Below are 57,671 nucleotides of genomic sequence, written 5' to 3' on the forward strand. Positions count from 1 at the left end.
ACCCTCCTTTCGTTTGCTCACCGCCCGGGACCGGATCGGTGTAGTGTTGTCTACCCAACCCGGGCCCCTGGAGCGCCCCCACCGTGTTGGTCTCGACACGCTCGCTGGCGCTCACGGCTCGACCAGCGGATCCCTTGAGCCACGCCTTGAGCTCGGCGAGCTTCTCGACGCTCAGCACGATCTCGACGAGCGGAGTGATCCGGAAGCGGTCCTCGGACTCCTCCTCGATCAGCCCCTCCCGGGCGAGCCGTTCGACCGCCCGGCGGATCTCGCGGCGGGCGGCGGCGTCGCCGCTGGCGACGTCGAAGTAGGTGAGCACGGTCTGCTCCAGCTCGTCGGCATCCACCCGCGCGGAGCTCTCGCCCGCGCCGCGCTCGCGCTGGAAGACGGTGCGGAGATGGACCAGCACGAGGGTCTCGGCCCGTGAGTAGGCGTCGTCCTTGAGGAGCACCGGCACGTCCAGCTCCTCCGAGCGCACCTGCCGCTTGTAGGCGATGCCGCGGTCGTGGTCGACGACGAGCCGCACGAACAGGTCGTGGAGCCGCGACTCGATCACCGCCTGGTGGTCGAGCAACGTACGCCACTGCCGCGGGCTCCGCTCGGCCGTGATGAACCGGCGGCGCAGCAGCTGGACCAGCACCCGGCGTACGTCGGCGTCCAGGACGCCGCGATCGCCGACGAAGAGCTCGGTCGGGTCGTCCTCCATCGAGACGGGCTCGATGAAGCCCTCCGGCTCACTCCCGTAGGCGACCGCCTCGGTCTCGGTCTCACTCAACGTCGGCCCCTTCGCCAGCTCGATCGCCATCAGTCATCCTCACCCCGCCGAACGCGAACCTGCGACGCACCCCGTCGGCCCGAACCGCCTCGATGGTGGCGATCTCCCCCGTCTCGGTCATCCCGCGCCGGTGGGCGATCTCCAGCAGCCCCAGCAGATCGACCGGGCGCCGGATCTCCGCCGGCGCGGCCGCGAAGACCTCGGCCAGGTCGACCGGTCCCTCGGCGGCTGCGACGTAGGCGTCCAGGTGGGCCTCGATCGCCCGGTAGCCCGGGCCGCCCCAGGCCTTGGTGTCCTCGACCGCGCTCTCCACGTCGCCCCAGTCGGCCAGCGGCGCGGGTGGCTCGGGCGGCCGCAGCTCGCTGACCGACTGGCGCAGGTGACCGAGGTCGGCGACGGGCAGCCGGCGCAGCGGCTCGACGGACTCGGCCGGCCGCGAGGACGGCATCCAGGCCTGGAAGCCGACCATCACATCGCGCAGCAGGTCGTCGACCTGCCGATCGCGGGCCGGGTCGTGCGTACGCACCTGGGTGGTGATCACGTGCGAGGCGGTCTGCTGGGCGGCCAGCACCTCGGCGACGCCGGTCTCGATCCGGCGTCCGACGGCGGCCAGCTCGGCCCGCTCGGCCGGCACCATCGCCTTCGTGAACCGGTGTCGCAGCACCGTACGCAGGTGGGTGGCCAGGTCGTCGAGGCGGCGCGGGTCGCCGATCATCCGCAGCGCACCGGCGAACGCCTTGCCCTCCGGGGTCGAGGCCATCACGTCCTTGCCGCGCTGCAGGTACTCGCGCAGCACCTCACCGGCCGGGCGTACGTCCTGGCGCAGGTCGGTCACCACGTCGCGCTGCATCGCCCGGATCGACTCGACCACGCGCGCGAAGTCGGCCGGGAGCTCACGGGTCAGGTGGAGGATGTTCTCGGCCTGCTCCAGCAGGGTGTCGTCATCGACGGTGTCGACGACGCCGGTGCGGTCCAGGCGGGCGATCTCGGCACGCCGCTCGGCGATCTCCTCGGTCAGCCGCGCGACCCGGGTCAGCACGTCCGGATCGGCGTCCAGGGCGAGCCGCTCGACCGCCTCCAGCAGCGTCCTGACCCGCGACTCGGAGACCCGCGCCCGCGACCCGCTCGCCCGGCCGGCGATCTCCAGGGCGCCCACCGCGTGCGCGGAGAGCCGGTAGACCTCGTCCTCGCCCTCGATCTGGCGCAGCAGCCACCCGGCGCGCACCCACTGACGGCACAGCTCGCGCGCCGTGCCGACCGGGAGCATCGCCTCGCCGCCCTCGCCCTCGGCGTGGCCGGTGGCCCGGAGCCGGTCCAGCATGTCGCCGATCTCGGCGTGCGCATCGGTCACCGGCACGGAGGAACGCTCGGAGGTGAAGGTCACCGAGAGCACCGCCACCACGAACGGCGCGAACCGGCCGTGCAGGAGGTCGAGCATCGGGTTCTTGAAGGCGGCCAGAGCCCCGGCGTACGCCGCCTCGACGCGAGTGTCACTCATCGGCAGACACCGTACGTGGCACCACCGACAACACCACAACCTTCAGTACACGCGCGAACACGCCGATAATTCGGTTGTCGCTTACCGCATAGTTATCCCATGCGGGTTCGTCCTCTTACTCTCGTGGTGGCCTCGGTGGCCCTGATCGTGCTCTCCGGCTGCGCCGAGGGCCCCGAGTCCCCGGACTCGGCCGCCAAGGGCGAGCCGACCGCCTCGCCGTCGGCCAAGCCGCTCACCGCCACGATCTCCCCCGCCGACGGGGCCAAGGACGTCGCCGTCGACAGCACCGTCACGGTCACCGCGACCTCGGGCGAGTTCGCGAGCGTGAAGGTCGCCAAGCCCGACGGACGCACGGTCCCCGGGTCGCTGTCGGCGGACAAGAAGACCTGGACCGCCAACGACCTCCTCGACCCGGCGCTGCGCTACACGGTCACCGCCACCGGTGAGACCGGCACGGTCACCAGCAGCTTCACCACCCGCTCGCTCTCGCTGGCACAGCAGACCTTCGCCACCATCGTCCCCGTCGACAAGTCCGAGGTCGGCGTCGGGATGCCGGTCGCGGTCTACTTCGACGTCCCGGTCAAGGACCACGCCTCCTTCGAGAAGCGCATGCACGTCACCTCCACCCCGGCCCAGACCGGCTCCTGGTACTGGGTCTCCGACACCGAGGCCCGCTACCGCCCGCAGCACTACTGGAAGCCCGGCACCACCATCAAGGTCGACCTCGACATCAACGGCGCCTCCGCCGGCGGGGACGTCTACGGCCAGCACAGCCGCGCCGCCACCTACAAGGTGGGCGACGCGCACGTCTTCAGGGTCAACGCCCGCACCCACCGGATGAAGGTCTTCAGCAACGGCAAGCTGCTGCGTACGATCCCGGCGACCACCGGCAAGCCCGGCTTCACCACCCGCTCGGGGATCAAGGTCATCTCCGAGAAGCACCGGGTCAAGGAGATGCGCTCGGAGACGATCGGCATCTCCGACCAAGGCTCGAGCGACTACTACTCCCTCGACGACGTCGAGTACGCCATGCGCCTGACCAACTCCGGCGAGTTCATCCACGCGGCGCCGTGGTCGACCGGCTCCCAGGGCTATGCCAACGTCTCCCACGGCTGCACCGGCATCTCCACCGACAACGCCGCCTGGCTCTACGGCCTGGCCCGCATCGGCGACATCGTCGAGACCACCGGCACCGACCGGAAGATGGAGTGGGACAACGGCTTCGGCGACTGGAACCTCTCCTGGGCCGACTACCAGAAGGGCTCCGCGCTCTAGGCCGAGCCGACCGTGGTGACCAGCCCCTGACGGCAGCCGAGCATCATCTGCCGGTGGTTCCAGGTCAGCACCGGCCGCAGCGGGAGCGACGCGAGGCCGAGCAGGCCACGTACGACGACCTCCTGCTCGAACACCATCCGGCTCCCGCTCGGGGTGGGCGTCAGGGTCCACCGGGCGAACCCGTCCAGATCACCGCCGAGGCCGACCTCCAGCGTCGGCAGGTCCCGGTTGACCGCGTGCAGCACGATCTCCAGGTCGTAGGGCAGCGCCGAGCGGCACACCAGCAGCGCGTCGTCCTCGCCTAGCTTCGCCACCGCCCGCACCTGCGGCCACCACTGCGGGTAATACTCGACATCGACCAGCACCTCGTGCACCGCCGCGGGCGAGGATGGCAGCTCCCAGGTCTCGGAGAACGCGTAGTGCGCGGGCATGGGCCCAGTGTGCACCGTCGCCGATCAGCCCAGCAGCGTCGCGACCGCCTCGCGGCCCTGTGCGGGTGAGAGCGCGCCGAGCGCGGCCTCGGCGGCCTCGTCGCACTGCCCGGAGGTCACCGACCCGATCCGGGCACCGACGGCGGGGACCGCGGCGGGGGCCATCGACAGCGACGTGATGCCCAGTCCGACGAGAACGGGCGCGAGCAGCGGGTCAGCGGCGGCCTCGCCGCAGATCCCGACGGGCTTGCCGGCCGTACGTCCCGCCTCGGCGGTGATCGCGATGAGCTGCAGCACCGCGGACTGCCAGGGATCGGTGAGGTGGGCGAGGTCGGTGGCGAGCCGGTCGGCGGCCATGGCGTACTGGGTCAGGTCGTTGGTGCCGATGGAGAGGAAGTCGACGACCTCCAGCATTCGGTGGGCCATCAGTGCTGCCGCCGGGACCTCGACCATGACGCCAGGCTTCAGGCCGCGGGCGCGGACGAGCGCGGCGAAGTCGGCGGCCTCCTGGACGGTGGCGACCATCGGCGCCATCACCCAGGTGTCGGCGCCGGTGCGCTCGGCGGCGATCGCGATGGCGTCGAGCTGGCGTTCCAGCAGGCCGGGGTTGTCCGCGGCGAGCCGCAAGCCGCGTACGCCCAGGGCCGGGTTCTCCTCGCCCTCATGGGTCGCGAAGGCGATCGGCTTGTCGGAACCCGCGTCCAGGGTGCGTACCACGACGTGGCCGCGGCCGGCGAAAGGTGCGAGCACCTCGGCGTAGACGTCGGCCTGCTCGGCGACGGTGGGCTCCTCGCGCCGGTCGAGGAAGCAGAGCTCGGTGCGGAAGAGTCCGACACCCTCGACCTGGCCGGCCGCCGCGTCGCGTGCCGAGGAGCCATCGGCGACGTTGGCGAGGAGCGCCACGGGATGGCCGTCGGCAGTGCGCCCTGGCCCGGTCCAGGAGGCGACCGCCTGGCGCCTGGCGAGGTCGGCCTCGGCGCGGGCTGCGGCGTCCGGGCCCGGCTCCAGGTCGACGGTGCCGGCCTGGCCGTCGACGAGCACCGAGGTCCCCGGCGTGATGCCGGTCGCGCCGGCCACGCCGACCAGGCACGGGATGCCGAGCTGGCGGGCGATGATCGCGGTGTGGCTGGTCGGGCCGCCTCGCTCGGTGACCAGCGCGACCACCCGGGCCGGGTCGAGGGCGGCGGTGTCGGAGGGCGCCAGGTCGGCGGCGACCAGCACGCTGGTCCCTTCGGGCACGTCCACACCGGGTTCGGGCTCACCTGCGAGGTGGGCCAGGACGCGGCGCTCGATGTCGTGGAGGTCCGTGACCCGCTCGGCCATCAGCCCGCCCATCCCGCTGAACAGCGTCGCGAACTGCTCCACCGCCGCACCGACGGAGGCGACCAGACCCTCTCCGGAACGCAGGTGCTTCTCCACCGCGACCCGCAGTCCCTTGTCACGCGCGAGGCCGGCGCTCGCGCTCAGCACGGAGGCGGCCGCTCCCGACGCGGTATCGGCACGGCGCGCGTAGCCGTCGGCGACGGCGGTGGCGGCTGCCTCGTAGGCCGCGAGGGCGTCCTCGGGCTGGTCGAAGCCGCGCCGTGCCAAGGCTTCGAGGGCGAGCGGGTCGACCTCGGTCCGCACCACGTGGACGGGCGCCAGCACGATCCCCGGGACCACCGGGGTGCCGGAGAGAACAGATGAGTGAGACGTGACCATGGCCACAAATATCTGCCCTAACCCCTTGACGAGTCAACACATTCGGGCATAAAACAACATATGTGGGCATTCACAAGTCCGAAACCCACTCGAAACCACACCGATCTTCGAAGGAGGCCCGGATGTACGCCGAGGAGCGACAGATCGCGACGGCCCGTCTCGTCGCCGAGCGCAGGCGGATATCCGTGGCCGACATCGCCGAGCGGTTCGAGGTCACCACCGAGACCGTGCGCCGAGACCTCTCCACCCTGGAGCGACGCGGCCTGGTCCGCCGGGTCCACGGCGGGGCCGTGCCGGTGGAGACCATGGCGGTGCTCGAGTCCGCGCTCGGCGAGCGGGAGCAGACCTTCACCGCACAGAAGGACCGCATCGCCCAGGCGGCCCTCGATCTCCTGCCCACCGCCGGCGGCACCATCGCGATCGACGCCGGCACGACGACCAGCAGGTTCGCCCACGCTCTGCCGCGCGATCACCAGCTCACGGTGGTCACCCATGCCGTCCCGGTCGCCGCGATGCTGGCCGGCAGCGCCCAGATCGAGCTCCACCTGCTGCCCGGTCGGGTCCGCCCGGCCACCCAAGCCGCGGTCGGCGCCGAGACCGTCGACGCGCTGAGCCGGCTGCGGGTCGACGTCACCTTCGTGGCCACCAACGGGCTGACCCTGGCCCACGGCCTCTCCACCCCCGACCACGAGGAGGCCGCGACCAAGCGGGCGCTGGTCAACGCCGCCCGCCGGGTCGTGTGCCTGACGGACTCCAGCAAGATCGGCGTCGAGACCACGCTCCGCTTCGCTTCCCTGGGCAACATCGACGTGCTCGTCACCGACAGCGACATCGACGACGACGTCGCCGACGAGCTCCGCGAGAGCGGCCTGGAAGTCGTGATCGCATGATCGTCACCCTGACCGCCAACCCGAGCATCGACCACACCGTGATGCTCACCAGCCCGCTGCGCCGTGGTGAGGTGCTGCGTGCCGAAGGCACGAGCTCGCAACCCGGCGGCAAGGGCGTGAACATCTCCGGAGCCGCGTACGCCGCGGGGGTGCCGACCCGAGCGGTTCTCCCCTGCCCCGACCTCGACCCGCTGGTGACCGAGCTGCGGGCCTCGGGGCTCGACGTGGTCACCGTCGGCCCGGCGGGCCGGCCGCGGATCAACACCACCGTGACCGAGCCCGACGGCACCACCACCAAGCTCAACGGGCCTGGCGCCACCGCCACCCCCGCGCTGCTGGACGCCCTCGCGACCCGGCTGGTCCAGGAGGCCGAGCTGGCCACCTGGGTCGTCCTCGCCGGATCCCTGCCGCCCGGCGCCCCGGCCGGGTGGTACGCCGAGGTGGTGGGCGCGCTTCGCACCACCGGCGCCCGCATCGCCGTCGACACCAGCGAGGCGCCCCTGGAGGCGCTCGCCGCCGGACTCCCGGCCGGCGCACCCGACCTGCTCAAGCCCAACGCCGAGGAGCTGGCCTCCATCACCGGCTCCGACCGGCTCGACGACCCGGCTGCCGCCGCGGCGGCGGCCCGGACCCTGGTCGAGCGCGGGGTCTCCGCCGTGCTCGCGACCCTCGGCGGCGACGGCGCCGTCCTGGTGACCGCGGAAGGTACGTGGCACGCCAGCCCTCCGCCCACCGATGTCGTGAGCACGGTCGGCGCCGGGGACAGCTCCCTGTTCGGCTATCTCCTCGCCGACCTGCGCGGACTCTCCGCCCCTGAACGTCTCGGGCTCGCCGTCGCGTACGGCAGTGCAGCCGCCGGGCTCCCCGGCACCACCCTCCCCACCCCACCCCAGGTCCGCGCCGACCTCGTCCCGGTTCGCGGCCTCGACCCCATCACCGGAGGACTCTGATGTCCGCACTCATCGCCCCCGAGCTCGTCGCTCTCGACGCCGACCTCGGCACCGACAAGCACGACGTCATCCGTGCCCTGGCCCAGCGCGTGGCCGACTCCGGCCGCGCCACCGACCTGGACGCGCTCGTCGCCGACGCGCTCGCCCGCGAGGAGGTCTCCGCCACCGGGCTCCCGGGCGGCCTGGCGATCCCCCACTGCCGTACGTCCGGGGTCGATGAGCCCGTGGTGGCCTTCGCCCGGCTCTCACCACCGGTCGACTTCGGTGGCAAGGACGGCCCGGCCGACCTCGCCTTCCTGATCGGGGCACCCGCGGGCGGCGACGCCACCCATCTGACCATCCTGACCAAGCTGGCCCGTGCTCTGGCCCGTCCCGAGTTCGGCCAGACCCTGCGGGAGACCGACTCGGCCGAGGAGGCCGCCCGGACCATCCTCGACGCGGTCGGTGAGGCGCCCGCCCAGAGCCAGGCCCCGGCAACGGCTCCGGAGGCGACGCCGGCGCAGAAGCGCTCGCTCGTCGCGGTGACCGCCTGCCCGACCGGCATCGCGCACACCTACATGGCGGCCGAGGCGCTCCAAGCCGCGGCCGCTCGGGCAGGCGTGGAGATCGCGGTCGAGACCCAGGGCTCGGCCGGTGCGACACCGTTGCCCGCCGAGACGATCGCGAAGGCCGATGCGGCCATCTTCGCCGTCGACGTCGGCGTCCGTGACCGGGCCCGGTTCGCCGGCAAGCCGCTGGTCTCCTCCGGGGTCAAGCGCCCGATCGACGACGCCGACGCGATGATCGCCGAGGCGCTCGCCGCGGCCGCGGACCCGAACGCAGCCAGGGTCGAGTCCGGCGGGAGCGACTCGACCGAGTCCACCTCGACCGCTTCGGAGAGCTGGGGCGCACGTACCCGCCGGGTCCTGATGACCGGCGTCTCCTACATGATCCCGTTCGTCGCCGCCGGCGGCCTGCTGATCGCGCTGAGCTTCCTGCTCGGCGGCTACGACATCACCGACGTCTACGGCGCGGTCATGGTCGACAACACGCTCACGAACCTCCCCGACGCCCAGGCCCTCGGCCTCGAGCACGCCCTCTTCGACAGCGGCCTCGCCGTCTATCTGGGCGCACTGTTCTTCGTGATCGGCAAGACCGCGTTCATGCTGTTCATCCCGGCGCTGGCGGGCTACATCGCGTACGCCATCGCCGACCGCCCCGGCATCGCGCCCGGATTCATCATGGGTGCGCTGGCCGCCAACCTGTTCGGCGTGGTCAACGCCGACGGCGTCGCGGCGCCTGCGACCGGGTTCCTCGGCGCGATCGCGGGCGGTGTGCTCGCCGGCGTGATCGCCCACTGGGTCAGCCGGTGGCGCGTTCCGAGCTGGGCGCGCGGCCTGATGCCCGTGCTGGTGATCCCGCTGGTGACCTCGATCCTGGCCGGGCTGGTCATGATCATCGTGCTCGGCAAGCCGATCAACTGGCTGATGGAGCGGCTCACCGACGGCCTCGCCGCCTTGGACGGCACCAGCGCCGTCGCCCTCGGCGCGGTGCTCGGCCTGATGATGGCCTTCGACATGGGCGGCCCGCTCAACAAGGTCGCCTACAGCTTCGCCGCCACCGGTGTCGGTGCCGCCTCGCTCGCCACCGACTCCCCCGAGCTGCGGATCATGGCCGCCGTCATGCTCGCCGGCATGGTCCCGCCGATCGCGCTGGCGCTGGCCACCGTCGTACGCCCCCAGCTCTTCACCCCCGCGGAGCACGAGAACGGCAAGGCGGGCTGGCTGCTCGGCGCCTCGTTCATCACCGAGGGAGCCATCCCCTTCGCCGCGGGCGACCCGATGCGCGTGATCCCCGCGATCATGGTCGGCAGCGCGGTGACCGGCGGTCTCTCCCAGCTCTTCGAGGTCGGCGTCCGCGCACCGCACGGCGGCATCTTCGTCCTCTTCGCGGTCACCAACGTGCTCGGCTACCTGATCGCGCTCGCCGCCGGCGTGATCGTCGGCGCCGGCATGGTGATCGCGCTCAAGTCCATCGGCCGCGCTCCGGTGCCGGCCCCCGCCGCCAGCTGATCAGTCCGTACGTCCCACCTCATCACCCGAAGGAGCATCATGCCCATCCAGACCGTCACCGTCGGCTCCGCCGTCGGCCTCCACGCCCGCCCCGCCGCGATCATCTCCGAGAAGGTCGACGAGCTTGGTGCCGAGATCACCCTCGCCGTTCCCGGCGGCGAGCCGGTCGACGCGGCCTCGTCGCTGCTGATCATGACGCTCGGCGCCGCCAACGGCGACAAGGTCGAGGTCACCGGCCCCGACCAGGCCGCCGTCGACACCATCGCCGCGCTCGTCGCGCAGGATCTCGACGCCTGAGCGAGGCGTCACCCACGTCGGCAGGTTTTCCGACCTGCGGCACCGATGACGACAACCGGCCTCATCCGGCGAGCTCCGGCGGTACCTTGGTCGGGTGGTAGATCCGCCCTGGGACCTTCTGCTCACCGTAGCCTTCGTGCTCACTGGCACCGCGGGGATCTGGATCCTCGTGGTCTGCCCACCGTCGGGCACCCAGACCGTTCTCCATCTCAATCACGCCGTGATGAGCGGCGCGATGATCCTGATGATCTGGGTCATCGTCTCCGCCGTCGCGGTCTGGGCCCAGGTCGCACTCTTCGCGGCCCTGTCCCTGGCGCTGCTGCCCGGGCTGAGACGCGCGGGCGGCAGGGCCCACCGCGCCGACCTGGCCGGACATCTCGCCCTCAACGCAGCGATGATCTGGATGCTCGCCGCGATGCCGTTGCTCATGACCGGCATGACCACACCGAGCGGCCATGGCCACGCCGGCCATGGTCACGCCGGTCATGGCGGCGCGGCAGCGGTCGCGGGGCACACTCCGGGCTGGGCGATCGCGGTCAACTCGCTGTTCGTCGTGGTCTGCGTGGCCGGGGTGCTCTGGTGGCTCCTGCGGGCGACCGCGGTGCGCGAGCACCGTCTGCCCGCCCTCGGCCACGGGCTGATGGCCGCGGGGATGGGCACGATGCTCGCCCTCCTTCCCACGTGAGGGCCCGGCGGCGTACCCAGGGGTCAGACACCCGCGAGCGGCCTGCCGCTGTCGCGCCAGCCGAGGACACCGCCGTCGAGGTTGTAGGCCCGACGACCGGTCGCGGCGGCCCGAGCGGCGAATCGCGCCGAGCGGTCCCCCGTCGGGCAGACGAACACGACCCGAGACGCCTCCGAGAACGGCATCCCCGCCTCCATGACCTGCTCCAGCAGGTCGTCGCGGAGGTTGATCGCCCCGGGGATGTGGCCTGCCTGGAACGCCAGCGCGGTGCGTACGTCCACCACGACCACGTGCTCGCCTGCGGCGCTCCACGCCTCGAGGTCCTCAGGAGCCGCCGAAGGCGCCGCCGTCGCAGGAGCAGGCGCAGGGCCGGCTACGCCGAACAGGTCGGGACGACGGTGGCGGTAGTAGGAGAGGTACGGCTCCATGCGGTCGCACGCGATGACGACCGCGGTGACCGGGCCCCCGGGCCCGGCCAGGAGCCGTTCCCGAGCGGCGGCATAGGCAGCCCCGGTGGTGGGCCCGGCGAGCACGCCGTGCCGGGTGGCGAGCTCGAGGCTCGCGGAGATGGCGTCGGCCGAGTCGACCGCGGCGATGGCGTCGTAGAAGCCGGGCTCGAACAGGCCGACCTCCCACATCTCCGCCGCCGAGCGGATGCCGGGAATGAAGTCCCCCTCCGCCGCGACGACGCCGACCACGGTCGTGTCCGGGTTGCGCTCGCGCAGGTACGTCGCGGCCCCTCGGGTGGATCCGGTGGTGCCGAGCCCACCCACGAGCAGATCGACGGGACCGGCATCGCGGTAGATCTCGCGGCCGGTCTCCTCGTAGTGGGCGCGCAGGTTGTCCTCGTTGGTGTACTGCGAGGTGTGGTGGTAGCGGCCCGGCTCCCCCTCCATGAGGTCGCCGATCACCCCGAACACGTCGTTGGGCGCGGTCGGGTCCGGGCACTCGGAGAGGCCGGGCATCTCGGTCACCTCGGCACCCAGCAGCGACAGCATCTCGCGGACCTCGCGCACCCGGACCCGGTTGGTGAAGGCACGGAAGCGGACCCCGTGCATCGAGGCGATGATCTGGAGCGCCTTCGCGGTGTTCCCGCTCGATGCCTCCAGGACGACCCGCTCCTCCGCGGCGATCTCGCCGATGTGGTCGCGCAGCAGCGCCCAGGCGACCCGGTCCTTGACCGAGCCGAAGGGGTTGGCCGACTCCAGCTTGAGGAAGATCTCCGCATCGGGGACACCGTGCGCTGCCGGATCGAGCCGGAGCAGCGGGGTGTCGCCGATCATGTCGAGCACGCTGTCGTAACGCATGGTCAGCTCCCGTGGGTGTCGTCGGCGAGGAAGGTGAACCGCTCGCCGTCCAGGACCGCCGCGACCTTGGGCGGCGGCGGGTGTCCGCCGGCAGAAGAGGCGGACAGGTCCATCTGATAGGCGGCGGTGTTCACGAACGCGAGTACGTCGCCGCTGCTCGGTTCGGAGTCGAGGAACACCTTCCGGCGGCTCACCAGGTCCGACTCCAGACACAGCCGGCCGGCGAGGAACACGCCCTCCGCCGGCGGATCACCGCGCCCGTCGACGAGAACCGGGTCCAGCAGCACCTCCTGGTCCGCGGGGGTGATCTGGTTGCGGGACAGGTCGAGCACGACCAGGTCGCGCCCGGCGGCGCGCTTGCGGTAGAGCACTTCGGTCAGGGTGAGCCCGGCGTGGTCGACCAGCGCCTTGCCCGGTTCGATCCACAGCGTGAGCATGCACTCGCGCAGGACCTCGGCGACCGGCCGCCGCTCGATCTCGGCAGCCAGGAACCGCTCCAGGACGTCGATGGCGGGGCGGTGGTTGCCGTACTTGTGCGCGGCCGCCCCACCGTGGCGGAGCCCGAGGTCGTGACCGGGCCACACCAGGTCTCCCGGGGGTGCCGTGACGAGCTCCTGCGCGAACCGCTGGAACGGCTCCGGTTCCTCGACGAAGCGCTGCCGGAACCCGCCGCCGATGTCGATCACCGAGGGTCGCAGGCCCTTGCGGTACGCAGCGGAGACGACCGCCATCGACTCGGTCAGCGCGTCCACCCGGGCGGCCGGGTCGGCGGTGTCGAGATGGAAGGCGACACCGCGCAGCTCGAGCCCGGGGGCGCGGCGTACGGTCTCGAGGGCGGCGTCGGCATCGGCGAGGTCGATGCCGAACCGCGAGTGCGGTACCACCGGCGAGGCAAAGCCGGAGAGTCGCAGCACGACGGGGACGGCACTGCCGGCCGGCGCGACAGCGGCGAGCCGGTCGAGCTCCCACAGGTCATCGGCGTTGGCGGTGATCCCGAGTGCGGCGACCCGTTCGATGAAGGCCGGCGCCTTCGGGCCCGTCGCCTCGATCCGGTTCGGCGCGAACCCCGCCGCCAGAGCCCGGTCGAGCTCGGTCGCGGAGGCGACGTCCGCACCGAGCCCGGCAGCGGACGCCCCGGCGAGGAGCGCCGCCGAGGCGTTCACCTTGTGCGCGTAGAAGATGTCGTACGGCACGCCGTGGCGCCGCAGCACGCCCGCGAGCGCGGCGGCGTTCTCGGCCATGACCTGGGGAAAGACCACATGCAGCGGGGATCCGAACCGTTCGATCGCCTCGCGCACCGCGGCCGCGTCGGCGATGAAGCGGGCGGCGATCGGGTGCCGGGCGGCTGGGAGCGGAAAGCGCTGGCTCACCCGTCGGCCACCGTGTAGCCGGAGTCGCGCAGGTCGGCGAAGACCCGGTCGCGCTGCCCGGCGTCCGTGAACCTGGCCCGCACCCGTTTCCCGTGCAGGTCCACCTCGATCAGCTCGGCCGCCTGGGCGTCGAAGACCGCCGTGATCGTCACCCGGCAGTGCCGGCAGGTCATGTCCGGGACCCCGAACTCCTGCTCCCCCGCGGCGAAGCGTACGTCCCGCACGGCCGCATCGGGGATCGCGGCGATCCGCACCGACTCGACCGCGGACCGGAAGGCGCCGGTGAGCGCCTCGGCGACGGCGGCGAGCGGCTGGACGCGCTGCCCCTCGACCTGATGCGCCCGCTGCCCGAGACAGACCGGTCGCTCACCCACCGGCAGCAGGGCGTACTGTCGCGAGATCTCGTCGAGCTCGACGTGGTGGCGTTGGATGGCGGCACGCACCCCCAGGCCCTCGTGGTGGGCCCGGTCCATCACCTCATGGGCATCGGCGATGGTGCGGCGCTTCATCTCGGCGAGCAGCGCGACGGTGTCCGCGGTGTAGCGCAGCCGGTCGCCGGCCCCTTCCAGGCTCACGGGGATCATGCCCCTGCGGTAGGTGGAGGCCTGCAGCTCCCAGAACCAGGTCGAGGCCACGGTGCCGTAGAGCCCCGAGGCGTACATCGCCTCGGCGAACTCGACCGGGTCCTCGATGCCGACCTGTCCGGCGAGCATGCCGTGCTGGACGAGCGCGCGGCCGGCGGCCTCGGCGCCGACGCGGAAGATCTCGGCGGGTTCTTGGTCGGTGGTGGTGTCGGCGAGGATGTCGAGCTCGTCGTCGCCGAGCGCGTCCGCACGCGCCACGACCGGCTCGGCGCCCGCGATCGCGTCACCGACGGCGATCACCGCCTCCCTGGCCGCGATAGGCAGCACCGGGCCGAGCGGGCCCGGCCCGATGTGGCCGCTGTTCGCGATCCCGCGGGAGTCGCGCCAGGTGATGCGGTGCGTGGCGCTGACGACCTGATCGGGCCGGCACGGCCGCATGAAGGACTCCAGGTAGCGCCGCTGTCCGGTGGTGAGCGGTCCCTCGGGCTCCGGGCTGAGCTCCTCGATGCGGTAGTCCACCGACACCGGTTCGGTGACCGGTGCCGGGCCGGTCAGGAAGTCGGCACCGGCCACCTCGGCCAGGATGCGGGCGGCGGCGGCACGGTCGTACCTGATGCCTTCGTTCTGCACGTGTCAGTCCCTTTCGGCAGCGGCGGCGAGGCCCTGCAGGAGTCGGTCGACGTCGTTCTCGTTGTTGTACAGGTGGAAGCTCGCCCGGACCGCGTCCTCTCGCGGACCGTCCAGACAGTGGTCGCCCGCGCGTACGTAGACGCCGCGGCGTTCGAGCGCGAAGGCCACGTCGGCGCCCGCCTGGCCGTCGAGCGCGAAGGCGCTGATCCCGCTGTGCGGCCCGCCCGCATCGACCGGCGGCCCGAGGAGGGTGACGCCGCCGATCCGGGACGCACCCTCGGTGAACCGGGTGGCGAGGACGGCGAGGTGGGCGCCGACGCGGTCCAGGCCGATGGTGTCGAGGAACGTGGCTGCGCTCGCCAGCCCGGCGGCTCCGGCGCCGTCGAGGCTGCCCTCCTCGGCGGCGTCGGTGAGCGGGGAGACGTGTCGCGCCGGCCCGCTCCTTGCGGCCGCCCGGTCGACAGCGATCCGGTGATGCTGATCCCGGCGTACGTAGACCGTGCCGGTGCCGGGAGGCCCGAACATCTTGTGCCCGGAGACGACGGCGAGCTCGGCGCTGGACCCGGCCAGGCCCAGGGGCAGCCGTCCGGCGCTCTGGGAGCAGTCGAGGCAGACCGTGGCTTGCGACGGGATCGCCAGCGCGTCGAGGTCGGTCCGGGTGCCGTGGAGGTTGTGGACGTCGGTGGCGACGACGACGGCGGTGCGGTCGCTCGCGGCGCGGGCGAAATCGTCGGGGTCGATGCGCCCCAGCCGGTCGCGGCGGTACGCCACCGCCCGGACGCCCTGGTGGCGCATCCGCTCGGCGAGCCGGAGCCATGGCCGCACCGTCGAGAGGTGGTCCCCGGGGCAGTAGAGGATGTCCCCGCCGTTCGCGAGCGCCGCGGGTCCCCAGCGGTCGGCGAGGAAGGCCATCGCGCCGGTCGCGCCGCGGGTGAAGGCGACCTCGTCGGGGAACGAGGCGCCGAGGAACGCCGCGAGGACGGCGCGGGCCTCCTCGAAGCGGCGCAGCGCGTCCCGAGCCCATGGATGTCCTCCCCTGCCGGGGTTGGCGGCCGGTCCGCGCAGCTCGGCGGTGAGCTGGGCGATGACCGGTTCGGGACAGGGGGTGCCTGACGCGGCGTCCAGGTAGACGAGATCAGGTTCGGCGGTGAGGGCCGGAAAGTGCTGACGGGAGCCGAGCACAGACGACTCCGCTACCGGTCAGGGTTCGCGGGCGATCGTGAATCCGGCCTTGGCGAGCGTGGATCTGACGACCCTCGGCTCGAGCGGTCCTTCGGCGGTGACGCGGGCGCTGGAGACGGCTCCCGGGTTCAGGTCGACCTCGACGCCCTCGACGCCGTCAAGGCCACCGAGAGCGCTCGTCACGGTCTCGACACAGCGGTGACAGGTCATTCCATCGATGCGCACTTCGAACTGAACCGACATGCAACTGCCCTTCAGTGGGACTTCACTGGCGGTCCGAAATTATCACCGGACGGATGCGCGCGAGGCCCCTTTGGGCTCGCCTCCCACCTGTCGGACCGAGAGCGGGTCTCAACCCAGCAGCGCGGTGAGGTGGGCGGCGACGGTCTCGGGGTCCAGCTCGAGCGCACCCTGGCCGATCGTCACCTCGGTCACCACGCGGCCCGGCTCGTCGGCCGCCGTCCAGGGTCTGCTGAACGCGAGCGAGTGCTCCTCCAGCGCGGCGAGGAGACGGGTGTTGACCTCGTCCGGGTCACCCGCTGCGTACAGCAGGAAGGTGTTGGTGTGCGGCACCCGCGGCTGGACACTGATGGACGCCGGAAGCGCAGCGGCCAGGGTCCTTCCCCAGGTCACGCACTCGCCGATCTGCGGCAGCCGATCGCGGAGCCCGACCAGCGCAGAGACGGCCTCCGCGGTGGACCGGTAGAGGGTGCCCCCCATCCGGTGGCGCCACAGTCTGGCCTGCGCGACGAAGTCGTCGTCGCCCAGCAGCGCCGCGCCGGCGAGCCCGCCGACGCCTTTGTAGAAGCTGGTGTAGACGGTGTCCGCGAGGCCGGCGACGTCCGCCAGCGGCTTGCCGAACCACTGCTGCGACTCCCAGATCCGGGCGCCGTCGAGGTGGAAGGCGATCTCTCGCTCACGACACCCTTGTGCCAGCTCGGCGAGCTCGTCGAAGGTCGGCAGCACGCAGCCGGCATCGCGCAGGGGCAGCTCGACCAGGCATGCTGCCAGCGGTCCCGGAATCGCGTCGAGGTGCGCCCTCGTCGGCGTCTCGCGCCCCGTCGTGAGGTGTTCGATCAGTAGGTCCTGGAGGATCCTCGGCCCGTCGTCCTCGTGGACGAGCAGGTGGGAGAGGTCGGGCATCGCGACCCGTCGGCTGCCCGCCGTGTCGGCGTGGATCCGCAGCGCCACCTGTTGCGCCATCGTCCCCGAGGGGAAGTACGCAGCCGGCTTCCCGAGCAGCTCGGAGACCTCCGCCTCGAGGCGCGCCACCGGGCCCCTTTCGGCGTATACGTCCCACTCCTCGATCCCGAGCTCTCGGCACGCCTCCGCCAGCCCGTCGAACACCTCGGCCGGACTCGCGTACGCGGGGAACACGCTCTGCCGGCATGCGATGATCGCCGCCCGGAGTCGCTCCTGCAGCGACTTCTCCTCATCGTTCACGCGGCTCACCCTAGTGAGCGGGTCCGATCCTGAGCATCGGATTTCTGCGGCCCTAGTCTGTCCCCATGAATCTGTCGGCGGACCTCAGACGACCTGACTCGAGGTTCCAGAACCTGCTGTCGCTCCGGGCTGCGACCTATGTCGGAGTGGGTGGCGCCCTGGTCACCGGCCTCATCGCCGGCTGGCCGCAGGTCGGCCTCGTCCTCGGCTGCCTGTCGGTGGCAGGTCTCTACAGCGTCTACCCGACCCTCTCCCTCGCCTGGGGCACCCGCGCCGGGCGACACACGGAGTGGGCCTTCCTCGCCGCCGCGACGCTCAGCGCCGTCCCCCGTGGCATCCTGGAGCCGTGTTGCTCGAGATCCGTGGCCACCACTTCCCAGGCCGGTCCTGGCACCTCGACACCGGCCCGTGCGACAACGTCCATGTGGGTATCCAGGTGCGCAGGGACCCCGTCGACCTGGTCCCCGGCGACAGCCAGGCGGCGGTCTGGCGCACCGAGATCGAGGTCGTCGAGCGTGATTCCGGACGTGACTTCCGAGGCCCGGCCGTCCAGGGCGTACGAGGATCTCGGTTCGTCTATCTGACCTGGGGAGACGTCGGACCTGACGGAGACTTCACCATGTTCCGGCGGGCCAAGCTCATGCTCGACGACGTCCCCGTCGCCGACCACGTGGTCGCCACCGTCGACCTGACCGACGAGCGCGGCGGGCCACGCTGCGCGCGCTTGCGTCCACCGGCCCTGCAGCTGCGCGGCGGCTGACCCACCGATGGGTAGTTCGACCCATCGACCGCCGCAGCCGAATGCGCCGTACGACCGACGCGGAGCGGCCGGGTACGGACCTAGCGTCGCCGGTATGGACACCACACACATCGAGACGATCATCATCGGCGCCGGCCAGGCCGGCCTGGCGACCGGTTACCACCTGCGACGCCGGGGACGGCCGTTCGTCATCCTCGACGCCAACGCGCGGATCGGCGACAACTGGCGGCGCCAGTGGGACACGCTGCGCCTCTACTCACCCGCCAAGTACGACGGCCTCCCTGGGATGGCGTTCCCGGCGAAGAGATGGTCGTTCCCGGGCAAGGACGAGGTCGGCGACTACCTCGAGACCTACGCCCGCACCTTCGAGCTGCCCGTTCGGCTCCAGACCCGGGTCACCGGGCTCGAGCGGGACGGTGACGGCTTCCGCGTCGCCACGGACCGCGGCACCTGGACCTGCGACAACGTCGTGGTCGCGACGGGCACCTTCGGGCGTACGCCCAACGTCCCGGCCATCTCGGCCGAGCTCGATCCGTCGATCCTGCAGCTCCACTCCAGCGAGTACCGCCGCCCCGGGCAACTGCGGGACGGGCCGGTGCTCGTCGTGGGCGCCAGCCACTCCGGCTGCGACATCGCCTTCGAGGTCGCCGAGTCCCGCCCGACGATCCTGGCCGGGCGCGACTGCGGCCAGATCCCGCCGCGCCTGGAGTCGCCGGTGATGCACGTGATCTTCCCGGTGCTGCTCTTCATGTGGCGCCACGTCCTCACCCGGCGGACGCCGATCGGGCGCAAGGAGATGCCCGAGATCCGACACCACGGCGGGCCGATGCTGCGCGTGAAGCGCGCCGATCTGGACGGCCGGGGCGTCGAGCGGGTCACCTCGAGGATCGAGGAGGTCCGCGACGGGCTGCCGGTGGTCGACGGGACGCCGCGCGAGGTCGCCAACGTCGTGTGGGCCACCGGCTTCCGGCAGGCCTTCGACTGGATCCACCTGCCGGTGCTCGACGAGGACGGCTGGCCGCGGGAGATGCGCGGCGTGGTGCAGGAGGCCGACGGGCTGTTCTTCTGCGGCCTCAGCTTCCAGTACGCCTTCAGCTCGATGCTCCTGGCGGGCGCCGGTCGCGACGCCGCGCTCGTCGCCGACCGGGTCGCGGCCCGGATGCGGCGGGCCGCACGCCATTCGCTGGCCGCCTGATCCGAGTACGCTCTGCGGTGGAGGTGCCTGCCGTGGCCGACGTCCAGCTGGAGAACGCTCGGTCCGACTTCGCGCGCGGCGATTGGGCCGCGGCGTACGCCACCTGGTCGGTCGCAGACCCGGACAACCTCTCGGCCGAGGAACTCGAGGACTTCGCCGTCGCCGCGGAGCTGACCGGGAACCACGACGAGACCGTCGCCGCTCTGCAGCGCGCCTTCCGCCGGAGCCAGGAGGCCGCCGACCTGGGTCGCTCGGTTCGCTGCGCGTTCCGGATCACGATGACCGCGTATGTCCACGGTGAGGGCGCGCTGGCCCGGGGCTGGACCGCGCGGGCCGAGAGCCTGGTCGCCGACGTCGAGGACGGCGTCGAGCTCGGCTGGGTCGACTTCCTGCGGCTGTTCCGCGCGCTCGACGCCGGGGACTTCGCCACGGCCGGCAGGTGCGCCGACGGGGTGACGGAGCGCGGGCGGCGCTACGGCGAACCCGACCTCACCGCGCTGGGGCTCTGCTCCCAGGGCCGGATGGCGCTCTACTCCGGCCGGATCGCCGAGGGACTCGCCCTGCTCGAGGAGGCGATGGTCCAGGTGATCGCGGGCGAGGTCTCCCCGGTCGTGGCCGGGCACGTCTACTGCACCGCGATCGAGGGCTGCCAGGAGATCAGCGACTTCGGCCGGGTGGCGGAGTGGACCGCCGCCCTCGAACGCTGGTGCGCCGCCCAGCCGGGGCTGTTGACCTTCACCGGCCAGTGCGCGGTCCACCGCGGCCAGCTGCTGAGGCTGCACGGCGAGTGGCAGGAGGCCCTCGAGGAGTTCGAGCACGCGACCCGCCGCTACCAGGAGGTGCACGCCCCGGACGCGGCCGGGCTGGCGGCGTACGAGGCCGGCGAGGTGCTCCGGCTGCGCGGAGAGTACGCCGAGGCCGACGCTGCCTACGAGCGCGCGGCCGACCGGGGGTTCGACCCGCAGCCCGGCCTCGCGCTGCTCTGGTCGGCCCGCGGGCAGGGCGCGGCGGCGCTGGCCGCGGTCGACCGACTGCTCGCGGAGACGGCTGGCCCCGTGCAGCGGTGCCGGCTCCTGCCTGCCGCCATCGAGGTGCTGCTCGAGGCCGGCGAGGTCGACCGGGCCCGCGACGTCGCGGCCGAGCTCGACGAGCTCGCCGGACACTTCGGCTGCGTCTGGCTCGAGGCCGCCGCCGCACACGCGTACGGCACGGTCGAGCTGGCCGCGGGAGACGCCGCCGGCGCCCTGCCCTACCTGCGCAAGGCGCAACAGCTGTGGGCGCGGGCCGAGGCCGCCTACGAACGGAGCCAGGCACGGCTGCTGACCGGGCGCGCCCTGGCCGGTGTCGGCGACACCGAGTCTTCCCGGCGTGAGCTCGAGGCGGCGCGTACTCTCTTCCGCCAGATCGGCTCCCGCCCGGCTGCCGACGAGGCCGACCGCCTCCTCGCGCCCTCCCTGCCCGCCGGTCTCACCGCCCGGGAGGCCGAGGTCCTCCGCCTGGTCGCCTCCGGCCGCAGCAACGCCCAGATCGCCGCCGACCTGGTCCTCAGCGAGAAGACCGTCGCCCGCCACCTCTCCAACATCTTCACCAAGCTCGACGTCCGCTCGCGCACCGCCGCCACGGCCTTCGCCTTCGAGCACGGCGTGGTCTGATCCACCAGCGCCTCCGGCGGCCGAGGCGGTGGATCTCGTCCGAAGCGGATGAGGGCGCCCCGATCTGGCTCGTCGAGGATGAGGGTGCGTAGAGACAGGAGGGGTGCGATGGCATGGCAGTGAACCGACAGCCGTCCGCGCCCACGGACCACGCACTCACGCGTCCGTCGACCCGGCTCAACCTCGTCGCCGCCATCGCCTTCGTTCTCGGTGGTTCGTTGTTCGCCCTGGGAGCAGCGCTCGCCCAGCTCGGGGCGGCCGGCTTGCCCACCGTCAACGTCACCTACCTGGTCGGGGGCTGCTTCTTCACGCTGGGTGGCTACGTCTCGATCCTTCTCGCCGACGCCACCGACAGCGACACCAACACCGACGGGCGCCCCAGAGGGTGGGGCTCCCGACTACACCGGCGCAGCTGGCTGAGCGCGTTCGTGTTGTTCGCGGGGACCCTGTTCTTCGCCGTCAGCCTGGTGGCCGCCTTCGCCGCAGGCCTGACTCCGCGACAGTCCGACGGGTGGATCTGGCTCCCCGACATCACCGGGTGCGTCTGCTTCCTGGTCTCCGGTCACCTGGCGATGCTCGAGGTGGGCGCGGGGCACGTACGAGTGCTGACCCACCTGGTCGGCTGGTGGGTGGTCGCGGTCAATCAGCTCGGATCGGTCCTCTTCTTCCTCGCCGGCCTCGCCGCCTTCGTCCGCCCGGCGACCTCGAGCGCGGTCGATACCGAGCTCGTCAACTGGGGGACGTTCGCCGGAGCCGTGTGCTTCGCGATCGGCGGGGGCATCCAGGCATTCGACACACCCACGACAAGAACGGTGGTTCAGCCATGACACGACTCAGCACCGGCGAAGCCGAAAGGCTCTACGGCAACCGGTTCCTGACCGAGACGGCCCCGTCGACCGCCTTCCCCGAGAGCGGAATGCGCCCGGTCGACGCGATGCGCCTGATCGACGAGGACCTGGTCATGGAAGGCGACCCCCAACGCAACCTCGCGACGTTCGTCACCACGTGGATGGAGCCGGAGGCGCAGCGGATCATCGCCGAGAACCTGCACCGCAACTTCATCGACCACGCGGAGTACCCGATCTCCGCCGAGATCGAGCAGCGCTGCGTACGGATGCTCGCCGACCTCTACCACGCCCCCGGCGAGACGACCGGCTGTCGCACCCAGGGCTCGTCCGAGGCGATCATGCTCGGCGCCCTGTCCCTGAAGTGGAAGTGGAAGCAGCGCCGCGAGGCCGAGAACGCCTCCGTGGACCGGCCCAACCTCGTTTTCGGCGGCGACGTCCACGTCGTGTGGGAGAAGTTCTGCCGCTACTTCGACGTCGAGCCGCGGATCGTCCCGCTCGAGGAGGACAAGTTCACCATCGGCCCGGACGTCGTGGCGCCGCACCTCGACGAGAACACCATCGGGGTCGTCGGTGTGCTGGGCACGACGTTCACGGGGCACATGGACGACATCGTCGGGTTCAACCAGCTGCTGCTCGACGTCAAGAAGGACAAGGGTCTCGATATCCCGCTGCACGTGGACGCGGCCAGCGGCGGCTTCGTGTGGCCGTTCCTCTACCCCGACTCCCCGTGGGACTTCCGCCTCGAGCAGGTCCGCTCGATCAACGTCTCCGGGCACAAGTACGGACTGGTCTACCCCGGGATCGGCTGGCTGGTGTTCCGCGAGAAGAGCGACCTCGCCGAGGAGCTGGTCTTCTACGAGAACTACCTCGGCAAGACCGACGCGACGTTCACCCTGAACTTCTCGACAGGTGCGGCGATGGTGCTGGCGCAGTACTACAACTTCGTCCAGCTGGGGCGCGACGGCTACACGTACGTGATGAAGCAGATGCAGCAGAACGCCCAGGCCCTGGCGAAGAATCTCCGCGACAGCGGCCGGTTCGAGGTGATCGGCGACGACCTCGAGCAGCTCCCGCTCGTGGCGTTCCGACTGACCGGCGACCGCACGACCTACGACGAGTCCGACATCGCCTGGCAGCTCACCGCCGAGCGCGGCTGGATGGTCCCGGCGTACACGCTGCCGCCCAACGCGGAGAACGTGAAGATCATGCGCGCGCTGGTCAAGGAGACGATGAGCCGCGAGCAGGTCGAGCGCCTCACCCGCGACCTCGCCGACGCCTGCGCGACACTGGACGAGAAGGGCGGCGCCCACCCGTCCGAGCGGGAGCAGGTCAAGCGAGGAACCGGGTACTGAACCCGGGTCGGAGGCCACGGATCGGGCAAAAGATCAACGTTGTCTTTACCCGGACCGCCACCCATAGTTGTCGTCCGGCAACGGAAGGTGGGGGCACGTGGGTGAGCAGCTCGGCAGGATGGGTCAGGTCGGCGAGGAGCAGCGGTCGGTCGACGCGATGCACACGCTTCTCGAGGCTGAGGTGGGCACCAGGCGCGCAGCGCAGGAGCGGGCGATCGCGGCGTCCGTCGACGGGCCGGCCGAGCGATATGCCCGGGATCTCGAGGTCGCCCAGCTGACCGAGGGCATCCGGCAGCTGCGTGCGGCGGAGCACGCACTGTGCTTCGGCCGGATCGATCGTTCCGCCGGCGGAGAGCCCTTGCACATCGGCCGGATCGGACTGCGCTCCGAGGCCGGTGAACCGCTGCTCATCGACTGGCGGGCCGAGGCCGCGCGACCGTTCTACGCGGCGACGTCGGCCGCGCCGATGGGCGTGCGCAGACGTCGACACCTGCGCCTCGACGGACGCACGGTCGTCGACGTCAACGACGAGATCCTCGACGGTACGTCGCCGACGGCTGTGGACCTCGTGGGCGACAGTCCGCTCGTCGCCGCGCTGAGCACGGCCCGGACCGGGCGGATGCACGAGGCCGCGGCGACCCTTCAGGCCGAGCAGGACGAGATCGTACGATCCCCTCATCGCGGGGTCATGGTCGTCGACGGCGGCCCGGGTACCGGCAAGACCATCGTCGCGCTGCACCGCGCGGCGTACGTGCTGTACGCGTTCCCCGCGATCGCCGACCGAGGTGTGCTCGTCTTCGGGCCGAACCAGCGCTTCCTCGCCTACATCTCCGAGGTGCTCCCCTCACTCGGCGAGAACGACGTGAAGCTGGCGACCATGCGGGATCTGGTGGGCATCGAGGCGACCCGGAGCGAGCCTGACCACATCGCGCGGATCAAGGGACGCTCTGCGCTCGCCGAGGGCCTCTCGCGCCTGGTGCGGAACCATCAGCCTCATGGCGTACCGCTGGAGCTGAAGACCACCCATGACACTGTGAGACTCGATCCGGCAGTCGTCGATGCCGCTCGACGCCAGGCCCTGCAGGACGACGTCGGCCACAACCGCGCCCGAGAGCTCTTCACCGAGTACGTCGTCGATGACCTGGTGAACGAGCTGGAACGGCGCACCACGAAGGAGATGTCCGACTTCGAGGAGGAGCTGGAGGCGCTCCTGGGTATCGACCTCGACAGGTACACGGGTCTCCAGCAACCCGACGGCAGCGAGGCGTCCGGAGGCGAGCTGGACATCGACTGGGACAGCATCCGCGAGGATCTCCTCGAGGACCCGAGCATCGATCGGGCGATCGCACAGGTCTGGCCCCGGCTCGCCGCCGAGGATCTCGTCCGCGAGCTCTTGGTCAGCCGCGGCGTGCTCGCCGCCGTTCTCCCCGATGTTGCGGCAGACGACATCGCCCACCTCGGCGCCGACCGCCTCGAAGGGTGGAGCAGCGCCGACCTGGCCCTCCTGGACGAGGCACGCGCGCTCGTCGACGGTGCCCCGGAGTCGAGCTACGGACACATCGTCGTCGACGAGGCCCAGCATCTCTCCGAGATGGAGTGGCGGGCACTGATGCGCCGCTGTCCGAGCCGGTCGATGACCGTCGTCGGCGATCTGGCGCAAGCGGGTCCCTCGACCACCCTCCGGTCGTGGGAGGAGGCCCTGGAGCCGTACGTCGACGAGCGGTTCGCTCACCACCGATTGTCCGTGAACTACCGCACGACGAGCGAGATCCTGCTCGCCACCGAGCCGCTACTGGCCGAGATCGCCCCCGACCAGCTGCTCTCCAGATCCATCAGGCACGGAGAGCAGCCACGCATCCTCGACGTGACCGAGAATGCCATCGTGTCGACGCTCAGCGGCCTGATCACCCAGGTGGCTCAGGAGCACCCCGATGAGCTGATCGGAGTCGTCGCCGCCACCGACCGCTGCCTGGCCATCGAGGCCGTGGTCGACCAGGCCGGCGCAACGCTGGTCGCGGCACCCGACGCTCGCGGCCTGGAGTTCGACACCGTGATCATCGTCGACCCCTCGGGCATTCGAGCCGCCGGCGAGGCCGGCCCGCGAGACCTCTACGTCGCCCAGACCCGTGCGACCAAACGCCTCCTCATCCTGGCCGAAGTAGCCTGATGTCCGCCGTTCACGTCGTCAGCGCTGCGAGGAGTCAGATGCGGCGCGGTTGAGGAAGTCCGAGAGTGGTCCCGGCATCTCAGCGCTCCGGTCACCCCAGTCGTAGACGACACAGGTCTTGGCGATCAAGTCGTGGAATGAACGGTGCTCACGCTGCACCACGATCAGGAGCAGGCCGATCCCGAAGAACATCACGCTGAGCGGAAACACCAGCGTCCTGACGAAGACGGTGCGCACCCCTGGCGCAGTGCCATCGGCGCGGACGACGCGCAGCCCGGCCAGTCCCTTCCCGATCGTCCGGCCGGTGATGGCAAGGCTGATGAAGACGTAGGAGAAGGCCCAGATCGCGAAGGTGGCGAACCCGAGCAGGGTCGAGCGGTCGTCGGTGAGCGACATGGACGTGAACGTCTCGAGCAGGAAGCCGAACCCGGCGACCCCCAGCGTGTAGAGGCCACCGATGAGAAGGCCGTCGATGACAGCGGCAGCTGCCCTGCTGATCGCTCCCGCATAGTGTCCGGACACCGAGCGACGCACCCGACCGGTCATCGCGCTGCCGTTCCCGGGTCGGGCCTCTCCTCGGCCCGCAACCAGGCTGAGTGGCCCCTCCCGTCGGTCGTCCTCGCTACGTCGCATCAGCCGGTCCACGATCCGGTCGACGATGACGTCAAGCCCCACCAACTGTCGCCGGGCGACGTCGAGGACGGATCCAGCCATCGAGTAGGTGCTCTCCGCGACGATGTCGGGGATGCCGGAGCGGCGTACGAGCGCCTCGACGTCGAGGTCCTTCAGCAGGGCGTCGAGGTCCACGTCGGCGAGAAGCGCGTTGAGGTCGACCCGCGCAAGCAACGCATCCATGTCGACCCGCGCCAGGACCGCGTCGAGATCCACCCGGCTGAGCAGCGCGTTGACGTCGACGTGTCCCAGGACGATATCGGGGTCGACGGTGTCGACGACCCTCTCCGTCACCACGCCGGCGACCCGCCCGAGGAGCCTCTTGCCGTTCTGCCGACCCTCGGTCATGACGTCGCCGGCTCGAACACGCGGAGCGTCACGGCAATCAGCCGGTCAACGACTCGAGGGCAACGACCGCGCCGGAGACGTCCTCTGGGTCGTCGCGTCGTACACGCAAGATTCCCATCGCAGATGCCGCCTCCTCCAGTCGTGGATCGCTGGCAGCCTAAAGCCGTCCGGCCCGCCTCTCATCACCCACGTCGGGTGATTCAGCGGTCTCGACGTGGCCGGTCGCTGACGCGTGCGGTCCCCGCTTCGACACCTCCCAGAGTCGGTATCGGGTTCAAGGAACAGAACCGCCTCTGCCCCCGCGCTCAATTGGGTCAGCGGCGGTTTCAAACAGCCAAAAGCAAACCGGCTCTGACCTGTTTACGCAGGTCAGAGCCAGTTTGTTTCGGTCGGGCTGACAGGATTTGAACCTGCGGCCCCTTGACGTATTCGGGAACCTGCCGGGTAGTGCTCGGTAGGCCGGATCCAGCAGTGTTCGTGCTGGTCAGCGCGTGGTCGGCGCGCTCTCTTGTCACTGATCGTAGCCCACGGGTGCGGACAAGTGCAGTCTCAATCTGGTGAGTTTGTGGTGAGCGATTCAAGTCTCAGCCGTTAGTTGGAGGGCGACCCGCTCCAACTGGCGGCACAGTGCTTCCGGTACCGAGGTCAGTCTTGGGCAACAGCGAGGAAATCGCTGGGCGTCCCTTCCCACATGACGACCAGTTCATCACGTGCTCGGGTCGCGGCTACATAGAGCAATGACCGCTCCCGTTGGACAAGGTCGGTACGTTCGTCCTCGGAAAGGCCTCGAAGCAGGTAGGCCGCGGGGAGCAAGTCAACGTCGGCACCGAAGATGAGCACGTGGGTGAACTCCATACCTTTGGCGCGGTGCATGGTCATGAGTTGTGGACGACCGGACTGCCCGGCGGTCCGGGTCACCAGTTGCACCCCGATGTCGCGCTCCTCGAGTCCCCGGCCGACGCGGTCAGCCATGCGCTGGTCACGCACCAGAATGCCGATGGCCTCGCCTGGAACTCCGGCGTCCTGCCAGCCACGGACCACAGCAGCGGACCGATCGAGTTCATCGGTCAGGGAGCTCGTGGCAACCCGGGAAGGCTCAGGGCCGCTTCGCGCCGAGCGGAATCCCGTCGCGTCCGCCGAGGCCTCCTCGAGGTCGACGTACGGCTCGCCGGCCAGGATCGAGGTGGCGAAGCCCAGGACCTCGGCCGTGGTGCGGTAGTTGAGCGTGAGCCTTCGGGAGCGGCCGACGATCTTGATGCCATATCGCCCCAGCACCACCCGCTGGCCGTAGATCCGCTGCTGCGCATCCTCGGCAAGGAAGAGATCATCGGAACCGGGGGCAACCACCGATCGCAGAAACTGCCACCGGGTTGCACTGAGGTCCTGCCCCTCGTCGACCAGGACGTGATCGAAGACGGGCGCCTCGAGCGCGGCGGCGATGGCACAGACTTCGCCGAAGTCGACCTCGCCGCTCACTGCAGCAGCGGCACGGAAGGCGCGTACGACCTCCCAGACCCGCTGGCGATTGGCCCTGTTGAGGGCGATGCCTCGACCGGGGCGGCGGACGCGGAGGTAGTCGGCGAGTGTCGTGACCTTGTTCGGGAGTACGACGGCGGCGTACTCAGCCTCGAAGAAGATCGGCGAGCGAAGATCGGCGGGAAGGTCGTCACTAGCCGTCGCGATGGCATCACGCCACGCCTTGTCGGTGTCTACCAAGCGACCAGTCGCACGGTTGCCCGGGCCAAGGACCGTCTCGACGGCAGAGTCCACATCGGACGGTTTGGCGGCCGTGAGGATCTGGTTGGCGACCTGGTCCACGCCAGCAACATAGATGCCCGGTTCGCCCAGGGCATTCGCTAGGCGTACGCCTGGATCGAGATCCTTGAGCTGGCGCCGCATGCCCTCAGCAAGGTTTCGGGTGTACGTGGTCAGCAGGATCCGGGCATCCGGGTTGTCACGGGCAAGGCGGCGAGCGCGATGGACGAGTACGACTGTCTTCCCTGTGCCGGCACCGCCGGAGAGGCGGAATGGGCCGTTGTAGGTCTTATCAACGTAGGTTCGCTGCTCGGGGTGAAGGAAGATTCGCCACCTAGCAAGGTCTCCAGCCTCGATGACGCGGCGAAGTTCGGCGTCGTCCTCAAGCCAGGCGAACTGCATCTGACCAGCAGCCGTCTTCATCGCTGCGAGCAGGCGCTCATCCTCGGTGGCACCAGCAGCGACGTCGGGCTGCTCATCGAGTCCGAGCTCCTCACGGATCTTCGTGGGGGTCTCGCCTGCAGCAAGAGCGAGGAGCACGTCGCCGCGCCAGCCGCCCGCACGCTCGGCCAACTCCAGGAGTTTGTCATCAGAGGTCGCCGACCAGGCCTGACGTACAAGCTCCTCGTCGAGTCCGAACGTGTCCACGACGTAGGCCTCGTCCAGGTCTGGCTGCGCCTTCGCAAAAACCGACGACACGGTCGGCGTCGGCACAGCAAGGGCAGGCGCCGGCGTGACAGCGGCAGGGGCGGGCTCGATTAACTTCAGCTCCGGAAGAGCGTTGACCGGGTTGGTGGTGAGCACGGCCGTCCGGGCGATCTCGATAGCCTTGTCGTGCGGCCACACGCCCGTGTAGACGTAGTGGTCCTGCCCAGAGCCGGTGACTTTGAAAAGCACCGCACGATAGAAGTCATCAACCCGTCCAGTACGGACCTTGGGGTCGGCCGAGCCCTTGATCGGCTCGATATGAAGGCCGACTGCGGTGTCATCGGCATAGAGCTTGGAGAGGAACGCCGAGACTTTCTTGCCGATCGACGGATCGTGGCCGCCGTCCTTGACCGGAGCGAAGATCACCATGGGCATCAGCGGGACACTCCGTTCAGTGCTGCTTGGATCTCGTCGAGACTTGCTGAGACTACCTGCCAGCCTTCGGCTGCGAGCAGGTTCCGATCCTCCTCATCGAGGCCGTCGACATCGACAACGATCCGATCATCGACAAAGGCGAACACAGGTACGCCTCCGACCTCGTGACCGAGCTCGGGCACCTGATCCACACCCGCATCTCGCAACGCGTTCAACAGGGCAGTCTCGGACGGTGTCGCCATCTCCAGCACCGGCCCCCAGACCGCGTCGACCTTCGGCCCTTCGACCATCTCGGGAAGGATCTCCGCGCCTGTGGCGCCGGCAAGTGTGCGTGCGGTGATCGCCGTGCCCGTGGTGCGGGCGCCGAGCAGATTTGAATACCGCAGCCAGCTCCGCCAGGCCTCCTTGTGGTCCGGCCCGACGGTCTCGTCGTCGAGCACGAGCACAACGTCGGTGGAGAAGGTCGTCGGATCAAACCGGTTGAGCCAGACCAACGTGTCCTCACACCAAGCCCAAGCCGAGGGGCTCCCGGTCATTCCCTTGCCCGCAAGCAGGTCGACGGCCGCCGCAGTGAGATCGCCGGAGCCGGCATCGCCCTTGAGCTGTGCCGGCCCTGCGACCAGAAACGGCAGCACCTTTCCGATGGCTTGGAGTCCGGCAAGGTCGGCGCTCTGGATCCACCAGATGATCAGGTCCATCGCGGAACCGCCGATCACGTCGGCGTGCTCGGGCCGGAGGCCGACGTTCATCTGGTTGGCGGTCCCGATGACGGTCCCGGCGTCGTACCAGCTCGGCTGCCCCTGTTCTCCGGACATCTCCAAGTCGGTCCAGGAGAGGCCGACGACGAGGTTGCCGGACTCGCGCAGGATCCGACGGTTCTCAGCATCCTCGGCGATCCGGTTGGTCTTGGGACTAGCGTGCCAGCGCCAGCCATCGCAGTAGATCACCATCGGCAGGATGTTGGGATCGGCCGTACGCAGCACGAAGTCGGGTTGGGTGTGTCCCATCTGCACCTGCGGATCCAGCGACCAGTGTCGCCCGCCGACGTTGATGTCGTAGCGGATCCCGTGCGTCGACGGGTGCTCCTTCACCGTCGCCCCGAGCACACCGAGCCGCTCGACCAGGCGCTTGCGGAAGAGCTGCTCCATCTTCGACTCAGGGTCGAAGGAAACTACGGGTACGTCGGTCACGGTCCAGGAGTCGAGAGGCTCGTTAGTCCCGGCCCTGAGCAGGTCTCCCAGGAGCCGTTCGGCCTCGGACCGAGACACCAGTCGAGCATTACCGGGCCGGGCAAACGGGAGGAGGCACCGATGGCACGCCAGACGCCCATCCTCGCCACACGAACATCCAGCGACCACCGCGAGAGCCTGCTGCAGCACGGTCCGCATCATCGACGGCTCGGCCAGGTCGATCAGATAGCCAGTTCCTCCCGTCACGAGGTCGTGCAGCAAAAGGGCGTCGTAGACGAGACCCCCGTGCCCGTCGACGATGTCGGTGTCCACCACCGACTCCACCGAGAGGTGATCAGGTGCTCCTCCGATGTGCTCCCGCAGCCCCAGATTCAGCGCTGCCTCCAACGACGGCACCGCGAACGCATTCCCGGTCGAGGTCATCGGCGGCAGCCGCAGCACCAACCCTTCGGTAACGAGCGACCGTGACAGAGCGATCGAAACCGCGTTCTCGTCGGCCGACTCTCGCAGCCTGCACCAAGGCCGGTGCTCGTAGCGGCTGTTCCGACTCATCTCCTGGTCGAGCTTGCCGCATTCGCCGCAGACCCGGAACAGCTCCGCGTCCACCTCGTGTCCGCCCAGTACCTTGGTCGATCCATGGCCGGCGCGTCGCCCAAGGTTGAGCCAGGTCAGGTCCATGTTTCGCAGATGCTTGACCCCGAACCCATAGTCGGCGACGTACCACTGCCGCGTGACCTTGGCCGGATCGATATCGGCGATGAACCGCTCGTCGAAGGCGACCCGCTCGCGTTCGTCGGATGAGTCGTCAATCCCGGCCTCGTCACGACGCATCACCGAGGAGGCCCGGGTCAGCTCGACGACATCGAGGCGCTGGCGTACGTCGGCCATCCCGTCAGCCGCGCATCGAGGGCACGCACTGGGCGCCGCCTCCGAGGTCACATCGGCACGGAACCCACAGACTGGACAGAAGGCGTACGTCCTCACCGCCTCACCACCGGCGCCGAGGTCGACGGCGTCGATCTCGACCCGGTAGCCGCGGGCGTAGAAGCGGGCCCTCGGTGCGAACTCCCGCAGCGCGAGCGCGGCGTTGCGGTGGTAGTCGAGCGAGTCGGTTTCGTACGCACCGGACTCCGGGTCCATCCAGCGGAGGGCCACGTCGAGAGTCACGGAGTCGTCCATGAGCGTGTAGTTGGGCAGCAGTCCAGCTCGTTCGGCGACCGCGATCCAGTACTCACCCTGGAGATCCGCGCGGTGCTTGCGGGCCAGCCGCAGCGCCGCATTGGCGGACTGGAAGTGGTGCTTGTCCTCCTCGGTCGCCGCCGGAGAGTTCGCCTGCCGCTCGAGGGCGGGAAGCTCCTTCTCTGTCTCGGCGATCCGGAAGGCGACAGTCTCCAGGTCGTGCCGCCACCGCTGCGACTCGGTGACCAACCGCTCGGCGAGCTCGCTGGTCAGGGGACCGCTTGTGCGGGTGGCCCACTCCCGCAGCCGCTTGGCGGATCCGTCATCGAGCGCCGCTCGCCTGCGCGGCGCCAACGCACCACGACTTCCCGGCCTGCCTCAAGCATCGGCAGCCCGATTGGTCGGTGCCGCGGCACTGTTGTTCGTGGCGGTGCCCGCCGCGGCACCAGCCGTCGCGCCGCTTCGCGCAACCGCAACACCAACCCCAGAGACCCCGCCGCCAACACCTGCCGCTGCCCAAGTCGCAGCTCCGACCCCGGATGTCGATCAAGTGGCGACGAGCAGCCCGCCGACGATGAGCTACACGGTGAAACGAGGCGACAGTCTCTGGCGCATTGCCGAGTCCCACCTCGGCGCAGGCGTCCGATTCACCGAGATCGTCGATCTCAACCCGGAAACGCTCAACGGCGACCCCGACTTTCTGCCCATCGGCCTCGTGCTCCGGCTGCCCGCCCCAACCCCGACCTCCACCGACGAGACGTACGTCGTCCAACCCGGCGACACGCTGGCCGAGATCGCCCAGGACGAGCTGCACGATGCCACTCGCTACCCGGAGATCTTCGACGCTTCACGCAGCACCCTCCAGGCCGACGGCGAGCGGATCACCGATCCAGACCTCATCCGACCCGGCTGGGCGCTGACGATCCCGGCCTCGAACCCCAGTCTGGCGCCCGACCCCACCCCCAAGTCCCCGTCACCATCCGAGGGCAAACCTCAGCCCACCGCGACCCCTTCACGCCCCGCCCCTGAAGATCGCGAGCAACGCTCCCCTGCCGACGTGGAGACGGAGGAGGACGCCGCCCCACCGTGGCTCCTGACTGGCTTGACCGGTGCCGGAACACTCCTCGCCGGCGGCCTGTACCTCGTCGTACGCCGCAACCGCCGAATCCAGCGCCGCTACCGCCTCCCCGGGCATGTCATCGCCCAGCCGCCGGCCGAGCTCGCGCCCGTCGACAAGAGCATCCACCGCGAAGGCCGAGACCCAGCAATGCTCATCGAGCACCTCGACCGGCTCCTCCGGATGCTCCCCCAGGGTGAGCAACCCCGCCTGATCGCCGTCGATCTCGGCAACGACGAGATCACACTTCACCTCACCGAGCCCGCCACACTCCCCCACCCATGGACCGGCAGCGACGCGACATGGACCGCACCGGCCGACGCGGCGACGACCGACACCGGCGACCCCGCGCCCTACCCGTTGCTCGCCTCCATCGGGCAGTCCGACGACAACCACCTGTGGCTCCTCAACCTCGAAGAGGCCGCCGTCGTCAACCTCTCTGGAGACCGCGCCCACACCGAAGCGCTGGTCCGCCACCTCGGCGCCGAGCTGGCCGTCACGCCCTGGTCGGCCCTCGTCGAGGTCCATATCCAGAGCCTGGGAGTCGAGCTCACAGGCATCGACCCCGTACGCCTGTGCCATCACGGCGGCACCGAGTTCCTCGACAAGATCGCCGCCGACCTCGACCCATCAGCCCGGCTCCCCGGCTCCCCGGCTTCGACCCTGACCGTTATCGCGCGATCCTCCTGCCCGAAGACTCCGAACCCGCCCGTCACGTCGTCACGGCCATCACCACCGCCACCGACCGCCCCGGCGCGGCCGCCGTGATCATCGATGCCCATCCCGATCTCGGCGCGCACACCATCACGATCTCGGGGACAGGCGAGGTCGTATTCAGCCACCCTGCGCTCCGAGGCGTACACCTCCATGCCGCTGGCCTGTCTGTCGACGAAGCCGCTGTCTGCACCGCGATCGTCGAAGCCACCCGCGAGACCCGAAACGAGCCGATGCCGGTTAACGACGACTCCGTAGGCGAGCTGGAGTCCCTCATCGACGCCGCCGGCACCCTTCGCCCCGAGTACGTCCACGACCGCCCCGCCTCCGATCAGGAACGAGCAGGCCCGATGTCGCTGCTCCCAGAGACGACGGACGCGTACGCCCAAACGGGTGACTCCGCAGACGAGATCAACCAGATCGCCCCCGTCGCGAGCATCGAAGCGCAGGAGCGCGTCACAGCCTCAGACCCCGACCTGGACCAGGCTGTCGCGAAATGGAACTCTCCCGACTGCGATCTCCCCAAGCTCACCGTCCTCGGACCGGTCCACGTCCACGGGCACGGCGACGTACCCGCCGTCCGTCGGGCCTACCTCGCCGAGATGCTGACCTACCTCGTCCTGCACCCCGACGGCGTCGTGACCAACGAGTTCCTCCAAGTCACCGGCGTCAGCCGCAGCCGCCTCACCATCGACCTGGCCCTCCTCCGTAAGTGGCTCGGAACCAACCCCACCACCGGCCACGACCACCTCCAAGACGCCCGCGAAACAGCCGCCGCCAAGCGCTTGGGCATGCCTGCGTACGAAGCCGAAGACATCCTCGTCGACCTCGACCTCTTTCGGCGCCTCCGAGCCCGAGGCGAAGCTCGCGGCGCCGACGGCATCACCGACCTCATCACCGCCCTCCGCCTCGTCAGCGGCGAACCCTTCTCGCAACTGCGCGACAAGGGCTGGTCATGGCTCCACGACGGCCAGCGCCACGACCACGTCGCTGTCTCGATGATCGTCGACACCGCACACATCGTGGTCAGCCGAGCCCTCGCCGAGGGCGACCACGCCCTCGCTCGAGAAGCAGCCGACATCGCGCTCCTCGCCGCACCGCACGACGACATCCCCCACCTCGACTACGTCCGCGTCCTCACCGCCACAGGGCACCAGGGCTTGGCCGAGAAGGAGCTCGACGACCACATCTACAACCGCGACGACGGCGACGGCCCCGTCGAACCGCCCGAGCGCTCCAAGCGCGCAGCCGGTTGACCAAACCGAACAACCGCTGGCGGCGGTAGTGACCTCGCCGAATCCCGGGGGATGGATGCGGCCGCAGGACCCGGGAGCATCACTTGTCTCGAACCGCGAAGACCCAGCCGTTCCGCGTACGCCTCTGGACGGCGCCCTCCCGTGACGCCGAGCACACACTTCGAGCCCGGCGCGGGCTCCCAGAGAAACTTTGAACATCCGCCTAGATTTTACGTTTAGACTCGCTCGATCTGGGTAAGACCTTCACCAGAGACGTGACCGTGACGAGAGCCCTCGGGGGATAGCTCAATGGACATCCAGATGATCAAGACCGATGTGGTCAAGTCATCGAACGCCATGAACGACATCGCCGACGCGTTGGCGAAGTTCGACTTCGCTGGGCCGCTGGAGGATCTCGGTTCTGCTATGCCGGGTGGTCAGAGCGCGGGCGGGGCGAAGAGCCTGAGTGCGGAGTGGAAGCGGGACCAGGACAGCTGGGTGAAGGCTGCACGCGACCATCAGAAGGCGTCGATGCAGGACGCCAACCACATCGAGGCCACGGATGTCGGCGCGGCTGAGGAGGGCCGGAGGCAGACGAGCACGGTCAGTGCGAGCGCCGGGTTGAACCTCGAGAACAAGCTGGGGCCGATCTGATGACGTTGTCGTATGAGCAGTTGATGAAGTGGCGTCCCGAGCGGATCTCCGCGGCTGGCGATGCCTTGAACACTCTTCGTAAGAAGACGATCGACCAGCAAGACGAGATGAGCGTTGGCAAGGTCCCCGGTACGTGGATGGGTGCCTCAGCTGAGCGCGCCAAGCAGCGATATGACCGCCTCCACGACGGCCTCAACGACATCGCCGCGCCGCTCTCGCAGGTGCGAGACGCGGTCGACGAGGCAGCGGGCGAGATCAAGTCAGCTCAAAGAGCAGCCGAGTCCGCCCACGAGGCGATTCGTGGCAAGGGCTACAAGATCATTACCGCCACCAGCGACATGGTCCTGACCGAGCCCCCTCCCGCACCCACCGGGAAGATGAGCGAGGACGAGGCCAAAGAGGCTGAAGAGCGGGCCGAGTCGGACAAGGCCCAGGTCCAAGATCTCCAACACGAACTCATCGAGGCCCTGAGGAAGGGCGAGCAGGCTGACATGACGCTCAACTCAGTCCTGACCAACGCCGCCACAAACCGCATCGACGGCGGCGAAGGCTCCATCCGGAGTGCCGCTCTCCCGCCCGAACTGCGGGGCCTCTCGACCGAAGACCTCACCAAGAAGGTCCTCGCCGACCCCGAACTTCTCGACGACACCTGGGATGCCCTGCCAGCCAGTGTGCAGGCCGAGGTCGGTGACTACACGGCCCGCAAGATCGAGGACATCGGGGCGATCGACAGCGTCGCCGAACGCAAGGAAGCCGAGAAATGGTTCGACCTGGTCGGCAAGTACTCCTCGGATCGCGACTTCGGTGAGGCGGTCCTGGACCGGATGGGACCTGAGGGCGTCAACAACGCGATCCACAACATGACCGGATGGAGTGACGAGAGCCTCGCGGCCTCCAGTGGCGGCGCAGCCGCCATGGAGAAACTCCAAAGAACCGCTGCTGGGAACCTCGCCGAACTGGTCGGCACCGGCACCCGCGGCGGTTGGGTCGATGACGGCAAGTGGGCCAAAGGCATCGGCAAGGACTGGCAAGCCTCCACCATTCTGCTCCACGCCGCCGAGCAACGCGATGTTGAACTTGGCGGCGACTTCACCGGCAAGCTCGGTGCCCAGCTCATCAAGACCGAGAACGGTGACCCGCTCGCGGCCGCCCGTCTCAACCACGACCTCACCTTCGGCGGGGAGTCCTTCGGTGACCAGGACGGCGACGCGATCCGACAACTCGTCAAGGTGGCCGACAACGGGATCGACTCGGCCCAAGGGCTCATGGGTGACGAAGACGTCGCCAAGTACCTCCTCCACGACCGCGAAGGCGCCGGGAACCTGGCCAACGTCATGGACAACGTCGTCCGGGTCGCGACGATCGACGCCGCCATGGAACCCGGGGAAGCCGGCAAAAATGCCGCAGACCTCGCATCCTGGACTGTCGACTACGCCGCCAAGGTAGGCCTCGACGACCACTATGACGAAGAACTCGGGGGCATCCTGGGAACCTACATCGCCGACACCTATCAAGGCATTGACGAGGTCTATCCGATCGATCCGCCTGTGCCTCCCAACCATGCGGTCTTCGACAAGGCGGACTTGCAGGAAGTTCTGCACCATATCGGTGACAACAAGACTGCTGTAAGCATCCTCGGTGAGCAGTCGGGGAAGCTCAATCAACTCATCATCGATGAGGGCGCGAGAGAGTCGCTGGCTGGCCGAGCTTCCGGAAATCCCGACTTCCACCCAGATACCGGTGGCGATCCACTTATGCAGCAGATCAGCCGAGCTTCCGGTATTCGCGGGTTCCTTGAAGACGAGCTCTCGCAGGGCTTGGTTGATGAGGGTAAGGCGACCGCCGAGCAGCGACGAAAGGTTGCCGAGTTGTTCGCTCTGCCTACAAAATTGATCCCGGTTGGTGACCTGGGAGCGCTCGGAGGAACTGCGGCGGACTACCTCATCGGCGAGGTGAGGCAGCAAGTCGTCAACAACTACGTAGGGGATCCGGTTCACTCCGCAGCGGTCGCTGGAAACGAGAATTACGAGTCGGCACGGCGGGCGACTGAGCTACAGGCTCTCTACGCCGTCGCCGTGGCGGAGGCCGAGGCTCCTCCGGGCGGGGATCTCCCGACAGAAGTTGCGCCAGGCACTGGAAACACAGTGAGATTCGACAACAGCGCACTTGAAGACTGGCCACGTGACGACACCGGCCGACCCAAGGCACCTGGCGCCCTGAGCCCCAACGAGATGGCCGCCATCCTTGACAACCACCGATACGAATCCGGCATTAACGGAGCTGTGTCCGGAGAGGTAAGGAATGCGTGGGACCAGTATCAAGCGGCGAAATCGAACCAGGGAGAATGATCGACGTGCGCCGTATTGCCGTCGTCCTGCTACTGCTTCTGGGCACGACTGGTTGTACCAGCCGACCGCCAACCTATGAGGGATCAGAGGTCTGCGGGGTTCCGACTGATCGAGTCACGCGTGTCGCGGGGACCGACCGACTTGAGGTCGTCGAACGCGGCACCGGGACCTTCCCGCTGCCCGCGAACGACGGCGGCGGAGTGCAATGTGAGGTCGCGATCGTTGAGGACGGCGACTGGGAGGTCTTGTTTGACGCGAAGCGACGCTGGCGAGAAGATCTCGATCAGATCTCGGCGCGAGCGAAGGATGCTGACCACACATACGACCTCGCTGGCGGCGTGGCCGGCTACAGCACCGAGGACGACGAAACGAACGGGGCGCACTCCTTTGAGGGCTGGTGGGTATGCGACAGCCGCTCGATGGACGGCACCCCGATGGCTAGCCTGACCGTGACGTCCGAGGTTGACGCAACGATCAAGGAGTACGAGGCGCTACTGGAGGCAATCGCAACACGTGCAGGTTGCGATGCGTCCTGACGCGTTGGCATCGTCGCGTATTGGCGGCGTCGCACTGTTCGTGGGACTGGTCGCAACGCTCGACGGATGCGGAGAAGCGATCCCGGAGTATTCGCCATCCACGGTCTGCGGTGTGAACACGAAGGTCATCGTCGAAATCATGGGAACCGACAGATTCACAGTCGGTAAGTCGGTCACACGCTCGACGGAAGACAGCGCGCCGGCTCCACGTGGCGGCGATCTGCCGCTCAGTAAGGGAAACGGTGGGATCACTCGCATGGAGTGTGAGGTCCGAACCACTGAGGATGCGCCGACAGTGTCATTCTCGTACTCGCTCTCCAACGGCACAGACGCAGCGGCGCTGATCGAGAGCATCAAAGGCTCGAACGAGCCGTTCGAGACCGTCGGTGGAGTAGCGACGACCAGCTACTTGTCTGAGACCCATGACTCCTGGCGATGGGCGTGTCTCGCTCCTTCCAACGCTGGGTCACCGATTGCCGGCGGTTCTATAGGGCCCGATGAAGTCACGGAGTCCGAGCGAAAAGACCTCGTGGACGCCGTTGCTGCCGCGACCGGCTGCCCAGCGACATCCGAGTAACAAGAGGCAGGACAGCACGTGGACGGGATCGTGGCGTTCATCCTCGTCGTCGCGGCGGCGTGGTCGTTCTTCGTTGCGTTCAAACCCAGGGTCGGGTTCTTCCTGGAGGAAGGGTGGAAGTTCCGGGATGCCGAACCATCCGACCTCTATCTCGGGGTGACGAGGATCGGCTCCTTCGTGGGTGGTGTCGCTGCGCTGGTGATGGCCGGCGTGTTCGCGTTCGGCGGGTCGGGCGACCCCGACCCCGAGCCCAGCGCAAGTGAGTCAAGGGCGAGCACCGTCGAGCGGTTCCAGCGAGACCTGCAGTGGAAGGAAGACGAGTGCGAGCGCGTGAAGCCGTTTTTCGAGGACGTGGCGACGTGGAACGACTATCGCCTCGCCAATCCGGAGGAGGTCCGTGCGGTCGCGGAGGCAAACAGCCTCGAGCTTGTGATCAAGCCGGGCCCCGACAATGACATCGTGACGGTCGCCGTGCCGATCCCAGGAGTCGAGGGCGAGACCGTGACGGTCGTTCAACTCTTCGGCGGCATGGTGAACTGTTCCATCTGAGCACAAGTCGCAGGCCAAGCCTTCCCGAACAGGTTGGTCGTGTCGTTGGTTGCGGCCGGGGCGTTGTGTTGCTGTACTTCCCGGCGATGGGCGACGCGCGTAAAGAGTCTGTTGAGATCCGCTGGCTGCGGCGGCTGGCTGCTGCAGGGTGGGAGTCCTGGGTGGACGCGGCGGCGTGGGCGCACGCCAACGATGTCGGGGTCACGGCGATCGCTGCCCGCCTGGACGTGCCGATACAGACGGTCTCAAAGCGGCTCAAGGCCGCGGGGGTGCACGTACGGCGGCCCGCGGTGCTCTCGGAGAAGGCCGAGCGGATGGTGGCGGAGCTTCGCGAGCTGCAGTCCGAGGATTCCCAGCGCAACGCCCGGTCCCGTGAGTTGGGTCAATGGCTGGCTCGGGTACGCGGTGAGCGTAAGCGGGGTAAGCATCGCGCGGTGATGGATCTTCTCGACGAGATCGCCCCGGGATGGGACACGGTCCCCCCGACACGCCAACCGGGGCGCACCGCCAGCGAAGAAGAGCGATGGAACAAGGCGTACGCGGCGGCGGGCTGGACCAGCCTCGCCGACGGCCTGGTCTGGGCCGAGGAGCACAACGTGTCCTGGACCGGCGTCGCGGACTACCTCGGGTTCGAGAAGAAGGCGGTTCGTAAACGCGCCACCGAGGAAGGAATCCGCAATCCACGCCCGCTCTCCGAGCGTGAGGTACGGGTGCTGGAGTTCGCCCGCCGGCGGGCGGAGGCCGACGACCCCTGGTCCGAGCTCGCTCACGACGAAATCGCCGAACTGTCGTCGTTCTTGGCCTATCACCGCAAGAAGGCCGCCGACGGCAGCCACTCCCGCGTCCACGATCTCCTCGAGGAGGTCGACCCGGAGTGGACGATCCCCTTCGACCTGCGCCGCGGGACCTGCGGTCTCGACAGCTGTGAGGAGCCCGCGCGCCGCTCGGGCCTTTGCACCGCTCACGAGATCAAGCTGCGCTACGACGTGAAACGTCCCAAGCGGAGTCCGGGGGCGATGACGATCCCGTGCCTGGAGTGTGGTCGGAGGCTGGAGCGGTTGACCAACCACATCAAGGGCGAGCACGGGATGTCCAAGGCCGACTACGTGACGGTGCATCCGGGTGCTCCCCTGGTCAGCGCGGTGGCGATGACACCGGTATGGCGCGCCGACCGTGAGGCCGGGCTGAGCATTGCCGAGCGCCTGGACGCGATCTTCGACACGCTCGATGATCGCTCCTGGGCCGTGCTCGAGGACCACTTCCTCTCCGAGACACCGATCCCCTTCGAAGAGATCGGCCAGCGGTTCGGTGTCACCGGCCCTCGGATGCTGCAGATCGAGCAGACGGCCCGTCAGGCCGTCGCCGACGCGATCGACACAGAGCCCGTGCTCCGTCGAGTCACTGTCACCATCGCCTCCCAGGCGCAGCGCGTACATCCCGTCAGTGAGCTAACGCTGGAGACTCCTGGATTGGGGTCCACTGCGGTCAGCGTCGGGAAGCCAGCATTGTGGGTCTTGGCGCAGTTCAGCGACGCGTACGACGTCACCGACGGCTGGTGCGCACTGCCCACCGTCTCAGCCGCGATCGCCCGGACTACTGCATCGCTGATCGAGCTCACCGATGCGTACGGAGCAGCTTGTCTCTCCTCCACCGGGCTCGATGCCATCGGCCACGGCTCACGGCCGGAGTGGCTCGAGGAGTGGCTCGACTACTGCGGCTACTGGGTCCGCGGCGACCTCGTCTGGCCGAAGAACCGAAAGGTCTCCGACGAGATCGCCATGACCCTGGCCAACGCCGCCAGACCCTTGACCATTCGCGATCTCCACGACCGGCTGATCACGAGCCCGTCCCTGACCACCGTACGCAACCGGCTCAGCAACGACCCACGGTTCCACCCCGTTCAGAGAGGCGTCTGGATGCTCACGGCCGACCACATTGATGGCCAGAGCTGAGTTGGGCTCGGCTCTGGCCGACCGGTTTCAACTACGGTCCTCGACAGGAAGCTCACCGCTCAGGACGTCGGCTTGAAGGTCGGCATCACCTGGTCGATTAGCGCGTCGCTGGCCTTCCTATCGATGAGGCCGCGGTTGAAGGACCACTGAACGTCGATCAAAAGGCCATCGCGAATCGTGCCATAGACATCTCGGGATTGCTCCGGATCCTCGGCGTGCACGTGGTAAAAGGGAACGCCTCCAAAGGCGACGTCGGGCAGGCGGTCGACCTTCTTATAGTCCTTGTAAAAGCGCTTCGTGACCTCTGCCGCGGCATCCAGTTCGTCGTCGGCGTACACGGTCGGGCTGCTCCGGAAGTTCGCGCTGCCGGGTTCCTCCCCACCCTCATCGCTACTCGGAGCAGCCAGCGTCAGTCCTGTGCTCTCCTCTTGGACCTTCCAATCCGGCGGGACAAGGAGTTCAGCTCCCTCCTGAATGGCGGTGTGCCACCCTTCATGGTCACTACCTGCGCTTGCCGTTCGACTCTGAGATGGACCGGTTGCAGCGGATGTCGAACCCTTCTCCGGCTCGTTATCGGATGAGCCACAGGCGCTGAGTGTTACAGCGATTACAGCGAGGATCCCTGCTGCAGTCGCGGCCGCGACCTTGTTGGCGTGTCTGGCACTGGCCCGAGTGGTCGTCATTCGGCGAGCGGGGGCTTGCGGCCGCTCAGGAGGCCGGCTCGAAGGTTGGCATCACCTGGTTAAGCAGTTCATCAGTCTGCTTGCGATCAACCATCCCGCGGTGGAAGTGCCACAGGATCGTGATCAACTGGCCATTAGTGACCGTCCCGTAGTCGTCGGTCCAGTCAGCCGAGTCCTCGCCGCGGATGTGGTAGAACCTGACGCCCCCAAACGTCTCGTCGGGAAGACGCTCGACATTTTCTAGGCCGGCGCTCTTGTGGAACTTCAGCGAGACCTCTGCGGCGGTGTCGATGGCGTCGGCGGAATCCAGAGTGGGGCTGGATCCAAGGCTACCGCCACCTACACGGACGCCGCCCTCTCGCTGGGGTGGGGCCTGCAATTGAGGTCCGGTATCGCCCTGTTCTACGTCCCAGTCCGGCGGGACGAGAAACTGGCCTCCCTCGTCCTTCGCCGGGTGCCACCCGGCGTTCGGGTCAGCAGAACTCGCAGATGGCTGACTCGAAGGGCTACTGGCCGATGTTGAGGAGCCCCCGTTCGGCTCGTCGGTCGATCCGCATCCGCTCAGGGTCACGCCAAGAAGGAGAATGGCGGCGGCAGCGGAAGTCGTAGTGATGTGGCGAGTTTGCACCCGAGACGTCGGCATGCGCCGATCGTAGCGAGCCGCTGTAGGACCTGCGATTCGCAACGCCGTCGGCAACTCGGCGTGCGGGCGTGGACAGGCCATGAGCTGTATTGCAAAATGTCCGAGAAGGTTGATGGGTCCCGGGCCACCGCCTCTTCGGGCACGCTCGGTCGACGCTGTCGACGCCATGCGCCAGTTGAGGGGTACTTCATGGGGAGCGGGAAAGAGACCAAGGTCGACCAACAGGTCGTCGACAGCATGAAGAACATGCTTGTCGACATGAAGGTCGATGTCGACAAACTGCGGATCGAAACCCCGCGTGCGGGGCTGCTGGGCCAGGGCGCGACTGGTGAGTCGCTGAAGTCGCAGATGGATGTGGCAAGCGAGCGGATCAACACGACGCTGTCGCATCTCTCCGATGCGTTGATCAAGTTCTACGACGGCACGGATCGGGCGGCGAAGGCCATGACCAGCGCGGACGAAGACGCGGCCGCGTGGGGCAAGGCGATGGCAGCTGGTGTGGCACTGGTGCGCCAGCCACTGTCGTTGAACGTGGGCAAGGATGATCGCCCCGAGGCGAGGCCAATCCCGATCCCGTTCTTGCCGATCCCTCCTGAGGTAGTGCAGGAGATGCAGTCGCGCGCCGAGATCCTGGGCTCGTCATCCGGGGAGGATGGCGCCTGATGGGGGCACTTGACGGTGGTGGCGGCGTCGGCCGCGTGAAGGGACCTCACATGATTCGACTGCAGCAATATTTGCTCGCAGCCGCGGCCAAAGACATCGACAACTACATCACGAACTGGCGTCAGTCTGAGAGGCTCTTCCAGACCGCGTCGCAACAGTTCACTGCTCTGGCGAAGGGCTGTGGTGACGCCTTCTCAGAGTCGTCCTACACAGCGAGTGCTGCTGCCAGCAACTACAACACGGCTTCCGCCGAGATGCTCGAGAAGGCGCACACCATTGGCGAAGCGCGTCGAGCGATGTCGCGTGTTGCGGAGCGCTATGAGCTTGCGCAGACGAAGTATGACGAGCACGAGGGCAAGCTGCCGACGTCCCACGGCCCGGCGCCGAGTGCCTCCGATCCGGAGTACACGACCGAGGGCTACAGCGGATTCGAGAAGGTGGGTCGCGAGGCGGCCTTGAGCGCCGCGAAAGCGCAACACGCCGCGGAGGCTCAGGCGATCGCCGACGCTGAGCGGGAGGCCGCATTCCAGTGCCAGCAGATCGATGAGGGCAACCAGGATGCCGAGCCGAAGGTGCGCGCGATCACTGAACCACCGTCTTCCTCCTCGAACACGAACGGCAGCGGTTCAAGTGGATCGTCGGGTGGTTACTCGAGCCCTGGCTCGCGCAGCGCGGTGAACGCGGCACAGGCGAGGCATGACTCGGTTAACCCCGGCACGCTCTACGCCGATGGCGACGGATACCAGATCAGGTCCGAGCAGCAGGCCATCATCAAGCAGGCCCATGCCGAGAACATCCCGGAGTGGGACAGTCAGACTCAGCAGTGGGTCAACTCCGATGGGTCTCCGGCTCCGGCTACCAGCTACGCCAGCGTCGAGACCGCCGAAGGCCTTGCACCGCTCGCCGGTGGTACGGGCGGCATGGCGGCGCTGGGGATCGGGCTCGGTGGTGCTGGGCTCGGTGCCGCTGCAGTGGCGGCGATCAAGGCCAAGTTCGGTGCCGGAGCGGCTGCTGCTGCCGCCAGCAAGGTGAGCGCGGCGGGCAGCCCGGCCAAGGCTGGCATGGGACGTGCCGCAGGTGCGGCCCCGAAGGCCGGGGCTGCCGGTCAGGGCGCGCGCTCGGGCGGGAGCGGGATGCGTGGTGCCGGCGGCCGAGGAACGGGCGCGGGCAGCCGTGGCCAGATGCGTGGTGCCGGCACCGGTGCTGGTGGCCGCGGCGGCAAGGGGAAGGACAAGCAGAACGGTGCGACCGATCCCGACCTGATTGCCGACTACTCGGCGGACTACAGCGACGACGAGTACGAGCGTTTGATGGCGCAGAAGCGCTTCGACGACGAGCAGAAGCGTCAGTTCCGGGGCCGGCCCGAGGAACCGGCCGACGAGTAACCGAGCGCGAGCACGCTCTGGCGGCGTCACCTCGGCCACGATCCGTATTGCGGCCTCGGTGGCGCCGTCGGCGTTTCAGCAGACATCTGACGAGACAACGAGGTAAGGACGGGAGCGAGGCTTGATGATCGGTTTCAGTTCCCTGGGACGCTGGCGCCCGGAGGCGTTGCTCGCGGCAGCTGATCGCCTTGAGCAAGGCCAATCGGTTCCCCACTTCGGCCATCTTCACGACGTTCCTCCGGTCGTCGACGCGTTACGTCATGCCGCCGCACAGGTCGGAACGGCCCGCGATCGCGCTTTCGAGCTCGCCGACCAGATCGTCGCCCGGGGCTGGACGTTCCGTGCCGCAGAGAACGAGGTCATCATCCAGGAGATGGTCGCGACTGCAGTCACCTATGAACGGCTCGACCACATCGAGACACTGATGGGCATCTACGTGGACAACATGGCCACCGCACTCACCGATGTCGAGGTCGCACTCAACGAGCTCTACTTCGTCATCGCGACCGCGAGACGTGACCCCAACGCCCGCGTCCACCCTGGGCTGCCGCGCCGTCTGCGGTCCGGTCGCCGAACGTGTCGAGACCGCCGCCGTGATCCGTGGTCATGGTGTTGGGATCGGTGAATTCCTAGGGCTCCAGATAACAGTGTTGAGGGATGCTGGTTCTGATCGCCCTCACGAACGGCGGCCTGCAGGCGAGCGGCCGCGGCGTACATCACGTCCAGGATCTCCTCGAGCTTGTCGACCAGCTCCTCGGCTCTCCGGTTCTGGCCACGGACGAAACCGCCTGACGACCAAGCCCTACACAGAAGTGGCACAATGGGAGCCTGAGGAGGTGCACCCATGACTGAGATCGCTGCGATCGCTTCGTCGTATGACGAGGGCACGATCATCGTGCCGATGTCATGGGAGGAGTACGACTCCCTCGACTTCGACGACGACCTCCACGGTGCCGAATACATAGACGGAGTTCTCGTGGCCCCACCCGGCTTCCCCGACCGCGGCCACCAGAAAGCCATCGCCTACCTCCAGTCAGTGCTGGAGGACGTCATCGGGCCCGGTGAGGACGTCATCAGCGGGTTCGGTTGGCACCCGGCGGGCGGGACCGAGGAGTTCGGGCCGGACGTGATGGTCCATCCGCTCCCGACGGACCCGAAGCGGTTCATCGGGGTTCCAGTGCTGTGTGTCGAGGTGACCTCCAGCAACCGGCAAAACGACCTGGTCAAGAAGCGTGACAAGTACGCTACCGCCGGGCTACCCGACTACTGGATCGTCGACCGCCAAGCCGGCATCTTGCGCTGCTACAAGCTCAAAGACTCGTTCTTGATCGAGTCCGAAGAACATGTACGCACCGGCAAAGACGCCCAGATGGTCACCGTGCACTTCGCGGACCGGGCCGCCGAGGTCGACCTCGGAAGGCTCTTCACCTGACCATCGCCGATTGGCTGGGGCAGAGGGCTGCCGTCGAAGTGCGCCACCGTGCGGTTGTCGTCGGCGAAGGTGACGGTGGCGTCGACGACGCCGCCGGCAAGGACGTCGGCGGTCCAGTAGCGGGCGTCGTCCCACATCGAGGCGTAGGGAAGGCTGTCGATCGGGTACCAGCGTGGGGTGATCTCCTCGGACGGAGCGGGTTCGCCGATCGGCTGGGTGGTGGTGAATACCGCGACGTCCTGGTCCCAGCTCGGGCTGGCGGGGAACCGGAACTGGATGACTCCGGCGCGGCGCAACCCGGCCTCATTGAGCACCACGCCACTCTCTTCGAAGACCTCCCGCACGGCGGACTCGGCGGGAGTCTCGCCGGGTTCGATGTGGCCGCCGAAGCCGACGACATTGGAGGCGCCGAGTCCGCGATGCTTGTGTCCGAGCAGCACCTGGCTGCGTTCAGAATCGATCACGAACACGAGGACCATCGGCGTCGGCTGCACGGCTGGAACCCTAACCGTCACCACCGACATTGATCAGGGCGCTTTGGGCTGCGCGCCCGCGTCGGCGAGACGAACCTGTCGACCGATCCACGCGGTTCGTTCCGTCGTGGTCATCGGCTGAAGTGTCTCGACCACGACACGCAGACCATCTGGGTCGCTGAAGGCCGCCAGATACACTGACAACTCAGGGCGCTTCGGGGTCCGCTCGAGAGGCACGATCAACCGGCTGCTCCCCGCTCGGAATGACGGCGCAGTCGTGCGGCCGAGGAGATTGAGACGCGGCCGGATCGGGTCGCTGTCGTCGTACATGACGGTGAGGATGTCGTCCCAGGCGAGGCTGACATCGGTGGTCCAGCCGTGGAGGGCGACCTTGTCAGCCGACAGGCGGAGGGTGGGTTTGCGTGCCAGGGCCCGCAGCGAGTCGGGGACGAGGATGACGAAGAGCAGCCCGACCGCCCAGACAAGGACTCCCCCACCGGGAACCCCGACCGCGATGCCGGCGGCAAGGAAGAAGCCGGTGAACCCGATCCCGACCAGGAGCATGGTCAGCGGCGTACGCACCCCCATCGTGAAATCGATGGCTCGACCATCGTCGGTCAGCCTCATGCCGCCGCGTCCCCGGGTGGGGAGTAGCGCGAGGGCCAGCGCGACCGCGCTCAAGAGCAGTGCAGCTCCCAGCGATGCCGCGACTCCTCGGCCAGGACCGCTCAACTCAGCATCGGCCACGGCCTGATACGCAACAGCGACGCCGACGAGGACGCCCAGCACAACGACGACCCAGCCAAGGGGTTTGGGCAGCCGGGTGGTGCGATTGCCCGGCCTGCGGCCGGTCGAGAGGTACGAGTCAGGCGACGGCATCCCATGCATTCTCTGCTGGATCGCAGTCCGCCCGGGTCACCGGGGTGGTTGGAGCCGGGTGTGCACCGTCGAGTAGTTGGACTCTTCCATCGAGAGCTTGAGGACTTCCTTCGGCGCAGCCAGGGTGCCGTCGGCCTGTGCCTGGTGCAGCATGACTGACGCCGCCTCCGAGCCTGTGATCGAGATCAGGTCGGTGAGCCCGTCCGGGCCGAGATCGTGCACGCCCTGTCCCCGATAGACCCTCTGCGCGATCGATGCCTTGAGCGCGTGCTGGGCGGCCGTGCGGGTGTCTCCGGTCGCGCAGACCTGTCGAAGCTGAGCGTCGACGTCGCGGAATCGTGTGCGCGCCTCAACCTTGCCGCTCGCGGTGGGCGAGTAGCTGATCTCACCGAAGGTGCCGATCGGTGTCCGTGGCCTCGCCATCACGCCTCCTCTGGGGCGTGTCGGTGCGCTGCGCCGCCAGCCAGGTGCGTACGTCGCAGACCATGTATCGCAGGCGCCGCCCGACCCGGACCGCGCATGGACCCTTGCCGGCTTGGTGCCACTCGTACAGGGTCTTGATGGGCACGTCGAGGTAGTCGGAGAGCTCCTCGACGCAGAGCAGCGGCTCCAGGTCGCCAGTCGGTGTCGATGTGTTCATGGCACCCAGGTGTGCAGAGGTTCCCGCACCAACCAGCATTCATCCGCTCGACTGGGAAGTCGATGGCCGGGGCGTCCAGACTTTGCCGTCCAGACGGCTCAATCTGCTGGGTTTGTGATGGGAAGTTCAATTCCAAAACAACTTTCGGCTCCGGAACCATGCTGGTTCCGGAGCCGAATTTGTCGGGCTGACAGGATTTGAACCTGCGGCCCCTTGACCCCCAGTCAAGTGCGCTACCAAGCTGCGCCACAGCCCGAAACTGCGAGTGGATGACTCCCCTCGAAGCGCTCCGAACATTACCGCACGGCGTCGCGCGCTCACCAATCGGTATCCCCGCCCGGCGGGTCGTCGGCGGAGGCGAGGGCTTCGGCGGCTTCGTCGATGATCGCGCGCATGGCTTCCTCGGCTCCCGCGGGGTCGCCGCGGCGGACGGCGATCGCGACCTTCTCGTGCAGCTCGATGGCGGTCGGGTTGGGCGTATCGGGCATCAGGTGGTGGTGCGTACGTCCGGCGAGGAGCTCGGCGACGAGGTCGCCGAACGCGGCGAGCATGTCGTTGCCGCAGGCGTTGAGCAGGACGCGGTGGAAGGTCGTGTCGGCCTCGAGATAGGCCTCCAGGTCACCGGCGGCGGCGTGGACGACCATGTCGGCCACGGCTCGGGCGAGCTCGCCGTGGTCTTCAGGTTTGGCACGCTCGGCGGCGAGCCTGGCCGCGATCGGCTCGAACCCGCGGCGCAGCTCGGAAAGCGAGAGCAACTGCTCGCGCCGGCCTTCGCCGTCGAGGCGCCAGCGGATGACGAGCGGGTCGAAGACGTTCCACTCCTGCCGCGGCAGGACGGTGATCCCCACACGTCGCCGGGTCGCGACCAGGCCCATCGCCTGGAGAACACGCACGGATTCCCTGGCGACCGGGCGCGAGACGTCGTACGCCGCCTGGATCCCCTCCAGCGTGAGGACGGTCCCCGGGGGCAGCTCGGCGGCGACGATCTTGCGTCCGAGCTCGTCCCGGACGCTCTGGTGCAGGCGATGTCCGGCATCACCACGGGAAGTCGTCACCGCGGCATCGTCGCACATTTGGAGTCCCGCGCAATCAGAATCCGTTAGATCGGCCCGGCTTGCCAAACGGATGCCTTTTGATGCACCCTGTGACGCGTGACACAGAACCCTCTCCTCGTCGTCATGGGAGTCTCCGGCTCCGGCAAGTCGACCGTCGGTGCAGCCATCGCCCAGCGCCTCCGGGTCCCCTTCGCCGACGCCGACGACTTCCACCCGCCGGAGAACATCGCGAAGATGGCCGCCGGCCGTCCGCTCGACGATCACGACCGGCAGCCCTGGCTGGAGACGCTCGGCGGCTGGCTGGCCGAGCACCAGGCCACCGGCGCCGTGCTGAGCTGCTCGGCGCTCAAACGCAGCTACCGCGACCTGCTCCACAGTCGTACGCACGGCCTCCGGCTCCTCCACCTCAGCGGCACCCCGGAGGTGGTCGAGGCACGGCTCGCCGCCCGCGCGGGCCACTTCATGCCGTCGTCGCTGCTGCGCTCGCAGTTCGCGACCCTCGAGCCTCTCGCCCCCGACGAGCAGGGCACGACGATCGACATCGATCAGGACATCGATGCGATCGTCGAGCGCTACCTCGCCAACGAGAACCTGTCCCCCAACCTGAGCCCCAACCTGATCTCCAAGGAGTCGGCATGATCCTCCTCGCTGCGCCAGAGCCGGTCGCACCGGTCGCCTCCGGCGGCGTACTCCTCGCCGCCGCGCTGGCCTCGATCGCTCTGATCGTCGTCCTCATCACCTACGTGAAACTGCACCCCTTCCTCGCGCTCCTACTCGGCGGCATCGCGGTCGGTGTGCTCGCGGGACGCAACGTGATGGACGTGATCACCTCCTTCGGTGAAGGCTTCGGCGCGACCGCCACCAGCGTCGGCCTGCTGATCGCGCTGGGCGCGATGTTCGCCAAGCTCCTCGCCGACTCCGGCGGTGCCGACCAGATCGTCGACACGATCGTGGGCAGGTCCTCGGTTCGTACGCTGCCGTGGGCCATGGCGCTGGTCGGCGCGATCATCGGCCTGCCGATGTTCTTCGAGATCGGCCTGGTGCTGCTGATGCCGGTCATCTACCTGGTCGCCCGTCGTGCGCAGGTCTCGCTGATCACCGTCGGTATCCCCACCCTCGCGGGCCTCTCCGCGATGCACGGCCTGGTGCCGCCGCACCCGGGTCCGCTGGCCGCGATCGGAGCGCTCGACGCCGACCTCGGCACGACGCTCGCACTCGGCGTACTGGTCGCCATCCCGGTCATCGTCGTCAGCGGTCCGCTCTTCGGCAAGCTCGCCGGCCGCTGGGTCGTCGTCGAGGCGCCCAACACCTACGACGCCGCTCCGGTGGGCGGCCCGGGCGCCGCCACCGCCACCGACATCCGCCGCCCCACCTTCGCCGTCACCCTGTTCAGCGTCCTGCTGCCGCTCGTGCTGATGCTCGCCAAGGCGATCGTCGACATCGTCATCAACGACCCCGAGAACCAGGTCCAGCAGGTCTTCGACGTGATCGGCTACCCCCTCGTGGCGCTGACCATCGCGGTGATCGTCGCCATGTTCACGCTCGGCCGTGGGTCCGGGATGGACCGCCGCCAGATCTCCAAGACCATCGAGGCGTCGCTGCCGCCGATCGCGGGCATCGTCCTCATCGTCGCGGCCGGTGGCGGGTTCAAGCAGTCCCTGATCGACACCGGCATCGGCACCCAGCTCGCCGAGTGGGCCCAGGGCTCCGGTGTGTCCGCGATCGTCCTGGCCTGGGTGCTGGCGGTCCTCATCCGCCTCGCCACCGGCTCCGCGACCGTCGCCACGATCACCGCGTCGTCGCTGGTGGTCGACCTGGTCGCCAACATGCCCGCCGCCGAGGTCTCGCTCGTCGTGCTCGCGGTCGGGGCCGGCTCGGTGTTCTTCTCCCACGTCAACGACGCCGGGTTCTGGCTGGTCAAGGAGTACTTCGGCCTCGACGTCGTCCAGACGATCAAGTCCTGGTCGCTGATGGAGACCGTGCTGTCGGTCTCCGGCCTGGTGTTCGTGCTGGCGCTGAGCCTGGTGATCTGACACCCACCCTCGGCAAACTGTCGGTGCTGTCCGACACAATCACTCCTGACACATGGATCACACCCACCACAGGAGCTCACCGTGTCGGATACACCTTCCCCATCCAACACAGCCCCGACCAACCCAGCCCCGTCCGAGCCTGCCCCCGGCAAGCTCGACCCGATCTCGCGCAAGGGCACCCCGGCCCACCGCACGAGGTCGAAGCGGGAGGGCGCCGGGCGGCGCCAGGGGATGCCGGTGCAGGCGATCAGCCTCTCCGTACCGGCATCCCTGGCGGCGCAGTGGAAGACCTACAGCCAGGAGGTCCCGCGCTCGCTGGTCGACGTCATGCTCGACGCCGTCGCGGCGACCCGCCCCCGGCTGACCGTCCTCCTGCGTGCCCATCAGGCAGCGCTGCGCGAGAAGACCAGGCCCGTCTCCGACGGCACCTTCATGCGCACCGTCCCGCAGCCCAAACGCCTCGAGGACCCGTATGTCACGATGCCCCTGCGCCTGCTGGCGACGAACGTCGACGTGCTCGATGCCATGGTCCACGAGATGGCCGCGGAGTCGCGCTCGCAGCTGGTCGTGGTGGCTCTGACGGCGTGGCTGGCCGACCGTCGGGCCGAGGAGCAGGTCTACGCCGAGCAGCTCGAGCTCGAGGTGCCCGAGGACCCGTTCGACCGTCCCTGAGCGCGGCCGGGACGGGGCTCACACCCCGTCCGGCCGAGCCTTGGGCTCAGAGGACCTTGGTGCCGTACATCTCCCCCAGCGGGTCGGCGAGGAGCTCGAGCCGCTCGCCGTCGGGTCCCCTGAAGTAGATCGACGACTTGGACTCGACCATGTAGTCGATCTCGGCGTCGTCGAGCTTGGCGCGCAGGTAGTCCCACTGCTCCGGGGTCACCGAGATCGCGATGTGGTGCAGCCCGCCGAGCACCTCGGCGTACTCCCCCAGGTCGAGCCCGGGGAGGGTGAAGAAGGCCAGTAGGTTGCCCGCCCCGACGTCGAAGAAGAAGTGGTCGGAGCCGGCGTAGTCGCGGTTCTCGAAGATCTCGGTCAGCGGGAACTCCAGGAGCCCCTGGTAGAAGTCGATCGACCTGCGTACGTCCGAGGAGAGCAGCGCGGCGTGGTGGATGCCGCGGGCCGTGCTGGCCGGGCGGGCGCCCTCCTCGCGGAGGTACTCCCTCTTGATCCGCTCACGGTCCTTCGTGATGAAGTCCATGTCGATGCTCATCGTGCTCTCCTCAGGCCATAACGATTCGAGTCCAGTGTAGTTTCTGCGTCAACAGTTGCTGGTGGCGGGCGGTGGTGCTGAAGACACGAGCTACGACTCGGTAAGGTGTACCTCATGGATGAGGTCAAGTGGCTCAGTAACGACGAGCAGGTCGCGTGGCGTGCGTGGCTCGCCGTCAACGCACAGCTCACCTCGCGGATGAACCGCGACCTCCAGGCCAAGAACGGTCTCTCCCTCGCCGACTACGACGTCCTGGTCAACCTGACCGACGTCCCCGACCGCTCGCTGCGGATGTACGAGCTCGGCGACAAGCTCCAGTGGGAGAAGAGCCGGCTCTCGCGCCAGGTGATGCGGATGGCCGCGCGCGGACTCGTCGAGCGTCGCGAGTGCCTCGACGACCGGCGTGGCGCCTTCGTCGACCTCACCCCGGCGGGGCTCGAGGCCATCCAGGCCGCCGCCCCCGAGCACGTCAAGCTGATCCGGCACGTCATGTTCGACGCCTTCACCCCGGAGGAGGTCGCCGCCCTGACCAAGCTCTACCAGGGCGTGCTGGAACGCCTCGAGGTCAAGATCCCCTCGGTGGACGCGGACGGCTCCGCCGCCTGAGCCCTACCGAAGACGTACGTCGGGCCCGCAGGTCACCACCGGTGACCTGCGGGCCCGAGCTCTTTCCTGCTAGCGCCTGACCCCGAAGGCCGAGACGACCTTCTGGGTCACCGCGTTGCCGGCATCGTCGCGGGCGGCGGCCCGGAGCGAGACCAGATCGGCACCGCGGGCCGGGATCCGCAGACGCGTCTCCCAACGGTCCCCGTCCTTGCGCAGCTTCACCGCGGTCCAGGTCGAGCCACCGTCGTAGCTGACCTCGAGGCTCGCCGCCTTCACCGAGCCCGCTCGCTCGGCGCCCGGCACCGTGTAGGGCACCACCGCGAACGGGACCTCGGCGCCGGCGCTCACCGTGCCGTCCAGCGCCGTGTCCACGGCATAGTCGAGCTGGAGCAGCGCCAGCGGCGTACCGGCCTCGCCGTCCGGGACCGGGTCGGCCTGGTCGGCGACGAACGTCCAGGACGTACGCGTGCTGGTCGAGTATCGGTGGGCGCCGTTCTCGGGCGCGTCGGTGTCGATCTCGAACCGGTACGCCTGCGGCCCCTCGGCCACCGGGACGCTCGTCTGGACCGCCTGCCCGATGTTCTTCCGGATGAGCGTGTCGCCCCGGTAGAGCCGCGACTCGACGGGGGTCTCGCCCCACGGGAACCCGCCGGCGATGCCGGCCGGTCCGCTGGCGTGAGCCACGTTGACCGCGAACCAGTCGCCGCTGTGTCGCGGGCCCCAATAACCGTCGCCCGTCCGCGGCGCCGTCACCGGCGCGAACCAGTTGCGCACGGTGGTGCTGCGGGGCTTGTACGCCTGACGTACGCCGCGCTGTTCCCAGGTGCTCTCGTGGTCGACGTTCTCGTACCAGGTGACGTCGTCATAGGTGGAGACGTAGTCGGTCCGCTCCGTCGCCGTCGGCTGCAGCGCCCGGACGCTGAGGCACGGCGGCCACTGGTAGTCGCGGCAATCGGCACGGTCGTCGACCAGGAGCCGCTGCTCGGTGTCGTTGTAGCGGCTCTCCACCGTGGCGAGCTGCCGCGTGGTCGGGGCCAGCGCCAGCTCCGCCGGGATCTCACCGGGCCAGCTCTTGGAGACGTCGTAGAGGTAGCTCGGGAACTCCACGGCCTTGCCCTCCAAGGTCACCTTGCCCTTCTCGGCGGCGGCCAGGAGCTTCTCCCCCTGGGCCGAGCGCAGCGAGACGACGGGCAGGTCCTCCTGGGTGACGTAGTCGACCAGGGGGCCCGGACGGTCGTTGACGACGACGAGCAGCGCGGCACCGGCAGCCTGGGCGGCGGCCTCGCGTGCCTCGGACGTGACGGCGTCGTCCCTGGTCACGAGCACCGCGCGGCCCTTGGCATCGACGCCCTCGTAGTCGGCGGACGTACCCTTGCCCGCCGCGACGGCCCGCAGCGTGACCCGGCCGTCGAGCCTGGCCGAGCCGAGCTGGTAGGTCGGGTCGAAGGCGAGCGGCCGCGAGCTCCGTGCGGTCACGTCGAGAGCCGGCTCGGTGGCCCGCCAGCGTACGGCGAAGTCGAACTCGGCGCTGTCGACCGGGCCGCCGGCCTCGGCGTAGAAGGAGTCGACGTCGACCGGCACGGCGTAGGTGGCGCCGAAGGTCGCGTAGAGCCCACCGATGCTGGAGTCGTTGAAGAACTGGAACCGGCGGTAGGCGACGTCGCTGTCCTTCGGTGTCTTCAGCGTGAGCTCGTCGGCCTTGCGGGCGTCGAGCACGAGCGACTGGTCCTTGTCGGTGACGACGACCTGCGGGTCACCGACCAGGGCGACACCGGTCGAGCCGGGGCCCTTCGAGCCGGCGACGTCGAGGAACGCCGTGGCCGAGTACGTCCCGGGCTGCAGGCGCTGGGTCGGCACCTTGCCGGTGGCCGGGTCGATCGGCAGGCTGCTGACGAACTGGTCGCCGTAGCGGTAGAAGTCGACGTAGCCGGAGGCGGGCTCGCCGGACCGGTCGAGCGCGGTGATGTCGAGACCGTAGCGTTCCTCCTCCTTGACCAGCGCGGTCGCGGTGCGCACGGTGATCTCGCCTGAGGCGTCGGTGGCGACCACGGCACCGCTGTACTTGCCGGCGAGCGCGGCGTCATCGGCGTCGGCCGTGATGGTGACCTCGGCGCTGCCGCCGGCCGGGACCACGACCTGGTCCGCAGACAGCGAGACGAGGTCGCTCGCCTTGCCGTCCGGTCCGGTGACATCGGTGCTCAGCGCGAGCGTCACCTCGGCATCGGTGGAGTTGGTGTAGGTGAGGGTGCTGCTGGCCGGCTCGTCACCATCGTGCGGCCAGCCGTAGAAGCCGAGGAACCCGTCGCCGGACCCGTCCACGCCGTCGAGCGCGGCGGGCACGTCGAGGCGACCGGTGCCGACCTCGTACGCCGGTGCCTCGATGTCCGCGGCCGAGGAGACCAGCGCCCTCTTCAGCTGCTCACCGGTGAGGTCCGGTTGGGCGCCCTTGACGATCGCCGCCGCTCCGGCGACGTGCGGGGTGGCCATCGAGGTGCCGTTCATCGACCGGTACCAGCCCTCGCCGGAGGACTGCTGCGAGCGGGCCGCGACGATGCCGACGCCGGGCGCGGTCAGGTCGGGCTTGATCGCGTGGTCGCCGACCCGCGGGCCGTAGCTGGAGAAGTCGGCGCGTACGTCCTGGTCGTCGACCGCGCCGACCGTGAGGGCGGCATCCGCGGTGCCGGGGCTGCCGAGAGAGCCCGCGGCATAGCTGTTGCCGGCCGCGACGACGAACAGCGCGCCGGTCTGCTCGCTCAGCGCGTTGAGCGCCTGGGCCATCGGGTCGGTGCCGTCGTTGAGGCTGGAGTCGCCGAGGCTCATCGAGACGATGTCGGCGTTGGCCGCGCCCCACTCCATGCCCGCGATGATCCAGGAGTCCTGGCCGTGGCCGCCGTTGTCGAGCACCTTGCCGACCAGCAGGTCGGCGCCGGGGGCGACGCCCTTGTAGAGACCCTCGCTGGCGGAACCGGTGCCCAGGACGGTGAAGGCGACGTGGGTGCCGTGCCCGTGCACGTCGCTGGTCGCCTCCTCCCCCGGAACGAACGACTGCGCTCCGTCGACCTGGTCGGCGACGTCGGGATGGGTGGCGTCGATGCCGGTGTCGAGGACCGCGACCGTCGCACCCTTGCCCTCGAAGCCCGCGGCCCACGCCTCGGGCGCACCGATATGGGCGGTGCTGCGGTCCAGGGTCAACTCGGCCTTGCCGTCGAGCCAGACCTTCTCGACACCCCCGCCGAGCTTCCCAGCCGAACCCGTCGAGCCCGAGCCCGTGGCCGCGCCACCCTTGGCCACGGCCGACCAGAACTCGGGCGCCTTCTTCTTGCTCACCGCCACGGCGTCGGCATCGATGCTGGGCAGGTCGAGCGTACGCTCGGCGCCCGGCAGCTTCGCCGCCTTCGTGCGGGCCGAGGTCTGCTCCAGGATCAGCGGAGTGGCGTCGACCGTCTCGTCGTCGTAGCGCATCTCCAGGAGTGCGGTGACGTCGAAGAGCCGGCGGTCGAGGGTGCCCGCGGCCAGGTAGGGCTTGGCGGCGGTGGGGATCGCGTAGAGGTGGTCGCCCACCTGCTGGGTCTCGACGGCGCCGGCGGCGGAGTCGAAACCGAGGGTCAGGACGCCGTCGTCAGTCGCGGTCACGTCGATGACATCGCCGGTCACGAGGGTGATCGTGGTCCGGCCGTCCTCGAGAGCGGGCGTACGAGGAGCCGTGCCGGCCGTGGTGCTGCCGGCGTCGGTCTGGGGGGCCTCAGGCGTAGGGTCGGTGCCTGGGGTCGCGTGCGCACTGGTGGCCATGGTCGCGACCAGGGCAGTCGCGGCGGCTGCAGCCGCGACGGCCCTGGTGGCGGCCGAGCGGCCGGATCTGGTTGGGGGTCTCATGGAGATGGACCTTGTCAATGGCACGCGACAGGCGACAAGAGCCATGTCGTGGCGGTTTTACGGCATGGCGAGCCTCCGTCAGCGGTGGAACACCATCGTTCTGTCGCAGAAGTGACATGCTCGGCGACGTGCTCGGTCTGACCCCGGATGAGACCCTCGCCTACGGCGAGCTCATCACCATGCCCTCCGCCACCGCCGCCGAGTTCGCGGCCGCCCTCAGCGCCTTCGGCACCTCCCCGGGAGAGGCTCATCTGCTGCTGCGTCGGCTCGAGGAGTACGGCCTGGCCGCGCGGATCACCGGCGACGAGCGGCGCTTCGCCGCGGCCCCGCCCGCGATCGCTCTCGGTGCGCTGCTCGCCCGGCAGCAGGACGAGGTACGGCATGCCGAGATCGAGCTCAGCCGCCTCGACGAGGCCTACCGGGTGGCCGCGGCCGGCCGCGGACCCACGGACGTCGTCGACGTCATCCACGGCGAGGACGCCGTCCGGCACCGGTTCGAGCAGGTCCAGCTCGGTGCCCGCGAGCGGGTCGACGCCTTCGTCCGCCCGCCGGTGATCGTGACCACCAGCCAGGAGAACTCGGCCGAGAACAAGGCCGTCGCGCGGGGTGTGCTGTATCGCGTCGTCGTCGAACGCAGCATGCTCGAGAGCCACGACGTGACGGTCGACGAGGCGATCGAGGCCACCGACGCGGGCGAGGAGGTCCGGTTCGCCGACCAGGTGCCGCTCAGGCTCATCGTCGTCGACCGGCGGCTCGCGCTGATGCCGCTGACTTCTTCGGGCGACGTCGTCGGTGCGCTGCTGGTCCGGGAGAGCACCCTGCTCGACGCGCTGATCGCGCTCTTCGAGAACGTGTGGGACCAGGCGACCCCGATGCTGGTGGGCACCTCGGGGCTCACCGGCGACGTCGCCGGTCAGGTCGACGACGAGGACGCGCAGGTCCTCGGTCTGCTGCTCGCCGGGCTCACCGACCAGGCCGTCGCCAAACAGCTCGGTACGTCGCTGCGTACCGTCCAGCGTCGGGTGCGGGCGCTGCTGGACCTGGCCGGTGTCGAGACCCGGATGCAACTGGGTTGGCATGCCGCCAACAACGGCTGGGTGCAGGCCGGGGTGGACGGCCAGCTGCCGCCCACCCCGGACTC

51 protein-coding genes, 1 tRNA gene and 1 pseudogene (1 of these 53 running past the window's edge) are annotated in these 57,671 nt (G+C 69.0%); 30 read left to right on the top strand and 23 right to left on the bottom strand.

All coding sequences use genetic code 11. The features are described from left to right. Together ABZ796_RS21705 and ABZ796_RS21710 are read right to left on the bottom strand one after the other, a co-directional pair. A partial coding sequence (locus ABZ796_RS21705; protein WP_357339692.1) for a DUF4194 domain-containing protein occupies positions 1–805 on the bottom strand: 805 nt, incomplete at its 3' end. Continuing rightward, on the bottom strand, positions 768–2,273 hold the full coding sequence (locus ABZ796_RS21710; protein WP_357339693.1) for a DUF3375 domain-containing protein: 1,506 nt from the start codon (positions 2,271–2,273) through the stop codon (positions 768–770). The genes ABZ796_RS21710 and ABZ796_RS21705, both read right to left, overlap by 38 nt. A gap of 99 nt (positions 2,274–2,372) precedes the next feature. On the opposite strand from ABZ796_RS21710, the gene ABZ796_RS21715 reads away from it, so the two are divergent. Further along, positions 2,373–3,548, top strand: a complete 1,176-nt coding sequence (locus ABZ796_RS21715) for an Ig-like domain-containing protein (RefSeq protein ID WP_357339694.1) — start codon at positions 2,373–2,375, stop codon at positions 3,546–3,548. On the opposite strand, the gene ABZ796_RS21720 is transcribed toward ABZ796_RS21715, so the two are convergent. Both ABZ796_RS21720 and ptsP read right to left on the bottom strand, forming a co-directional pair. Then, positions 3,545–3,979, bottom strand: a complete 435-nt coding sequence (locus ABZ796_RS21720; RefSeq protein WP_357339695.1) for an SRPBCC family protein — start codon at positions 3,977–3,979, stop codon at positions 3,545–3,547. The two genes, ABZ796_RS21715 and ABZ796_RS21720, sit on opposite strands and share 4 nt — an antisense overlap. 24 nt (positions 3,980–4,003) lie before the next feature. Continuing rightward, positions 4,004–5,680: a phosphoenolpyruvate--protein phosphotransferase gene (gene ptsP, locus ABZ796_RS21725; RefSeq protein ID WP_357339696.1), complete on the bottom strand. Its 1,677-nt coding sequence runs from the start codon at positions 5,678–5,680 to the stop codon at positions 4,004–4,006. Between the two features lie 122 nt (positions 5,681–5,802). On the opposite strand from ptsP, the gene ABZ796_RS21730 reads away from it, so the two are divergent. The 5 genes from ABZ796_RS21730 to ABZ796_RS21750 all read left to right on the top strand — a co-directional run bounded on the left by ABZ796_RS21730 (position 5,803) and on the right by ABZ796_RS21750 (position 10,553). Next, a complete protein-coding gene (locus ABZ796_RS21730) occupies positions 5,803–6,570 on the top strand; it encodes a DeoR/GlpR family DNA-binding transcription regulator (RefSeq protein ID WP_357339697.1) in 768 nt (255 codons plus the stop codon). Further along, on the top strand, positions 6,567–7,520 hold the full coding sequence (locus ABZ796_RS21735; RefSeq protein WP_357339698.1) for a 1-phosphofructokinase family hexose kinase: 954 nt from the start codon (positions 6,567–6,569) through the stop codon (positions 7,518–7,520). The genes ABZ796_RS21730 and ABZ796_RS21735 overlap by 4 nt, the downstream gene beginning before the upstream one ends. After that, positions 7,517–9,571 (top strand): fructose-specific PTS transporter subunit EIIC, encoded by a 2,055-nt coding sequence (locus ABZ796_RS21740; RefSeq protein WP_357339778.1) that lies wholly within the window; start codon positions 7,517–7,519, stop codon positions 9,569–9,571. The genes ABZ796_RS21735 and ABZ796_RS21740 overlap by 4 nt, the downstream gene beginning before the upstream one ends. A 39-nt stretch (positions 9,572–9,610) precedes the next feature. Further along, positions 9,611–9,868 (top strand): HPr family phosphocarrier protein, encoded by a 258-nt coding sequence (locus ABZ796_RS21745; protein WP_357339700.1) that lies wholly within the window; start codon positions 9,611–9,613, stop codon positions 9,866–9,868. Positions 9,869–10,004: 136 nt separating this feature from the next. After that, the gene (locus ABZ796_RS21750; RefSeq protein ID WP_357339701.1) at positions 10,005–10,553 is read left to right on the top strand and encodes a DUF5134 domain-containing protein; all 549 of its coding nucleotides are present in this window, start codon (positions 10,005–10,007) and stop codon (positions 10,551–10,553) included. Between the two features lie 23 nt (positions 10,554–10,576). Here the strand turns inward: ABZ796_RS21750 and ABZ796_RS21755 are convergent, their stop codons facing one another. From ABZ796_RS21755 to ABZ796_RS21780, 6 genes are all read right to left on the bottom strand, one after another. After that, complete coding sequence (locus ABZ796_RS21755; protein WP_357339702.1) at positions 10,577–11,860, bottom strand: pyridoxal-phosphate dependent enzyme; 1,284 nt, start codon at positions 11,858–11,860, stop codon at positions 10,577–10,579. 2 nt (positions 11,861–11,862) lie between these two features. Continuing rightward, positions 11,863–13,230, bottom strand: coding sequence for an alanine racemase (locus tag ABZ796_RS21760; protein WP_357339703.1), 1,368 nt, complete (start codon positions 13,228–13,230; stop codon positions 11,863–11,865). Continuing rightward, positions 13,227–14,444 carry a copper chaperone gene (locus ABZ796_RS21765; protein ID WP_357339704.1) on the bottom strand — a complete coding sequence of 406 codons (1,218 nt, stop codon included), beginning with the start codon at positions 14,442–14,444 and terminating at the stop codon, positions 13,227–13,229. Before ABZ796_RS21765 ends, ABZ796_RS21760 begins: the two co-directional genes overlap by 4 nt. Before the next feature lie 3 nt (positions 14,445–14,447). Then, entirely contained in the window at positions 14,448–15,626 is a 1,179-nt protein-coding gene (locus tag ABZ796_RS21770) for an aminotransferase class V-fold PLP-dependent enzyme (protein ID WP_357339705.1), read from the bottom strand. 18 nt (positions 15,627–15,644) lie between these two features. Further along, the gene (locus tag ABZ796_RS21775; protein WP_357339706.1) at positions 15,645–15,869 is read right to left on the bottom strand and encodes a heavy metal-associated domain-containing protein; all 225 of its coding nucleotides are present in this window, start codon (positions 15,867–15,869) and stop codon (positions 15,645–15,647) included. A gap of 108 nt (positions 15,870–15,977) precedes the next feature. Further along, a complete protein-coding gene (locus tag ABZ796_RS21780; protein WP_357339707.1) occupies positions 15,978–17,069 on the bottom strand; it encodes a beta-eliminating lyase-related protein in 1,092 nt (363 codons plus the stop codon). A 346-nt stretch (positions 17,070–17,415) separates the two neighbouring features. Between ABZ796_RS21780 and ABZ796_RS21785 the strand changes: the two genes are divergently transcribed. From ABZ796_RS21785 to ABZ796_RS21810, 6 genes are all read left to right on the top strand, one after another. Then, the gene (locus ABZ796_RS21785; RefSeq protein WP_357339708.1) at positions 17,416–17,829 is read left to right on the top strand and encodes a DUF5990 family protein; all 414 of its coding nucleotides are present in this window, start codon (positions 17,416–17,418) and stop codon (positions 17,827–17,829) included. Between the two features lie 94 nt (positions 17,830–17,923). Continuing rightward, a complete protein-coding gene (locus tag ABZ796_RS21790) occupies positions 17,924–19,024 on the top strand; it encodes an NAD(P)/FAD-dependent oxidoreductase (protein WP_357339709.1) in 1,101 nt (366 codons plus the stop codon). A 32-nt stretch (positions 19,025–19,056) separates the two neighbouring features. Then, the gene (locus ABZ796_RS21795) at positions 19,057–20,676 is read left to right on the top strand and encodes a LuxR C-terminal-related transcriptional regulator (protein ID WP_357339710.1); all 1,620 of its coding nucleotides are present in this window, start codon (positions 19,057–19,059) and stop codon (positions 20,674–20,676) included. Between the two features lie 113 nt (positions 20,677–20,789). Next, a complete protein-coding gene (locus ABZ796_RS21800) occupies positions 20,790–21,503 on the top strand; it encodes a hypothetical protein (protein ID WP_357339711.1) in 714 nt (237 codons plus the stop codon). Further along, positions 21,500–22,876, top strand: a complete 1,377-nt coding sequence (locus ABZ796_RS21805; RefSeq protein ID WP_357339712.1) for a glutamate decarboxylase — start codon at positions 21,500–21,502, stop codon at positions 22,874–22,876. Before ABZ796_RS21800 ends, ABZ796_RS21805 begins: the two co-directional genes overlap by 4 nt. 97 nt (positions 22,877–22,973) lie before the next feature. Beyond that, positions 22,974–25,043: an AAA family ATPase gene (locus tag ABZ796_RS21810; RefSeq protein WP_357339713.1), complete on the top strand. Its 2,070-nt coding sequence runs from the start codon at positions 22,974–22,976 to the stop codon at positions 25,041–25,043. Between the two features lie 18 nt (positions 25,044–25,061). Here the strand turns inward: ABZ796_RS21810 and ABZ796_RS21815 are convergent, their stop codons facing one another. The 3 genes from ABZ796_RS21815 to ABZ796_RS21825 all read right to left on the bottom strand — a co-directional run bounded on the left by ABZ796_RS21815 (position 25,062) and on the right by ABZ796_RS21825 (position 31,624). Next, complete coding sequence (locus ABZ796_RS21815; protein ID WP_357339714.1) at positions 25,062–26,063, bottom strand: RDD family protein; 1,002 nt, start codon at positions 26,061–26,063, stop codon at positions 25,062–25,064. Between the two features lie 645 nt (positions 26,064–26,708). Then, on the bottom strand, positions 26,709–28,901 hold the full coding sequence (locus ABZ796_RS21820; protein ID WP_357339715.1) for a 3'-5' exonuclease: 2,193 nt from the start codon (positions 28,899–28,901) through the stop codon (positions 26,709–26,711). Beyond that, positions 28,901–31,624, bottom strand: a complete 2,724-nt coding sequence (locus ABZ796_RS21825) for a Zn-binding domain-containing protein (RefSeq protein ID WP_357339717.1) — start codon at positions 31,622–31,624, stop codon at positions 28,901–28,903. The genes ABZ796_RS21820 and ABZ796_RS21825 overlap by 1 nt, the downstream gene beginning before the upstream one ends. Positions 31,625–31,844: 220 nt before the next feature. On the opposite strand from ABZ796_RS21825, the gene ABZ796_RS21830 reads away from it, so the two are divergent. The 8 genes from ABZ796_RS21830 (at position 31,845) to ABZ796_RS21865 (ending at position 40,952) form a co-directional block, all read left to right on the top strand. Then, the gene (locus ABZ796_RS21830; RefSeq protein ID WP_357339718.1) at positions 31,845–33,155 is read left to right on the top strand and encodes a LysM peptidoglycan-binding domain-containing protein; all 1,311 of its coding nucleotides are present in this window, start codon (positions 31,845–31,847) and stop codon (positions 33,153–33,155) included. Beyond that, positions 33,152–34,357, top strand: a complete 1,206-nt coding sequence (locus ABZ796_RS21835) for a bacterial transcriptional activator domain-containing protein (protein WP_357339720.1) — start codon at positions 33,152–33,154, stop codon at positions 34,355–34,357. Before ABZ796_RS21830 ends, ABZ796_RS21835 begins: the two co-directional genes overlap by 4 nt. A gap of 288 nt (positions 34,358–34,645) precedes the next feature. Continuing rightward, positions 34,646–34,990 (top strand): hypothetical protein, encoded by a 345-nt coding sequence (locus tag ABZ796_RS21840; RefSeq protein ID WP_357339722.1) that lies wholly within the window; start codon positions 34,646–34,648, stop codon positions 34,988–34,990. Between the two features lie 23 nt (positions 34,991–35,013). Next, positions 35,014–37,338 (top strand): hypothetical protein, encoded by a 2,325-nt coding sequence (locus ABZ796_RS21845; protein WP_357339724.1) that lies wholly within the window; start codon positions 35,014–35,016, stop codon positions 37,336–37,338. Then, on the top strand, positions 37,335–37,874 hold the full coding sequence (locus ABZ796_RS21850; protein ID WP_357339726.1) for a hypothetical protein: 540 nt from the start codon (positions 37,335–37,337) through the stop codon (positions 37,872–37,874). Before ABZ796_RS21845 ends, ABZ796_RS21850 begins: the two co-directional genes overlap by 4 nt. A gap of 112 nt (positions 37,875–37,986) precedes the next feature. Then, positions 37,987–38,451 (top strand): hypothetical protein, encoded by a 465-nt coding sequence (locus ABZ796_RS21855; protein WP_357339728.1) that lies wholly within the window; start codon positions 37,987–37,989, stop codon positions 38,449–38,451. A gap of 18 nt (positions 38,452–38,469) precedes the next feature. Then, complete coding sequence (locus ABZ796_RS21860; protein WP_357339730.1) at positions 38,470–39,000, top strand: DUF6199 family natural product biosynthesis protein; 531 nt, start codon at positions 38,470–38,472, stop codon at positions 38,998–39,000. Positions 39,001–39,068: 68 nt separating this feature from the next. Beyond that, positions 39,069–40,952 carry a sigma factor-like helix-turn-helix DNA-binding protein gene (locus ABZ796_RS21865; RefSeq protein WP_357339732.1) on the top strand — a complete coding sequence of 628 codons (1,884 nt, stop codon included), beginning with the start codon at positions 39,069–39,071 and terminating at the stop codon, positions 40,950–40,952. 59 nt (positions 40,953–41,011) lie between these two features. Here ABZ796_RS21865 and ABZ796_RS21870 read toward each other — a convergent pair whose 3' ends face one another. Together ABZ796_RS21870 and ABZ796_RS21875 are read right to left on the bottom strand one after the other, a co-directional pair. Next, positions 41,012–41,290, bottom strand: a complete 279-nt coding sequence (locus ABZ796_RS21870) for a hypothetical protein (protein WP_357339733.1) — start codon at positions 41,288–41,290, stop codon at positions 41,012–41,014. 370 nt (positions 41,291–41,660) lie between these two features. Beyond that, positions 41,661–42,278, bottom strand: a complete 618-nt coding sequence (locus tag ABZ796_RS21875; protein WP_357339735.1) for a hypothetical protein — start codon at positions 42,276–42,278, stop codon at positions 41,661–41,663. Between the two features lie 96 nt (positions 42,279–42,374). Here ABZ796_RS21875 and ABZ796_RS21880 point away from each other — a divergent pair, with 96 nt between their 5' ends. The 5 genes from ABZ796_RS21880 to ABZ796_RS21900 all read left to right on the top strand — a co-directional run bounded on the left by ABZ796_RS21880 (position 42,375) and on the right by ABZ796_RS21900 (position 45,758). Beyond that, on the top strand, positions 42,375–42,941 hold the full coding sequence (locus ABZ796_RS21880) for a hypothetical protein (RefSeq protein WP_357339737.1): 567 nt from the start codon (positions 42,375–42,377) through the stop codon (positions 42,939–42,941). Positions 42,942–42,991: 50 nt separating this feature from the next. Further along, positions 42,992–44,326 (top strand): hypothetical protein, encoded by a 1,335-nt coding sequence (locus ABZ796_RS21885; RefSeq protein ID WP_357339739.1) that lies wholly within the window; start codon positions 42,992–42,994, stop codon positions 44,324–44,326. A gap of 124 nt (positions 44,327–44,450) precedes the next feature. After that, positions 44,451–44,951 (top strand): hypothetical protein, encoded by a 501-nt coding sequence (locus ABZ796_RS21890; protein WP_357339741.1) that lies wholly within the window; start codon positions 44,451–44,453, stop codon positions 44,949–44,951. Positions 44,952–44,983: 32 nt separating this feature from the next. Continuing rightward, positions 44,984–45,118, top strand: coding sequence for a hypothetical protein (locus ABZ796_RS21895; protein WP_357339743.1), 135 nt, complete (start codon positions 44,984–44,986; stop codon positions 45,116–45,118). Positions 45,119–45,170: 52 nt separating this feature from the next. Further along, positions 45,171–45,758 (top strand): Uma2 family endonuclease, encoded by a 588-nt coding sequence (locus tag ABZ796_RS21900; protein WP_357339744.1) that lies wholly within the window; start codon positions 45,171–45,173, stop codon positions 45,756–45,758. Positions 45,759–45,874: 116 nt separating this feature from the next. Here ABZ796_RS21900 and ABZ796_RS21905 read toward each other — a convergent pair. The 6 genes and pseudogenes from ABZ796_RS21905 to ABZ796_RS21930 all read right to left on the bottom strand — a co-directional run. After that, positions 45,875–46,282: pseudogene (locus ABZ796_RS21905) on the bottom strand (8-oxo-dGTP diphosphatase); the annotation flags it as partial. Positions 46,283–46,285: 3 nt separating this feature from the next. Continuing rightward, positions 46,286–46,858 (bottom strand): hypothetical protein, encoded by a 573-nt coding sequence (locus tag ABZ796_RS21910; RefSeq protein ID WP_357339746.1) that lies wholly within the window; start codon positions 46,856–46,858, stop codon positions 46,286–46,288. A 288-nt stretch (positions 46,859–47,146) separates the two neighbouring features. Then, complete coding sequence (locus ABZ796_RS21915; protein ID WP_357339748.1) at positions 47,147–47,533, bottom strand: hypothetical protein; 387 nt, start codon at positions 47,531–47,533, stop codon at positions 47,147–47,149. Then, positions 47,496–47,750 (bottom strand): helix-turn-helix domain-containing protein, encoded by a 255-nt coding sequence (locus ABZ796_RS21920; RefSeq protein WP_357339750.1) that lies wholly within the window; start codon positions 47,748–47,750, stop codon positions 47,496–47,498. Before ABZ796_RS21920 ends, ABZ796_RS21915 begins: the two co-directional genes overlap by 38 nt. A gap of 182 nt (positions 47,751–47,932) precedes the next feature. After that, a tRNA-Pro gene (locus ABZ796_RS21925) sits at positions 47,933–48,006 on the bottom strand. 61 nt (positions 48,007–48,067) lie between these two features. After that, complete coding sequence (locus ABZ796_RS21930) at positions 48,068–48,805, bottom strand: FadR/GntR family transcriptional regulator (RefSeq protein WP_357339752.1); 738 nt, start codon at positions 48,803–48,805, stop codon at positions 48,068–48,070. 123 nt (positions 48,806–48,928) lie between these two features. On the opposite strand from ABZ796_RS21930, the gene ABZ796_RS21935 reads away from it, so the two are divergent. The 3 genes from ABZ796_RS21935 to ABZ796_RS21945 all read left to right on the top strand — a co-directional run bounded on the left by ABZ796_RS21935 (position 48,929) and on the right by ABZ796_RS21945 (position 51,510). Then, the gene (locus tag ABZ796_RS21935; RefSeq protein WP_357339780.1) at positions 48,929–49,444 is read left to right on the top strand and encodes a gluconokinase; all 516 of its coding nucleotides are present in this window, start codon (positions 48,929–48,931) and stop codon (positions 49,442–49,444) included. Further along, the gene (locus tag ABZ796_RS21940; protein WP_357339754.1) at positions 49,441–50,838 is read left to right on the top strand and encodes a gluconate:H+ symporter; all 1,398 of its coding nucleotides are present in this window, start codon (positions 49,441–49,443) and stop codon (positions 50,836–50,838) included. The genes ABZ796_RS21935 and ABZ796_RS21940 overlap by 4 nt, the downstream gene beginning before the upstream one ends. An 81-nt stretch (positions 50,839–50,919) precedes the next feature. Beyond that, positions 50,920–51,510, top strand: coding sequence for a hypothetical protein (locus ABZ796_RS21945; protein ID WP_357339756.1), 591 nt, complete (start codon positions 50,920–50,922; stop codon positions 51,508–51,510). 46 nt (positions 51,511–51,556) lie between these two features. Here ABZ796_RS21945 and ABZ796_RS21950 read toward each other — a convergent pair whose 3' ends face one another. Then, positions 51,557–52,051: a VOC family protein gene (locus ABZ796_RS21950; protein ID WP_357339758.1), complete on the bottom strand. Its 495-nt coding sequence runs from the start codon at positions 52,049–52,051 to the stop codon at positions 51,557–51,559. Positions 52,052–52,165: 114 nt separating this feature from the next. Between ABZ796_RS21950 and ABZ796_RS21955 the strand changes: the two genes are divergently transcribed. Continuing rightward, complete coding sequence (locus ABZ796_RS21955) at positions 52,166–52,657, top strand: MarR family transcriptional regulator (protein ID WP_357339760.1); 492 nt, start codon at positions 52,166–52,168, stop codon at positions 52,655–52,657. A gap of 69 nt (positions 52,658–52,726) precedes the next feature. Here the strand turns inward: ABZ796_RS21955 and ABZ796_RS21960 are convergent, their stop codons facing one another. Then, positions 52,727–56,530 carry a S8 family serine peptidase gene (locus ABZ796_RS21960; RefSeq protein WP_357339762.1) on the bottom strand — a complete coding sequence of 1,268 codons (3,804 nt, stop codon included), beginning with the start codon at positions 56,528–56,530 and terminating at the stop codon, positions 52,727–52,729. A gap of 116 nt (positions 56,531–56,646) precedes the next feature. On the opposite strand from ABZ796_RS21960, the gene ABZ796_RS21965 reads away from it, so the two are divergent. Further along, positions 56,647–57,671, top strand: partial view of a helix-turn-helix domain-containing protein gene (locus tag ABZ796_RS21965; RefSeq protein WP_357339764.1) — the 5' portion only. 7 nt of this gene lie beyond the right edge of the window; only the first 1,025 of its 1,032 coding nucleotides appear in the window; it begins with the start codon at positions 56,647–56,649; the stop codon falls past the right edge of the window.

Origin of the sequence: Nocardioides sp. NPDC047086 (assembly GCF_040643685.1) — a bacterium.
In the GTDB taxonomy this organism is placed as follows: Bacteria; Actinomycetota; Actinomycetes; order Propionibacteriales; family Nocardioidaceae; genus Nocardioides.

Coding starts and splice junctions, on each gene's coding strand:
- ABZ796_RS21710 (WP_357339693.1), bottom strand. CDS start 2,273: ATGAGTGACACTCGCGTCGAGGCGGCGTACGCCGGGGCTCTGGCCGCC.
- ABZ796_RS21715 (WP_357339694.1), top strand. CDS start 2,373: ATGCGGGTTCGTCCTCTTACTCTCGTGGTGGCCTCGGTGGCCCTGATC.
- ABZ796_RS21720 (WP_357339695.1), bottom strand. CDS start 3,979: ATGCCCGCGCACTACGCGTTCTCCGAGACCTGGGAGCTGCCATCCTCG.
- ptsP (WP_357339696.1), bottom strand. CDS start 5,680: ATGGTCACGTCTCACTCATCTGTTCTCTCCGGCACCCCGGTGGTCCCG.
- ABZ796_RS21730 (WP_357339697.1), top strand. CDS start 5,803: ATGTACGCCGAGGAGCGACAGATCGCGACGGCCCGTCTCGTCGCCGAG.
- ABZ796_RS21735 (WP_357339698.1), top strand. CDS start 6,567: ATGATCGTCACCCTGACCGCCAACCCGAGCATCGACCACACCGTGATG.
- ABZ796_RS21745 (WP_357339700.1), top strand. CDS start 9,611: ATGCCCATCCAGACCGTCACCGTCGGCTCCGCCGTCGGCCTCCACGCC.
- ABZ796_RS21755 (WP_357339702.1), bottom strand. CDS start 11,860: ATGCGTTACGACAGCGTGCTCGACATGATCGGCGACACCCCGCTGCTC.
- ABZ796_RS21775 (WP_357339706.1), bottom strand. CDS start 15,869: ATGTCGGTTCAGTTCGAAGTGCGCATCGATGGAATGACCTGTCACCGC.
- ABZ796_RS21790 (WP_357339709.1), top strand. CDS start 17,924: ATGGACACCACACACATCGAGACGATCATCATCGGCGCCGGCCAGGCC.
- ABZ796_RS21800 (WP_357339711.1), top strand. CDS start 20,790: ATGGCAGTGAACCGACAGCCGTCCGCGCCCACGGACCACGCACTCACG.
- ABZ796_RS21805 (WP_357339712.1), top strand. CDS start 21,500: ATGACACGACTCAGCACCGGCGAAGCCGAAAGGCTCTACGGCAACCGG.
- ABZ796_RS21815 (WP_357339714.1), bottom strand. CDS start 26,063: ATGACCGAGGGTCGGCAGAACGGCAAGAGGCTCCTCGGGCGGGTCGCC.
- ABZ796_RS21820 (WP_357339715.1), bottom strand. CDS start 28,901: ATGCCCATGGTGATCTTCGCTCCGGTCAAGGACGGCGGCCACGATCCG.
- ABZ796_RS21830 (WP_357339718.1), top strand. CDS start 31,845: ATGAGCTACACGGTGAAACGAGGCGACAGTCTCTGGCGCATTGCCGAG.
- ABZ796_RS21840 (WP_357339722.1), top strand. CDS start 34,646: ATGGACATCCAGATGATCAAGACCGATGTGGTCAAGTCATCGAACGCC.
- ABZ796_RS21845 (WP_357339724.1), top strand. CDS start 35,014: ATGAAGTGGCGTCCCGAGCGGATCTCCGCGGCTGGCGATGCCTTGAAC.
- ABZ796_RS21850 (WP_357339726.1), top strand. CDS start 37,335: ATGATCGACGTGCGCCGTATTGCCGTCGTCCTGCTACTGCTTCTGGGC.
- ABZ796_RS21875 (WP_357339735.1), bottom strand. CDS start 42,278: ATGCCGACGTCTCGGGTGCAAACTCGCCACATCACTACGACTTCCGCT.
- ABZ796_RS21880 (WP_357339737.1), top strand. CDS start 42,375: ATGTCCGAGAAGGTTGATGGGTCCCGGGCCACCGCCTCTTCGGGCACG.
- ABZ796_RS21885 (WP_357339739.1), top strand. CDS start 42,992: ATGATTCGACTGCAGCAATATTTGCTCGCAGCCGCGGCCAAAGACATC.
- ABZ796_RS21890 (WP_357339741.1), top strand. CDS start 44,451: ATGATCGGTTTCAGTTCCCTGGGACGCTGGCGCCCGGAGGCGTTGCTC.
- ABZ796_RS21895 (WP_357339743.1), top strand. CDS start 44,984: ATGCTGGTTCTGATCGCCCTCACGAACGGCGGCCTGCAGGCGAGCGGC.
- ABZ796_RS21900 (WP_357339744.1), top strand. CDS start 45,171: ATGACTGAGATCGCTGCGATCGCTTCGTCGTATGACGAGGGCACGATC.
- ABZ796_RS21910 (WP_357339746.1), bottom strand. CDS start 46,858: ATGAGGCTGACCGACGATGGTCGAGCCATCGATTTCACGATGGGGGTG.
- ABZ796_RS21915 (WP_357339748.1), bottom strand. CDS start 47,533: ATGGCGAGGCCACGGACACCGATCGGCACCTTCGGTGAGATCAGCTAC.
- ABZ796_RS21920 (WP_357339750.1), bottom strand. CDS start 47,750: ATGAACACATCGACACCGACTGGCGACCTGGAGCCGCTGCTCTGCGTC.
- ABZ796_RS21935 (WP_357339780.1), top strand. CDS start 48,929: ATGGGAGTCTCCGGCTCCGGCAAGTCGACCGTCGGTGCAGCCATCGCC.
- ABZ796_RS21940 (WP_357339754.1), top strand. CDS start 49,441: ATGATCCTCCTCGCTGCGCCAGAGCCGGTCGCACCGGTCGCCTCCGGC.
- ABZ796_RS21950 (WP_357339758.1), bottom strand. CDS start 52,051: ATGAGCATCGACATGGACTTCATCACGAAGGACCGTGAGCGGATCAAG.
- ABZ796_RS21955 (WP_357339760.1), top strand. CDS start 52,166: ATGGATGAGGTCAAGTGGCTCAGTAACGACGAGCAGGTCGCGTGGCGT.
- ABZ796_RS21960 (WP_357339762.1), bottom strand. CDS start 56,530: ATGAGACCCCCAACCAGATCCGGCCGCTCGGCCGCCACCAGGGCCGTC.